The sequence below is a fragment of the Chitinophagales bacterium genome (assembly GCA_020636535.1).
Taxonomy (GTDB): domain Bacteria; phylum Bacteroidota; class Bacteroidia; order Chitinophagales; family JADIYW01; genus JADJSS01.
Map to the genome: position 1 here is coordinate 461,371 of JACJXT010000012.1, position 57,671 is coordinate 519,041.

A 57,671-nucleotide genomic window follows, 5' to 3' on the forward strand; every position below is an offset into this window, starting at 1 on the left:
TTTTCTTTTGGATTGTTTGGTGCTTTTAATTCCTGAATCGTAATTTTTACATCTGTTGGTTCTGCATATCCATTTAAGTTATTTGTTTTAACTTGAATTATATTATCTTTATCTATAGATAAATTTTCAGGTAAATCAACAAAAGCATCAATAGCTAAATAACCAACTTTTACTGTAGTAGTATTGCTTCTAGTTTCGCCATTAATATCTGTAACATCAACAATAATTTCGTAGTTAAAATATGGTGCATGTTTTTTAGCAACAGACAAGTCTGGTTCTGCAACAAACTGAATGGTATAACTTCCGTTTTCATCTGTAGTAGTTGTTCCTGTAGTGATAATTTTTTCTTCTTGATTGAACCAAGGTCTTCTCCAACTCCACCAATACCAAATAGGCATTTGCGTTTTTCTTTTAATAGTGTAGGTAACTTTAGCACCATCTACCATTGCACCACTATACGATTTTGCAAAACCTTTAATAGCAACTGTATCATATACATTATAACTTGATTTAATAGTATCGAAATCAACTTCAAATTTTGGTCGTTTGTATTCTTCCACACGAATAGAGTGCCATTCATTTAACGCTTTAATGGTCATACTACCCAACATTCCTGTTGTTGGTGCCGTAAAAGTTCCTGTAATAGAACCAAACTGATTGGTTACTAAATCTTGCTCTGCAATTTTTTGTTGATTGGCATCGTAGAAAACAACTTTAACAGTTTTGTCTTTTAGTAGTTCATTATTTCCATCTAAAGTGCTATAACATATTCCTTTAAAATATATTATTTGACCTGGACGATAAATGGCTCTGTCTGTAAAAATATTTGCTTTTTCGGTTTTTAATGGTGCATTCTCTTTGTATTTGTATAGGTACACGCTATTGTCTGATGATAAAAAATCTTCTTTGTAGCAAATATCAAAGAAAATACTTTTGCTGTTGTAGTAGTTTTTAGTTTCATTAGAAAATATAGTTTGAGATGCAAATCCGTTTTTATCTGTTATAATATTTGCAATTTCTGTTTTAATATATTTTCTTTTATCATAATCGTATTTCTTTTCATAAATACTAACTTTGGCCTCTTTTAAAGGATAACCACTTTTTCTATCAACAACAAATACATTAATTTTTGATTCCTCTTCTTTTTGAGTTGTAAAGCTAATATCAGAAATAAACATTGGTACTACTGCAACTGCTTGTTCGTTTCCTTTGATAGCAAACTCTGGATTATTAGCCACCATTAAAACGAAGTATCCATTGTTTTTTGGTGTGTTTAATTGTACTTCTACACTGTGATTTTTATAGTCTTCTGGATTTGGAATATTTTGTTGCCACGAGTTTGTTGCTGCAATTTTATTTAGTCGTTGTAGTACAATGTCTTCTGGATCTTTATAATTTTTCTCGAATATTTTATCCTTATCATTAAAATTTATTTTAGCCCATTTTAAATATATTTTATTTATATTTTTATATGACACAAACAATTTATCTGTAGTATTTATAGGCAATACCTCTGCAACATTAATGCTAAGTGCTTTGGCTTTAATTTCTTCTATTAGTGCTTGACAGTTATAACTACCAAAAGTATTTGGATATTGTTTAATCGTTGCTTCGCACAAATCTAATGCTTGAGTTGCTGTATATGGATTGTTTTCTTTGTTCTCTTGTGCTTTGTTGTAAATAGTACGAGCAACTTCTGATTGAATTAATGCTGCAATTGTTGTGTTTTTATATTCATTGGCAATTCGTTGTTGTGCTTCAAAATATAAGTCGTTGTTTTTGTCTTTATCAAAATAGTGGTCGCGAACAAACTGCAATCTTTTTCTGTCTGCATCTGCCAAAGCGTCTAAATTATTTTTATCTGCTAATCTAAATTTTAGTAAGTCTTGGAAAATGTGCATTGCATTAGACAATCTATCGTTACTGTTTTCTGCTTGAATTGGCAATTGCACAAAATTAGTTGCAGTAGAAAAATATATTTCATTATCTATTGCAAAAGCATTAGCTGGTTCTGTTAAATCAGAATTGTCGTTATTAAAAAAGTCGATTGCTCTATGAGCCAATAAATCGTAAATAGTTGGACGAAGATTTAAGTTTTTATCTATAAATTCTTTTTTATCTACATTGTTATAATTTATATTTGTTAGTAATGATTTTATAGTTTCGGTGCCTGTTGTTTGTAGAATTTGTTTTGGTTCTAAAGAAGCAACATAGTGTTTAGAGATTTCGTTGAACAGTGTTTTTAAGTCCCAAGTTCTAAAATCGTTGCTTTGAATTTCTTCGGTCTGTGTTCTGTTAATAAATTTCCAAGAATTATTTTGATAGTATTGATACAGTAATTCTGCTTGAATAGAATGTAGAATGGCTTTTTCTATGTCTTTGCTATTTTCAATATCTGTATTGATTTCGTTAACGATTTTCCATTCAGCATCTTCTTCTAAAGTTTGTTTGTATTTATACTTATATAAATTGGCTTTAATTATTTGAGCGTTATTATTATCTGTTTTCGCTTGTTTTAAAATGTCTTGTACTTTAGATAAAGCATCTTGCATTTTACCTTCATTTTCTAAAGCAGTAACGGCAGTCCAATCTTTATCGTACATATTGGTAGAATTGTTTTGTGCTGATATCCTTGACATAGATAACATCAATATAAAAATTATAAATAATTGTTTATTCATTAGTTGTTAGTTTTAGTTGTTGTAAATAAATTTACTCTGTGTGTTATATTTTCTCGTATGTTTATATAAAATAAACTATAATCATAAATATGATAATTAGATTTTAATAATGGTATAAATCCTTTTTCTTTTGGTTTTTGAATTTCCAAAATACCATTGCCACATTTTGCACCTGTCATGTTTGGAATAATATTACCAGAATTATTTTGTAAACTTCCTAAATTGTATTTGCTCGTAACAAATGTTTTTTCAGTTGTCCAACTTAAAGGATTAACACAAATAGCATTGTTGTATTCGTGTACAAAATTATTTGGATTGGCATCCATTTCGAAAGTGTTATAGGAAACGATAGTGCCTAAATCATCTGGTGATTGACACACTTTTAAAAAATGAAATTGGTTTTCTTGAACTGGATAACCAATAACATATGCTTGTACCAACTGCTTTTGTAAAGTAGTTCCGTCAAAAAAATCTTGTAACAAACGAATAGCCAACAAAGAACCTTGGCTATGACTTGCTATGACAATTGGTCTACCATTATTGTAGTGATCTAAATAATATTGAAAAGCTTTTTTAACATCTTGATACGCTAAATCGAATGCATTTTGAGCTGCTTGAGAGTTTCTTTTAAAGAAATTGTGTAGTAATGCTTGTCTATATCTTGGTGCATAAACTTTACAAGCACCATTAAAAACACTAGCTTGGTATTTTATAGTAGTTTCATCTGTTTTTTGATTGATTTTTTCATTGTCGATTTCTGCGTTACTTTTATAACCAACAATAGCTGTTGTAGGATGAATAAAGAAGACATCTGCCTTTGCACTAGTTTGATTGTCGTGCAGTGTTGTATCGTTTGGCGTCCAGTCTGCATTATCAAAAACCGTTGGTAATGCTGCCCAATATTTGTTATTGGCATAGTCTGGAGCATCATCTGCAAAAGCAAAAGCACTTATAAGTGTAAAGAAAAAAAGATATATACTTTTCGTCATTCTACAATATATTAAGAATTTAACGAAAGTGTAGTCAAAAAGTGTTCCAGTTGTGGTTAAGGAGTGTTAAGAGAAAAATGTAGCTTATTCCAATTTTAAATTAAGATGTATTGAAAAACTTTTAAACCTTATTGGCTAGTTGTCCGCATGCTGCATCTATATCTTTTCCTCTACTTCTGCGAACATTTACAATAACGCCATTGTTGTGTAAGTATTTTGTAAATGCATCTCTTTTGTGTAGCGTTGCTTTTTTAAAATCTGCTTGGTCTATTTTATTATATTCTATAATATTTACTTTTATAGCTACACTTTTACTTAGGTTGACTAAATTCTTAGCGTCATCTATAGTATCGTTTACACTATCTAGTAAAATATATTCGAAAGTAATTTCGCTTTTGCTGTTTTCTTGAAAATACAACAAGGCATCAATCAACACTTCAATATTATTTTGTTCGTTGATTGCCATAATGGTATTTCGTTTTTCATCGTCTGCAGCATGTAAAGAAAGCGCTAGGTTTACTCTTAAATTATCGTCTGCTAATTTTTTAATCATTTTAGCAATGCCTGCTGTAGATACTGTAATTCTTTTAGCAGCAATGTTTAATCCGTTTTCGCTAGTAATGAGTTTAATGGCTGTTTTTACATTGTTGTAATTTAATAAAGGTTCACCCATTCCCATAAAAACAATATTGCTTAAATCTTTTCCTAAGTGTTCATTTGATAGTTGATTTAATAATACTACTTGATCATATATTTCTGCAAAAGATAAATTTCGTTCTCGTTTTAAAAATCCTGTAGCACAAAATGCACAAGACAAACTACAACCTACTTGCGAAGAAATACAAGCCGTAGCTCTTTTTTCTGTAGGAATTAAAACACCTTCTACAAAATGATTGTCGTGTAATTGAAAGGCAACTTTTATAGTACCATCTGTAGAAATTTGTGTTTGATCTATTTGAACTGGTAAAATATCAAAATGTGCTTGTAGTTTTTCTCGCAAAGCTTTAGAAAGGTTGGTCATTTCATCAAAGCTAATTGCCGATTTTTTCCAAAGCCATTCATAAATTTGTTTAGCTCTAAACGCTTTTTCTCCGAGTTGGTCTAGTGCTTCAATAAGTTGATTTAAAGAAAGCGTTCTAATATCTTGTTTGCCTTGCATGATGCAAAGATAGCATAAGATTTATACATCTACTTGTACTACTTTTCTATGATATCTGCTTACAATATTTGGATCTGGTTGTATTCTTACTGCTGTTTTACTTTCGGTAGATTTATACGGAATAGCAGACAAGACATATCGAATACTTTCTAATCTTGCTCTTTTTTTATTGTTGGCTTTAACAATTATCCACGGACTAAAAGAAGAGTGTGTTTGTCCAAACATAGCTTCTTTGTATTTGGTATAATTATCCCATTTTTTTTGAGCTTCCATATCTACTGGACTCAATTTCCATTGTTTTAATGGATTGGCTTTTCTGCTGTTAAATCGGTTAAGTTGTTCTTCTTTAGAAATAGAAAACCAAAATTTTATAATTATAATTCCGTCTTCGTATAACATGTGTTCAAACTCAGTAACTTGTTGCATAAATACGCTGTACTGTTCTTTAGTGCAAAACCCATTTACAGGCTCAACTACTGCTCTATTATACCAACTTCTATCAAAAAAAACAATTTCGCCTTGGTTTGGTAATTGCTTAATATATCTTTGAAAATACCATTGTCCTTTTTCGTCTTCGCTAGGTTTAGGTAATGCTACTACACGCATTGCTCTTGGATTGATGTGTTCTGCAAATCTTCGTATCGTTCCACCTTTTCCTGCTGCGTCTCTTCCTTCAAACAAAATAGCCACTCTAGCACCAGTTTTTTGAACCCATTGTTGCAATTGTACTAACTCAATTTGTAGTTTTTCTAAATCTTGCTCGTAAAGAAATGTTTCTTTTAAATGTGCTATATCTTTTTTATTATTGATATATTTGAATAGTTCTGATTTCTTTTTTAATAATTTAATTCTTTCATAGAAATCACTATTTTCAGTTGAAGTATCTATAGTCTTATTTATAATAGCTTCTTTTGGTTTAACTAAACCATTTCCAAAGGTAGAACTATTTCCTATTTCTTTAGATACTGTTTTTTTCGTTATGCTCCTTTTTGCCATAGTTTCAAAGTTAAGCATTTATAATTTTCTGTTAAATGATAAATGTCATATCTTATCGTTAGCATCATCTTTTTTTTATTTTATGAATTGTATTATCTTGTTAGAATGTAATTCTAAATAATAAATGAATGAAAAACTATAATAGACGAAAATTCATAAAAGCTACTGCAATGGCAGGAACAGGTGCTTTAATTAGCTCTTGTATGAAAACGGAAGATTTTAATGCCTACGAAAAATACGATGCATTAGTTATTGGTTCTGGTTTTGGTGGCTCAGTTAGTACCTATCGTTTGGCAAAAGCTGGTTTAAAAGTTGGCTTGATTGAAAAAGGCAGGTCTTGGATAAACCACGATTTTACTTCATCTAGAAATATAAATGAAAAAACAACTTGGTTAAGTAATATTTGCAATTTGCCATTTGTAAATATAAAAGTACCAATTTCAAAATATGCAGGCATAGTAGAATATCATGACTTTCAGAATATGAATATTTATAATGCAACTGGCGTTGGTGGTGGTTCTTTAGTTTTTGGTGCAACTTATGTTCAGCCACACGAAGAAGTTTTTAATCTAGTTTTTCCAACTGAAGTTAGTTTCGAAGAGATGTCGCAAATCTATTATCCAAGAGTAGATAGTATGATTAATATTTCTCAAGTTCCAGAACATATTTATCAATCTGAGTATTATACACATGCTAGAGCGTTTAATCAACAAGCTTTAAATGCAAATATGACTGTTCGTAGATTGCCTGCTTCTTATGATTGGTCTATCATTGATAAAGAGTTAAATGGCGAAATTCCTAAAGAGTTTCTTTATGGAGATGGTGGCTTTGGTACAAGAAATGGAGCGAAAGACTCGTTAGACAAAAATTATATTCCAGATGCTGTTGCTACAGGAAATGCTACACTACACACTTTACACGAAGTACAATATATTAATCGTAGAGATAATGGTTATGTAATTACTGTTCACAGAATTGATGAACAAGGCAATATTTTAGAAAAAAAGCAAATGTGGTGTAAATATCTTTTTCTTTGTGCTGGAGCTCCAAATACTTTAAAATTATTATTAAAAGCAAAAACATTAGGTCATTTGCCAAACCTTAATGATAGAATTGGTAAAGGATTTGGTACAAATGGTAAAACTTTTTTTAAAAGAACTATACAAGAAAGCACAGGTGCATACACTGCTTATGTTCCTGCAAATGGTGTATTAGATATTGATAATCCTGTGGTGCCAATTTTTATAGAATGTGTGCCACAACCAATTAATGTTTTTTTACCAGGCATTCCACAAAAAAGTTTATTTCATGTTGCCTTTGGATTTTCATCTTATAGAGGCGAATTTAAGTATAATGCTTTTTTAGATAAGTTAGAAATGAATTGGAGTCAAGATGGTATTCAAGAATCTATAAACGCTGCAAGTAATTGGGCAGAACGAGTAAATGAAGCTAATCCTGGAAGTTATGTTGACACTGATTTATTTCCAAACAAATATTTAAAAGATACATCTTATCATCCATTAGGTGGTTGTGTTATTGGCGATGCTACAGATTATTATGGTAGATTGTTAGAATATCCAAATCTTTATGTAAACGATGCTACTTTAATTCCTGGTGTACTCGGAGCAAATCCTGCGTACACCGTTGCAGCACTAGCAGAAAGAAACATAGAACATATTATTAATAACGATATAAACTTGTAAATAATTCTAAAACTTTATCAAACCACCAACACCACCTTCTACTAATTGAGCTGTACCACCATGAGCTTTTAATCCAGCAGGAAAAAAGAGACTTCCTTTCTGTTTTTTGCCTAAGGCACCAACATATACATGAGCACCTAATCTAAAATACAACGGTGCTGGCATTCTATAGGTGTGATATAAGTAAGCACCCAATTGATAATAAAAGCCAAATTTGCCAATTAAAATTTCATCGCCAACATAAACACTCCATTCTGTACTCGCTTTTTTTATGATTTTGTCTACTACTTTATCTTGATTAACATACAAATGTGGCCAACCAAAATTAAACTCAAGTGTAGTTCCTGCACTTATTTTATTCGTTATATTAATATATCTACTATAACCAAAAGTAGTTGCTTGCATTAACCATGATTTATCTGGTGTGAATTTGGTGACATCTAACATGCCAAATGTTGTTTGTGCTAAAAATTCATTTTTATATTGTGGTGAAGGTATGCTATCTCTATTAATAGCAATAGGTTCTTTTTTTGGATAATAGATGATTCCAAGTGTACCTGTAGGCGTATTGATTCCTAAATTAGGCAATTTAACAGCTCCATCAGAATAATGAGAATAAGTAAATGCAGTAATTAGTTTTACTTGTGATGCAATTTTCCATTCTAATCCAAAACGCAATTCTACAAAAGCATTAAGTTTAGAACCTAATACATTATTGTAACTGTTTTCTTTTTCATCGTATTTTTTGGTAGCATAAGCAGCACCAATTCCCATTTTAATATTAAAGTCGACAATTTTGCTACGCACTATAGGATATTTCCAATACACAAAAGCAGCATAGGCATTTCCCATAGTATCGCTATTGTGATGAAACACAGCAAATACGCCTCCACCAATTTCTGGATAGTGCAATTTTCTTTGCCATGCTTTGCTTCCGTCTGTTTGTTTAAATGCATTGAGTTCTAAAGCATAGCTAGGTCCATTTATTGTTGGTTGAAAATTAGTAGTGTGCCTAAAAATTCTTCCCATTTGCACATTGGCATCTATACCAACTTTAGCAGGAAAAAAGTTAGGTTGATATTTTGCTAAACTCAACTTTGGTAATAAAATAGTGAACAGGAATAAGTAAAGTATATATTTTGATTTCATCTTCTACAAAGAACGAAGATAAAATAAAAAAGGTTGCCTCTACTAAAATTTGGGCAACCTTTTAAAAACAAATTAAGTGTTGGTTTAGAATATATATCCTATTTTTACAAAACCACCATGATTGTTGTTGTTGAAATCGGTTAATAACTTATAACCACCATTTAAAGTAAGTGCAGCATAAGGTCCAAATCTAAATTCAACACCTAAACCACTTTGCATTATAAACTGTCTGTCTTTTAATGTCATTACTTCATTGTCGTAAGTACTTTGGTTGGTTTTGTTAACACCAATTTCTGAAATAAATTGAGGAGCAATATTTTTATCAGTAAAATTTACTCTAACATTAGCAGTAGCAGCTAAATCTGCCCACTTGTTTTTAGTAACATTAATGTGAATGCCTTGTCCTACAAACAAATACGGATTAATACGCATTCCCCAAGTTTCGCTAATAGAGAAAAATGTTTTACCATAGGAAAAACTTGTTCCTAATTCTGTAATTGAAGAAAAACCTCTTCGGTGATTACCATCAATTAAATAATTGACATTTTCTTCTTCTTAAACGGTTGATTGTTCTTGTGCCATTATTGGTATCAACATAGATACAAACAGCATACTTAAAAATACTCTTTTCATAATAAAAAATTTAGTGTTACAAAGTTGCAAAGGAATGCATGCATTGTGTTTAGCGTAGTTTTACTTTTAAATGAAAGAGAGATGAATACTAAATTATTTAAAAATTAACCCTTTTGTTGAAATATTAAATAATGCTACGGTTTTGTTTTAAATAATAGCTACTCCAATGTTGTCGAGACATTAAATAACTAGAGAATCAACGGCTTATATTGCTAGTGTGAATTAATACTATAAGGTTAACTTATAGCTGTTTCATGAGTGTTTCACAAAACTTGGCATTTAAATTGGTTAAAAATCTTTGCTTTTGTATAGTCTATTTTTTAAAAAAAGTTTCATATTTGATACTATGAAAGAAATACCTTTAATTACGCCTTTACAAAAGTTTTATCAATACGAAAAAGAAAAAGCCAATCAAACTTTTTTAAGACAAGCGATTAACGACCAATGGATACATTATTCGTGGAAAGAAACTGGCGAAATCATAAGAACAATGGCTGCTGCTATTCAAGCTCAAAATTATCCAAAAGGAACAAAAATTGCTATCCTTTCTGCTAATTGTGCTCATTGGATAATGGCTGATTTAGCAATTATGATGACTGGCTGTATTTCTGTTCCATTATATCCAACAATAACTGCCGATATAATAGATTATTGTTTAGAACACAGCGAGTCTAAATTGTGTTTTGTAGGAAAACTAGACAAATGGCACGAACAGAAACAAGGAATTCCAAAAAATGTTACTTGTGTTTCGTTTCCAGACTATCCGCAAGAAGATTGTATTGACTGGAATGCTTTTACTAAAAAGGTAAAGCCGTTAAAGCAAAATTATATTCCCGACTTAGACGATATTTGTACGATAATCTATACTTCTGGTACTACAGGAAAACCCAAAGGTGTAGTACATAATTTTGAATCGATTGCGTATGCTCCAACTTGGCTACTTAAAGAATTAGAGTACATTATAGAAAATGATAGATTCTTTTCTTTTTTACAGTTGGCACATATTGCAGAACGCATGTTGGTAGAAATGGGTGCTTTATACTGTGGTGCTTCTATTTCCTTTGCAGAATCTATAGAGAAAGTACCACAAAACTTAAAAGATACTCAACCAACGGTGTTTTTAGCAGTGCCTTTAATTTGGACGAGAATGCAAAATTCTATCTTAGCAAGATTGCCACAAGAAAGATTGAATATGCTTTTAAAAATTCCGTTTTTGTCTGATTTGATTAAAAGAAAAGTTAAAGAAAATGCTGGTTTATCTCAGTGCAAGTATATTATTTCTGGAGCAGCTCCAATTCCTGTTTCTTTAATTGAATGGTATGAAAAATTAGACATTACGATTTGCGAAGCTTATGGTATGAGTGAAAACTGTGCTTTTTCTCATGGCAATAGATTAGAGTTTAGAAAAGTTGGAACTGTTGGTCAGCCAATGCCTAATACGCAAGTAAAAATTAGCGATGTTGGTGAAATTCTAGTTAAGAATAAATGTACCATGCAAGGTTATTACAAAGATGAAGCCAAAACGAAAGAAACCATTACAGAAGATGGTTATTTAAGAACTGGTGATAAAGGCGAAATTGATGTAGATGGTTTTTTAAAAATTACTGGTAGAATTAAAGAAATATTTAAAACAGATAAAGGTAAATATGTTGCTCCTGCACCAATTGAGTTAGAATTGTCTAAATCGCCATATATTGCTCAAGTTTGTGTAGTAGGTGCTAATATGAAACAACCAATTGCATTAGTAAATTATACGAATGAAAATGGTGCTGATAACCCAACTATAGAAGCTGATTTAATAACGACCATGAGTGAAGTAAATAGCAAGTTATCAAGTCATGAAAAAGTAGCTAAAATTATTATTATGAAAGAAGATTGGACTGTAGAAAATGGTTTGATGACACCTACACTTAAAGTAAAACGCAATGAGCTTGAACAAAAAGTAGCTGATAAAGTAGCAACATGGACACAAGATAGAGATACTAGAATAATTTGGGAATAGTTGGTTGATTTTAATCCCGACGACACTAAAAAACTAATATGGTTTTGTAATAAAATATACTATTGTATTGTTTATTTTTTGAAATTAATTTTTGTAGTCGTTGGTGTTGCTGTATTTATACCATAACCACTTCCGTTTAAGATATTGTAACCCCAAGTATTTGCAGATGTACTGCTTGGAATAGTAATGCCATCGCCGTAACCATTATTGTTTAATGTAATGTTCATTCTATTAGGAGCTGTTCCTGTATGGTCGTTGGTACCATCGTTGTACCAAGACCAAGCTAAGTAACCAATACTTTTACTATTGGCTTTGGTTAGCAAATCAGCATATCCTGTTGTAGTACTTCCATCTGGCAAGATATTACCCATTTCGCCAATAACAAAAGGTAAGCCACTATTTACTAAACCATTTAATCTGTTTGTTGGATCAAGGTTGCATAAATTGGTTTGCCAATCCCATTTCCAATAATAAGTATGTACGCTAAACAATAAGTTGTGTTGAGGATCAAAATCAAGGAGATATTGTCCATTGCTTACACTTTGACCATAAGATGATGAAGTAAAAATTTCTGCTCTATCTGCATATCCATAAGCATCTATCATTAAAGGAACTGCTATGCCTTTATTTCTTATAGCTGTAATAGCTGTTTTGTAAGTATTGATAAAGGTATTGATATCGTTTTGCGAATAATTGTTTTGATTGGTATTCCAATTAGCGCCCCATTCATTTGCAATATTAATAATAAGATGCCCTTGATGTTTTTTTAGCACTGCAACAATATCATTTCTTGTCCAAAAAGCTGTAATAATATTTTGGAACTGCATAGCATCTGCTTTTCCTGTTAAATCGTGCAACATAATAATTGGCAAAATGCCTTTGTTTACATAAGTTGTAATGGCTCTGTCTAAATCGTTGGCAGTATAATAAGTAGTGCCTGTTTGTGGTTCTGGACTACCTGTAATGTGTGTCCACCAAGCTAAACGCACTACATTGGCTTTGGTAGAAGCAACTGCGTTGGCAACTTGTTCAATATCGTTACTCCAACCTTCTTTATAGGCTGGAACATTAACACCTCTTAGTATTACATTATTACCATTGCTGTCTGTAAGAAACCGACCTTTTACTCTTAGCACAGAATCGGCAACTGGCGTTGGTGTTGGCGTAGTACCTCCACCAGTAGGAATGCAACTTTGAGTTAGCAGTATTAAAAAGAGTGTTATTATAACTGTTAAAAGAAAGAAATTTGACTTTTTCATATTATTATTTTTTATTCAAACTTCAATATTTATATTAAAATTTACAAGCACAAATCGACGAACGGTAGGAAATAATCGATGAATGACATGGGAAGAACCAAGATTGGTAGAATCGAGAGAATAAGACTTTTTGATTTTAGATGTTTAGGAACAAGATTATTATATTTTTATAATAAAAAAACAAATATTTTTACTATGGTTTATTTAAGATTGCTTCGTTATATTTATTTACAAAGACAAAAAAGTTTGGCTATCTTCTTTTAAAACAAAAATCCCAAAGTATTTTTATGCTTTGGGACATTCAACTAATGTGTTTTATGAAAAATGGTTTGTTATTCGTTGTACTGAAATTCAAAGTCTGCTACTCCTACTAAATAGTGTTGTACATTAGGATTAAATGACTCTATAAAAATAGGTATAGTGCTTTGTTGATCTCTATAATTTAGTAAAGTAATTTTACTTTTTGTAAAAGAATAAATTGAAAGACCGATGTCTACTCCATTTGTATTATAATAAACATAATATTTTTTATTAACACCTCCACTTGTATTATTTACACTTACTATATATCTTTTTCTTGCCATTATTTCTACTGAAGATATAAGTTCTTTATAGGTAAAAATATTTGTGTTGCTAACAGCTACCTGTGTTTGGGCAAGTACCGATTTGGTTTCTACATCCCATAGCGAAACTATATAATTTCCAGTCTCAGGCATTTTACAACCTAATTTTGTTATTTTACCATCTATAGATGCATAAAACTCAAATCCCATTTCAAAATTTGTAAAATTTGTAGCATAAAAGGTATCAACCATCTGCTTTTCATTTGTAATAGTAGAGATTGGTGTTTCTGTTATTGTTTTAATTGTTATTTCCTCTTTTTTGCAAGAAGTAAGTAATGTGATTGCCACAAATACGCTTAGTCCTGTTAATTTAATTTTTTTCATAAATTTTTTCTTTTTTTGTTTAAAGTTCATTCTCTATATTAAAATTTACAAGCACTAATCGACGAACGGTAGGAAATAATCGATGAATGACATTTTTTAGATTTTTAGAGCCAAGAATCTTAGATTTTAGACTAGATTTATAAGTGATTCTTCTTCTTATAAAATGGAAATAAAATAAATGTGGCTGTTGAAAATATATTTTTATAGTTATATTTGATTATCAGAATTAAAAGATGAATGCTAAAGCCAAAATAAGTTGCTTTGTAGTAGATGATAATTTTATTGACCGAAAAACAACGCTTGCTTTTTTAAAACAATATGAGTTTATAGAAATTCTTGGTGAGTTTGAATCGCCAGTGGATGCTTTAAATGCAATAGAAGAACAGCAACCTTTTGTGCTTTTTTTGGATATAGATATGCCAGAAATGAGTGGTCTTGATTTAAGAAAGCAATTAATGAAAATTCCTGCTTGTATTTTTATTACCAGTTATCCAGAATATGCTGTAGAAAGTTTTGATGTAGATGCATTGGATTTTATGGTAAAACCTATTAATAAAGCTCGGTTTGATAAAGCAATACAACGATTGGTAGATTATTACACCATTAAACGAAAAGCAGATATTTTATCACATTCATTAGATACAGAAAACATAATTATTAAACAAGGATCTGACCAAATTAAACTACAACTATATGAAATTCTGTATCTCGAAGCAATGAAAGACTATACTGCAATAGTAACAAATAACAAAAAATATATGGTGTTAGATGTTTTAGGTAATTTGATTAAAAACAAAGCATTTAAAAATTTTATTCGCATACACCGAAGCTATGCTATTCAAAAACACTATGTTACTAAATACAACAATAATGAAATTGAATTAGACAATAACAGTACTTTGCCTATTGGAAGAAGTTATAAAGACACTATAAAAGAGTTGTTTCATCAATAATTAACAAATATGAGATACTCTTTTCTTCTTTTCTTGTTTTTTAGTATCTCTTCTTCTTTGATTGCACAAGAAAATTTCTATATCGATTCCTTAAAAAAAGAATATACACAAACAACTATTGATACATTTCAAGCAAAATTATTAAACCAAATTTGCAGATACTACGAACAAACCAATATAGATTCTGCTTTTAAGTATGCTAATATTGGATTAAAACTGACCAAAAAAATGCAATGGAAAAAAGGCATTGCTGCATTTTATACTAGTTTTGGAAACACTTATTCCAATCAAGGAAAAAGTGATACTGCAATATTATATTATAAAAAATCACTAGCATTAAATATTAAAAACAACGACACAATTAATATGGCTTCTTCTTATAATAATTTAGGATCTATTGCCAACTCACAAAGTGATTATATAACAGCTACTAATTATTATAATAAATCATTACAACTAGCAATTGCTTCAAAAAACAATATTAATATTTGTTATGCAATGCAAAATTTAGCATTGGTATATGCTATACAGCGTAATTTTAAAAAAGCATTTGAGTATATAAATCAAGCTATCAATGCAGCTAGTAAAACTAATGAAGAAAGTTTATTAATAAATCCATATGCTTTATTAGCTAATATTTATTCTGATATCAATCAATATGATTCCGCTATATTTTACTATCAAAAAGCACTGCTTATTACCAAAACTTACGATTATAAAACAGATGAAGCAGAAATATTAAACAGTTTAGGAACTATTTATATGAACTTAAAGCAATACAATAATGCTATAAATGCGTATTTGTCTTCAGAAAAAATATGGAATACTTACGATGAACATGCTGAGTCTGCTATTATAAATAAAGGTTTTATTGGCGATTTTTATCAAAAAATGGCATTTTTAAAATTGAATAATGATAAAGAAGCAATTCAACAAATACCAACAGCTACACAACAATTATTACAGTTGAGTATTCAATACAATAAAGAAGCAATGGAAGGTGCAAAAAGCTTAAATAACAAAGCACTGCTTTCTAATTTTCTAGAAAGTATTTCAGAAGCATATACCTCTATTGGCAACTACAAATTAGCGTATGAAAATTATAAAGCATCGATTGAAATAAATGATTCTATTTTTTCGCAAGAGAATAAAAACAAAATAGCACAATTAGAAAGTCAGCATGAAATGGATAAAAAGAATGCTGAAATTAAACAACAACAAGCTAATATTAAGGCACAACGAAAAAACTTATTAATATTATTTATTGTATTGATTGCTGTTATATTAATTGGATTTTTATTTTATAGATTAAGTCAAATTCGTAAACAAAGAAATCAAGAACTACGACTACTCAACACACAATTAGACAATGCCAATAAAACCAAAGCCAAGTTCTTTTCTATTTTATCGCACGATTTGCGAAGTCCAGTTGCAAGTCTAATTAACTTCTTACAATTGCAACAAATAGACAGTAGTATTTTAAGTGAAACTGAAAAAGAAGAACAACAACACAAAACAATGCATGCTGTAACTTCTTTGTTAGATGTGATGGAAGGCGTTTTACTTTGGAGCAAAGGACAAATGGAACATTTTACACCAGAAAAAAAACAGACGAACATCAATAATTTGTTTAAGTATATTGAAAATTATTTTATTACAGTTACAAATATTAAAATTACATTTTTGAATAGTGATAATTTGTTTTTATATACTGATGAAAACTATGTAAAAACCATTATGCATAATCTAACGCAAAATGCTGTACAAGAATTAAAAGAAAATGAGCATGGAAAAATAGAATGGAAAGCTAAAAAAGAAAACAATCAAATTATTCTTTCTATTACTGATAATGGTAAAGGCATGAACGAAGCACAAATGCAGAAGTTTGAAGCCAACACCAATATCAACAGCAAAAAACATGGTTTAGGTTTATATATAATAAAAGATATGGCAACTGCAATTGATTGCGAAATTACCATACAGTCAAAAGTAAATGAAGGAACAACGATTAATTTACATTTTTAAAAACATATCATTACACTACTCTGCCTATTTATATTTACCTTTAATGATTGTTAATCAAAAAAAAATTAAAAAATGGATAAAGATCAATTAAAAAACAAGGCAGAAGAAACTGTAAATGGTATTAAAGGACAAATTGCAGAATTAGAAACCAAATTAGAAAGTGCTACTGGCGATGCTAGAGCTAAAATAGAAGAGCAATTAGAAAAATTAAATCTAAACAAAGCGTCTATTCAAGAAAAATTAGACAATTTAGAAGATTTAGCAGAAGAAAAATTAGGCGACTTAAGAGCACTAATTGATGGTGGTGTTGATAGTTTAAAAGATACTTTTGGCAAGATCACAGGAAGTTTATTTGGTAAAAAAGAAGACAATCAGTAGTAATAAATATTATTACTATATTATAAAAGAGCATCTTTAGACAGATGCTCTTTTTGTTTTAAACAGCATTGCTAAATTTTGGTGTGTCTTTCAATTTGGTGTCGTTCATCAGTTTTTCATCAAATAAAGCACATACATTTCTAAGAAAACGCCAACCTAAATCTGTAAGCGTAATGGTATTATTTTCTAATATAATAATATTGTCTGCTTGTAGTGTTTTTAAATTTGTTTGAGCTGTTGGTGTAAAAACAAAATCATTTTTCCACGATGTTGTTCCATTACAAGCAATATTTAATATATGTTGTCTATTAATTATATCTTCTTTTGTTAAATCTATTCCTCTAAAAATTGGTAATTGGTTATCCTTCAACGCTTCGTAATAAGCTTCAACTGTTTTTAGATTTTGTCTATATCCAAAAAAAACATCGCTAATAGCAGAAACACCTAAACCAATTAAAACTGGCGTGTTGTTGGTCGTATATCCCATGAAGTTTCTGTGCAAAGTTTGGTTTCTTTTTGCTTGTAAAAGTGTATCTTCTTTCAATGCAAAATGATCCATGCCTACTTCTTCATATCCTGCATTATTAAATAAATCTTTTCCTATTGTATAGAGTTCATATTTTTCTTTTCCTTTAGGTAAATCATCTTCACTATATGCTCGTTGCGATTTACTTGTCCATGGTACATGAGCGTAGCTATAAAAAGCAATTCTATATGGTTGTAGCGTTATGGTTTTTTCAATGGTGTGTTTTATACTTTCTGCTGTTTGAAAAGGCAAGCCATATATTAAATCGTAATTTATAGATTCATAGCCAATACTTCTTGCCCAATCGGTAACAGCTTTTGTTTTTTCAAAAGGTTGAACTCGGTTAATGGCTTTTTGTACTTTTAAATCTAAATCTTGAACGCCAAAACTAACGCGTCTAAAACCAATATCATACAAAACCTTTAAATGTTCTTGTGTGGTATTATTTGGATGTCCTTCAAAACTAAACTCATGATTTTCTTCAACAATATTGTCTTTTAAAATTTCTTGTATAAGATGTTGTAAGTTTTGTGGACTAAAAAAAGTTGGTGTTCCTCCACCTAAATGTATTTCTTTTATTTTTATTTTATCTTGAAATATATTTTTATAAATATTCCATTCTTTAAGTAGTGCATCAATATAAATTGTTTCTACACTATGGTTCTTTGTAATTCTTTTATTACAACCACAATAGGTACAAAGTTGTTCGCAAAATGGCAAGTGCAAATAAAGTGTTATACCATTTGCTGTTTTTCCATTTTTTATTGCTTGATGAATTTGCTGCGACCACTGTTCAGTGCTATTCAATGGTTCTTGCCAATATGGTACCGTTGGATAACTCGTATATCTTGGTATAGGAACATTGTATTTCTGAACGAGATTAAAATCTAACATTACATTACAAAGGTATGATTATTACTAGAAATCAACAATGCAGAAGTTTAAATCTTTGATATTGTATTATCACTAATCTTCTTTAAAAATTACAGCTAAGTATTTTTCGTCTCTTTTGTAAACATCTGGATAAAATTTTAATTGGTTGTCCCAATCTACTTCTGCTGTAAAATATTTAATAAAAACAGGCACTGGATTTTTTAGATTAAAATTTCTAGTCTGAATTTTTTTATCTCTAATCACTTTTAAAGAATCGTAGCTAATGTTAAAAGTATCCATAGACAAAACTTTAGCTGCTATTTCTAATGGATCTTGACATCTTATACAACCATGACTATATGCTCTATAGTCTTTATTAAACAAATATTTGCTTGGTGTATCGTGTAAGTATATAGAGTGTTTATTTGGAAACAACATTTTAACTACACCTAATGCATTTTTATAACCTGGTGGTTGTACTACTCTTAAGCCACCATTTGCATATTTTGTAACTTGGTAACCTTTAAAGCTCTTCATCTCATTTTTAATGATTGATTGAGGCACACTCCATGTTGGCCAAAGCACAATTCTATCAATAGCACTAGTAATTTCTGGTGTTGCTCTTTTGGCATTTGCCAAACCAATTACCACATTTTTTTCTAGTGTTACTTTATCATCTTGAATGATTTTTAATTTGAATGCAGGAAGATTAACATACACATACTGTTCTGGTAAATCGAAATCGCCAATACGCCACTTGTCTGCATTAATAGCCAACATTTTAAACTTTTCGTAGTTATCTCTTTCCAAAGCTCTAGAAGTCATAGCACCAAGCACACCATCTTGATTATAGCCAACTTCTTTTTGAAATGCTTTTAATGCTACTAAATAAGCAGAATCGTTGGTTTTCATACTATCTGCTAAATAATGATGATAGACCAATGCTTTTTTTGCATCTTCAATAGCACCAATAGAGTCTGTTTTATAATCTCTTATCGTGATTTTATCTGGCGAGATATTGTTTTTAGACACAAAAGCTTTTACTGCTTTCATGTATCTTTTATACACAGGATTTTGTGGCTCTAGTTTTGCTAGTGTTTTAGTTGTATTCTTTTTTTCTTGAATTTCATCTACTAAGGCAATATATTTTTCTGTTTTATCATAAAAATTATGATTAATAGATTCTTGTCCTTCTACAAACATGCCATCATCTAAATGCAAAGCAATTTTTAGTAAGCATTCTGTTATTGTAGCGTCTAATTCACTTAATAGTGTATAATTAGTAGACACTGAATCTATCATTAAAGAGTCGTATAGATATTGTAATTTTTTTATTGGATAATTGGCTTTATTTAAACCATAGTATTCGCAAGTAATTATTGTTTGATAAACCGATTTTCCTGCATCATTTAAAATATAATAGTTTGTCCAAAGTGGTTTAAATTTATTGGTTTCGTAAATTTTTTGAGCAACAAATTCCCAATTTGCTGTTTTTGTACTATCTACATTACTTGTGTGCAATGTATCTATAATTTTATCAAGCTGATTAGACAATGCTGTATTAAATTCTTCTAAGTTGATAGAAGTATTAGGCAATTCTTTTTTGTTTTTACACGATGGTAACAGAACTGCAAACACTAAAGCACTGCACAAAGTAGTTAATAGTTTGTTTTTCAAGTTTATTTTTTTGTAAAAATACGAATTTCTTGTGTTTATTTAGTTTTAATTTAATCGAGAAGCTAAAACACATTTATAAGTGTATGACTTTTGTTCACCATTGCTATAAGATAAATTGACTTGTACAAAGTAAATACCAATTTTAGATTTATTGCCATCATTATCTGTTCCGTCCCATTTAAAGAAACCTTTGTCGTTGATAGATTCGTTTTCGGTAATTTCTTTTATTAATCTACCTTCTGTATTATATATATTAGCAACTGCTCTTGCTAAACTATTTTCAAGCTGATAAGAAATTAACAATAAATCATCAAAGCCATCTTGGTCTGGCGAAAAAACTTCTGGCTCAACAGTAACTGTAGCAGCAAAGTCTATTTCTTGTAACTCAGAGTTTTTAATTCCTGGTGTTGCAAAACCAACCGTTTTAGATGCAGAATGCCAATTGTCTACATCTTGAGTTTTATTGTATAATGGACTTACTCTTTCTAAAGAAATGCCTTCTATGTTATTAAGTGTACTTAAATGAAAACTACTGTAGTAATGTAGTTTATCTAACATTGTATTTTCTGAGTTTTTAATTATTACAATATCTTCTTCTTCATCTAAAGGCAAATCAGAAACCGTAAAACAGTTGTCGATGTTTGTATTGCTATAGGTTGATGACAATTGATTTGCATCTAAAGTAAATACTAAATAATCGTATGGTTTTATTAGATGTTCATCATCAAACGATAAGTTAAAGTTTTCTATTTGTGATACTACACTTGCTTTAGCAAAAAGAATATCTTTTACTTTAAAATAGTTTTCAGTATTGTTTTTAATTTCTACAAATTGTTCGTCTGCATTTTTTGGAGTAAACAATACTTCATTAATTACTAAATCGCCAATTGCTGGAATTTTTGTATTGATGATAGAAAATGAATCGACCAAGATATTATTGCCAATACAAGCTTCAATGTTTTGAACAAATAAGGTATAAAATGTATTTAAAACTAAATCATTGTTTAATGTTAAATGTACTGTTTTGTCATCTAAAGCTATAGCAGATTGTATGCCTATACTTGGATTAAGTGTATAATTGCTTATCGTTTCTAAACTTGCCATTTGCATTGGGTAATTAAAAGCAACACCAATTGTTTTAGCATCTATAATTGTTGCACTAATAGCAGCATTTGCTCTGTCAATAGTAATAGCAGCATTTGCACTTGAAGGCGTTCCTCCACTAGTGTTTGCACTTTCATTCCAAACAAACAATGGCTCACAACTATTTGGATATTGTAACTCTAAGCTATAACCTCCATTTGCTTTTTGAGCATCATAAAAATAGTTGTTGTTCAATGTTACACTATCAATTATATTCTGGTTAATATTTAAAAACTCAAACGATTGTCCTGCTGTATTAAAGTTTGTCCAATTAGTACAAGCAACAACATTATTTATTCCATTAAATAGATTGATAGCAGAAGCATCACACAAAACAACATAACTGTTGCTAGCAATAACAACTCTGTTTGGAACAATAGCTCCATTGTTTAATGTACATGCACTAATATCTATCACATTGTTGGTATTATTGTACAATTCTATATATTGTGCATTTGGCAAAGCTGTACTTCCATTTGGATTGTACAAAACTTCATTAATTGTAATTTCGTTTGCACTTGGATAAAAAGGCGTCTGAAAGTTATTCGTTAAATTATCTGTTGCGTTTTGATTGATATCTGCTACATTATCTACAGTTACTGTATATGACGAATTGCTGTTTAGTGCATTGTCTAAAGTAAGTGTAACGCTGTTATTTGTATTGTTAAGCAGTGCTGTATTAATATTAAATCCATTTATAGAATAATTACTACTGTTATTTGCACTTGTTTCGTCTAAAGCTTCAGAAAAAAACACTTGTACTGTTTTTGGATTTAGCACGACAATGCTATCAATCGTTGGAGCAGTGTTATCTGTAATATAATAGATATTATCTATATAAAAATTAGTTTTATTGGCTAAAGTGTAGTTTGCTAAAAATCCGAAAAACTGATTATTCGTAAAAGTAGTGTTTGTAACGCTATCAAGCGTAATAAAGTTGGCCGCATTAATGTCTTTATAGTAGAACACAAATTTGCCATATTGATTTTTAGTTACTTTGTAAATAAAGTGAGGTGTTGTACTAAAAACACTTGGCAACATATTTAGTAGCAACTGTTCTGTTGTTCCTGTTTTTACATAAAACTCTAATCCATCACTATTGCCATTGCTTCCAATTTTTAAAAAATAAGCATTAATTGTATTGTTTGATAAATCTTCATTATCACTTGCTAAAAATATCTTTACAAAATCACTTTCTGAAGGATTATAGTCTTGCTTGATTTCAAATTCCCAAGAAACATTATCAAAACTAGTAGTAACTGTACTTAAGTAAGCAACCTCTAAATTGTCGTTCCCATTTAACTGTAATTGTTTATCACTATTAACTTCAAACAATTGTTCAGTACCATCCCAATTTGGATTTTGGTTAAAACCGCCATCTGTAAACTGTTCTACGAACTGTGCATTTGCTACAGTTGCTACAATTATCAAGCAATAAAAAAACAATATTTTATTTAAAAATCTCAATAGCATTTGCCTATAATTCGGTTAGTTCACTATTAGAGTAGAAAATTACGCAAAAAAGGTTGTTTGGTAACAATAAATTAAGCATAAAATTTATAACTGTCTAAAAGATAAAAGAGTAACTTTACAGTTTAAAAGAATAAATATGAAAGTAGCTGTAGTTGGAGCCACTGGTTTAGTTGGTGGAGAAATGCTAAAAGTATTAACAGAGAGAAATTTTCCTGTAACCGAATTAATTCCTGTTGCATCTGCAAGATCTGCTGGAAAAAAGGTAGCATTTAAAGGCAAAGAATTCACTGTTGTAACACCAGAAACTGCTATTGAAATGAAACCTGATGTGGCTATTTTTTCTGCTGGTGGAGGCACTTCTTTAGAATATGCTCCGAAATTTGCTGAAGCAGGTATTACTGTTATTGATAATTCTTCTGCTTGGAGAATGGATCCTACAAAAAAATTAGTCGTTCCTGAAATAAATGCAAATGAACTAACAAAATTAGATAAAATTATTGCTAATCCAAATTGCAGTACCATACAAATGGTAGTGGTTTTAAAACCATTACACGATAAATATAAAATTAAAAGAGTAGTTGTTTCAACTTATCAATCGGTTACTGGAACTGGTAAAAAAGCTGTTGACCAAATGATGAACGAAAGAAATGGTATTGAAGGCGAAATGGCATATCCTTATAAAATTGATATGAATGTTTTGCCTCATATTGATGTTTTTCAAGACAATGGTTATACCAAAGAAGAAATGAAAATGATTAAAGAAACCAACAAAATTATGAGTGATGACAGCATTAAAGTTACGGCTACTGCTGTTAGAATTCCTACTGTTGGTGGACACAGCGAAAGTGTAAACATAGAATTTGAAAACGATTTTGATTTGGCTGAAGTAAGGCAATTACTCAATGATATGGAAGGTGTTGTAGTAGTTGATGATCCTGCAAATTTAAAATATCCGATGCCAATAGATGCTCATGGTAAAGACGAAACTTTTGTAGGAAGAATTAGAAGAGATGAGTCGCAACCCAATACACTTAACTTATGGATAGTAGCAGACAACCTAAGAAAAGGTGCTGCTACCAATGCTGTTCAAATTGCAGAATATTTATTAAAACATGATTTGTTAGGATAAGTTTCTAGAAAAAAGTTAATTCCTAATTTTAGAACTTGCTTTATCAAGAATAAAGCATTCAAAATTATTGGCTCGCTAAATCTGCTTCTTTTTTAGCTTTGATTTGCTTGAGCCATTCTTTTTCTGCTACATGATTTTTTACTACATCTAGCACTTCATTAACCATACCTATAATTAAGTGATTGGTAGATTCTACTTCTTCTGGATTTGGTGTTACTGCATCTAAAACAGTATCTACCAATAATTCTATATTGGCTTTGTTTTGGTCGTTGCCAATTTCTGTAATTAATTTATCTATGGTATTAAAAGTAATATCACTAACAGCATTGTCGAGCATTTTTTGAAAAGTGGTACCAACAATAGGTAAGAATCGTAGCATTTGAACTTCATTATTTTCTTCTAATGCTTTGTTTATTTTTGTGCTGATATAGCTTTTTAACTCTAATCGATGTTCTTTATAAACGACATCTACGGTATTGGAAATTTTATCTGCTAAAAAATTGACCAATATATCTTCTTTAGGAATTATTACTTGACTGATGATTTTATCTGCTAATGGTCCGCCTTTTGTTAATTCTGTTTGTGTCATTTCAATAATATTTACGACTACTCTATCAGACACTTCTTCAACTAAAATTTTTGTTACTTTTTGATATTGTTTATAGACTTTCGTTGCTTTTAAATCTATCACGCCAAAATATTGTAGTTTATATATTAAACTCACTAATCTAAATAGTCGAAAGAATTTAAAAATTCCAGCCATTGGAATCAGTCCTAGTACATCGTACCAATGTGTAAAAGGAAAAATCCACCACAACTCTAATTTTTTATGCACGATAGCTCTAATCCATCGATACATAAATTCTATGAAAAATACAGCGACAAACAACAAATCATAAAAAGCAAAGTTGGGTTCTATATATTTTCCATACCAATTGTGAAATGCTGGCCAAATGTAGTAATAAAACTCGTTGAATGGCTTTAAATGAAACGACCAATTAAATCCGTAAAACAATAGATTTTGAATGACTAGCCATATCATAAAAATATCTAGCCAAACGATACCAACTCTATCTGCTTGTTTAAGTTTAGATAAATCTATTTTAAAGAATTTTTTGAGTTTTTGAAACATTATATAAAAATAAAAAACTCCACTTATAAAAGTGGAGTTTAAAATGTTTATTTTATAGAACCTATTATTCGTTTTGAAGTATAATTGCAGAAGATATAATTGTATTTGATTTTAATACTGCTTCTCCACCTTTCTTTACCAAATAAAACAACATTGGATAAAAAAGACCCAATCCTACTCCAAGTCCAACTCCTAAAACATGTTTTCTATTGCTTTCTCCTAATATTGTTTCATTACCACTTAATTTTATAACCGTTCCATTAATATCTTGAGTGCTTTGAAATTGTATTTTAATACTACCAGCTCTTCCTATACCTCTAGCTTTTTCATTATCTATACTTGCAATAACTGCTGTGTTTTTTAATATTATAATTTTTCCATTAGTGTCTTTAATATCTTCAGCAACTTTAAATGTTATTGTATTTTCTTTTGACTTGCTTGTCATTTCTCCTCCAACAATTATAGGCACTTTTATTCCATTTAAACTTTGAGCTTTTGTTGTACTTATTAAAAAGAAAATACCAAATAAGATTAATAAATTTTTCAAGGTTATATTTTTTTCAAAAATAGTAAATACTTATAATAATCCTCCGCAAAATTTACAGTAAGTTGCATTGGCATCATGTCCTTCTTTATGACAATGACTACAAACCTGTGTGCTAATGTTTTTTTAACTGTTTTTTATCTTTATTAAAAAAATATTTTATTAATTTTATATAAAAATTAGATATGAAAAACAAGATACTTATTCGCCTCTTTGGAATTGTTATTCTTTTTTTGTTCATCAATGGTACTTATGATGGTATTTGGAACAGTTATAAAAAATGGATGCCTAAAGACTTTGACACTAAAAATAATATATTATTAGTAGATGATATAAAAGTATATGATAAAAAGGGAAACTTAGTGAAATCTTATGTGAAAGCAAATGAGCAGATGCGTGAATATATGAAAGAAAAGTATCCTTATGAATATGAATTTGTTAATGTAGATAGCTTAAATTTAAGTGATAAATATAAAGATACAGATAAATATAGGTATTGTTTAGTTTGGTCTATGAATACAAGTAAGACATATACAACATATAAACCATCTGCTCCTACAGGAATGCAATTTCAACAAAATGGAGGAAGTGCTTATAATACATTTACTATTAGTGATAGAAAATCAAATACCAATTTTGGTACAAGCAAAGGTACTTCATATATTATTGGTACTTTTTCTTTATATATAAATACTATTGTAAAATATGTAAATGGAGAATTAGAAAAACCAGAATAATCTTTAATTAGGTTATTAATAAAAGAAAAAAGCCAGCTAAAATATATAGCTGGCTTTTTTATAGCAATCCTCCGCAAAATTTACAGTAAGTTGCATTGGCATCATGTCCTTCTTTATGACAATGACTACAAACCTGTGTGCTAATGTTTGCTTTGTTTTTATCTGTTCTAGCAAACTCTGCTACTACAATTCCTGTTGGTACAGCTATAATTGCATAACCCAAAATCATTAAACAAGCAGATAAAAATTGACCAACATTGGTTTTTGGTGTAATATCTCCATAGCCAACAGTAGTCATGGTAACAATGGCCCAATAAATTGATTTTGGTATACTAGAAAAACCACTATTAGTATTGCTTTCTATAATATACATTAAACTTCCAACTATAATAGAAATAATAGTTACAGACATTAAAAAGACCAGTATTTTAATTTTACTTAGCACTATTGCTTCCCATAGTTTATTAGATTCTTGTACAAATGTTCCCATTTTAAACACTCTAAAAACTCGTAGCAAGCGTAGTGCTCTTATAGTCATTAAATAATGAGTTCCACCTAAAAATAAACTTAAATAACTTGGTAGTATAGACAATAAATCGACTATTCCATAAAAACTAAAAATATAATTCTTTTTATTTTTTGAACAATAAATTCTCAGTATATATTCTATTGTAAATAATGCTGTTATTATCCATTCTAAAACTGTAAACCATTGCTTATATTTTATTTGTAATGTTTGAACACTTTCTAACATCACCAACGAAATACTTAGCAATATTAATATCAATAGAACTGCATCAAAGAGTTTTCCTGCTTTGGTATCTGCTTCAAAAATGATGGTAAACAGTTTGTCTTTTATTTTTTTGTTATCCATTATAGTAAATATAAAAAATAGAAACATTTTGTAGTAAAATTTTGTTATACTTTTGCACTATGAATGAGTTAGAAATAAAGATTGTTATTACTTTATCAATTATTTGATTTTATATTATCTCTAATTTATATATAAACCGCTAAAAAGTTTCACTTTTGCTTGGAAAGAAGACAGCTAACCATTAAGTTATTCTCTTTGATTTCTGGTGTTGTTGGCATTATTTTTTTAGCAGCCATTTGGGGAATCGAAAAGAATCAGATTGGCTTATTTATATCTTCTGCTTTAACTGTACTTGGTGTTGCTTTTTTTTGCACAATGGTCGGTTTTATCAAATATTACTTCTGGAATTATAATGTATTTTAATCATCCGTTAGGTATTGGCGATAATATTTTAATTGAAGACAAAGCTATTATTATAGGTATTTCTTTTTAAATTTAATTACTTTACTTTTTTCGTTTCTTATATAAGAAAGGGAAATACGCCAACAAAAACTTTTATCTTTATCTGCTCATGCATCTAAAATTTACTGCCGATAAAATTTATACTGCTTCGCAAAATAAAGTATTGCAAAACAAAGTTATTATTACCAATAAAGAAGGAAAAATTCTAGCAATTGACGATAGCATCAACCACGCACCAGAAGAAGTTCAACAACTACAAGGTTGGTTGGTTCCAGGTTTTGTAAATGCACACTGTCATTTAGAGTTGTCGCACATGAAAAGCAAAGTCAATACAGGAACAGGTTTACTACAATTTATAGAAGAAGTCATTACTACAAGAGCCGCAACCGAAGATTTCATTCAAGAAAGTATTGCCAATGCAGAACAAGAAATGATAAACAATGGCATTGTTGCTGTCGGCGATATTTCTAACACAACAGATACCTTTGCTCAAAAACAAAAAGGCAATTTATACTACTATACCTTTGTAGAGTTTTTCGATATGTTTCAGAAAGACAGAACGCAAGCAACCTATAATCAATATAAAGCCGTGTATGATGCTATGCAAACCAACTCAAAAAACCAAATAGCTTGTGTACCACATGCGCCATATAGTGTTTCAAAAAAACTGTTTGAATTACTACAACAAGAACATCAAAACGAAATAAAAACCATTAGCATTCACAACCAAGAAACGCCATCAGAAAATGAGTTTCTACAACACAACACAGGAGCATTATTGTCGTTTTATAATAAAATGAATTTAAACACCGACAATTTATTGCCTACCAACCAAAATTCAATCTATTATGCATTACAATATTTGTCGCCAAAGCATAGAAATTTGTTTGTACACAACACACAAACTTCCGAAACAGATATAGTTGCTGCACATCAAACACTAGGAAAAAATCAAGTTTTTTGGTGTACTTGTCCAAATGCCAACTTGTATATAGAAAATAGTTTGCCGAACTATCAAAAATTTATCAATACCAATGCTACGGTTTGTATTGGAACAGATAGTTTAACTTCAAATTGGCAACTATCTATTTTTGAAGAAATGAAAACCATTCTAAAATATCAGTCGTATTTAGATTTTGAAACAGTCTTAAATTGGGCAACTATAAATGGAGCAAAAGCTTTAGGTTTAGACAATGAAATTGGAACTATCGACATCAACAAAACACCAACACTTGTGCTAATTGATAACATAGAAAACAACCAGATTACAAAACATAGCACTAGCAAAAAAATTATATAAAAACAAATTTGCCTTAAATGCTTCTTGTCCTGAATTTATTTCCGAATCTAGTTCGTTTTGCCTTTTTACCAACAGGTAAATATCAAGATAAAATGAAGTAATACTTAAAACTAGAATAGGTTTTTTGTTCTAAATGTTCAGAATAAATTTCTAATGTGTAATTTGCAAAAAAAAACTTGAACTTAGCATTAGACATAGGCAATACCAGAACAAAAATTGGCTTATTTAAAAACAGCAAATGTATTAAAACATTCGTGGAGGAAGATTTTACTACTATAAAACTAAAAACAGTATTAAATAATAACACCATTACTAACTCAATCATTGCATCAACAAAAAAGCCAAATAAAACACTAGAAAAACTACTAGAACAAAACACCAATTTTGTAGCATTTAATAATACGATTCAACTGCCATTCAAAAATAACTATCAAACACCAACTACGCTAGGTAAAGACAGACTAGCATTAATTGCTGCTGCAGTTGCTATGTATCCAAAAGAAAATGTTTTGGTAATTGGTTGTGGTACTTGTATCACTTTTAACTTTAAAAGCAATAAAGAAGTTTTTTTAGGCGGAAGCATTCATCCAGGATTAAAAATGAGAGCCAAAGCCATGCATCAATTTACAGCAAATTTACCTTTGGTCGATTTAAAATGGAATAAAAACAGCATTGCAAAAAATACAATTGCCGCTTTAGAAAATGGTGTTTTATACGGAGCAATTGCCGAAATTGATGGAATTATAGCTCAATATCAAGAAATTTATAAAGATTTAACGATTTTAATTACAGGTGGCGACAGTAAAATATTGGTTTCTAAACTTAAAAATAAGATATTTGCACATTCCAATTTAACGCTAATTGGATTAAATAAAATATTAGAACATAATGTATAGTAGTTTGGCAAATCAAAAAATAAAAATTGTAGCAATTGTTTTAATGCTTATAACAAGCATTGGCTTTGCTCAAGAAACAACACCATATTCTCGTTTTGGCTTAGGTTATGGCGTAGACAATAACAACATGGCTTCTTCAATGATGGGTGGTTTAGGTGCCAGCTACAAAAGTGTAGAAAGTGCCAACTATATCAATCCAGCATCTTATGCTCATGTAAGTTTAATTTCTTTCGATGCAGGATTAACTGGCAACTTCAATCGTATTAAAACCGAAACGCAGAAGAGCAACAACAATAATTTAAATATTAACTATTTAAGTTTAACAGTGCCTATTAAAAAATATTGGACAAGCTCTGTTGGCTTACTACCATATAGTAATAAAAACTATTTTATTTCAGAAACCAAAGCAGTAGATACAACACTTTCTGCTAAAGTAGAATACGAAGGTAATGGAACCCTTTATAATTTGTATTGGGGAAATGGCTTTAAATACAAAGGGTTTGCTGTTGGTTTTAATGTTGGATATTTATTTGGCAAGCTTAAAAACTATGCCGTTTCTTATCCATTGTTAGATGGTGCTTTAGACAATACTACTAATGCTACTGTAATTAGGTCTGATTTAAGTGCTGGTGCTTTTGTGTGGAATGCAGGTATTATGTATACACAAAACATCAAGTCTAAAAAAGACAGCAATCGTATTTTTACTATTGATTATGGTTTTTCAGGAAACTCAGGATATAAGTTTTCTAAAGGAACTTCTCTTAATTATGGTGTGTACACGCTAGCATCAGAAGCACTAGGAAGCAGAGGCGTTAATCAAGGAATTATAGAATATTTTGAAGAAGTACTTGATCCAGTTGCAGAATATAGCGATGTCTACGATACAATTGTTAGCAATAATGCAAGCAAAGTAACAGTAAAAACACCAGCATCATTTAATGTAGGTGTTTCTTTTTCAGAAAGCATAAGATGGAAAGTTGGCGTTGATTTCAAATATCAACCTTGGAGTAAATATATTGGCTATGAAAACAATGCATCTTCTAAACTAACCAATAGTTGGCGTTTTGCTTTTGGCGGAGAAGTTATTCCTAACTTAAAAAAGTACGATAAGTTTTTCAGTCGATTAAAATATAGAGCAGGATTTAACTATACAAAAACAAACATAAATATTAATAATAACCAAATTAATGAATTTGGCATAGACTTTGGAGTAGGTATACCACTGGTTAAAAAAGTACCAAATGACGAAGGACTATTGCAAAACATTTATACTTACTCTTTCAACCTTGGCTTGCAAGTAGGAAAAAGAGGAACGATAACAGACAACTTAGTTCAAGAAACATTTGTACGATTAAAGCTAGGTTTTTCGTTAAACGATAAATGGTTTGTTAAACGAAAATATTATTAATCAAAAAAAATTGAAAATGAATAACTTTTTAAAATTGATGACATTCTTCGGAATTATTGCTTTTAGTTCGTTTAAGAGTAATGCTGCAAATTGTAATCAATTCATTAATGGAAATGAACAAGAAACAAAAGTACAGTACTCTATTTATTACGAATATTTCAAAAAAGGATTGTATACCGATGCTTATCCAGCTTGGAAGAATCTATACAATAATGCTCCAGGCTTTAGATTGCAAACTTTCTTAGATGGTGAAGCAATGTATAAGCAATTTATTAAAGAAGCTAAAGACGATGCTACCAAAGCTGCTTTAGAAGACACACTAATGCAAATTCTAACAAAAGGAATTGAGTGTCATAATTCTGGTTATTTATACGGACAAAGAGCATATAATTATGTTGCTTATAAAAATGATGCAGAAAATGCAAAGAAAGATTTTCAAAAATACATGGAATTAGAAAAAGATAATGCTTATCATTTCTATTTAAAAACATATTATAGTGTATTAAGATTTCAGTACGATAACAAAGCAATTTCTGATGATGAAATGAAAGCAGAAATGGCAAAAATCAATCAAATTGCAGACAATAACATTAAGAAAAATAAATATACTGAAGAGTTTAAAGCATTAAAGGAATATTTAGAAAATCAATATAATGAGTTATTCTTAGATGTAACAACACCAGAAGGACAAGCTAAAACACTAGTAATTATTAAAGAGCAGTTTGCCAAAAATCCAACTGATGAAAATAAATTGCTAGACATTTATAACTTGTCATTAAAAACGAACGACAGCTTATTTTCTGCTCAAGTATTAGAAAAATTACACCAATTATTTCCAGCTAACTTAACTTATACCGATAGATTGGCATTAAAATATATCAAAGCAGACAATTTAAATGCAGCAAAACAAGTATATGTAACATCTGCAAATGCAATGACAGATACACTTAAAAAAGCAGAAATTTATTTAGCACTAGCAAACTTAGCTTACGAAGAAGATGACTTTGGTGCATCTAGAGATTATGCAAAAATGGCAATTGCCAACAATCCAGCAGAAGGAAAAGCATATTTTTGGATAGGATATTTATACACAGCAAGTGGAAGCAAATGTGGTCCAGGCGTAGGTTTTCAATCGCAAATTGTATTGTGGCCAGCTTTCGATTACTTAAAACAAGCAGTAGCTTACGGTGATGCAACAATATCAGCAGAAGCACAAAAATTAATGGACGATTATCGTCAGTATTTACCAACAGTACAAGATGTAAAAGACAAAAAACTAAAAGTTGGTCAAGCATACACTGTTAAATGTTGGATAAACGAAACCACAACAGTACAAGTAAAGTAAAACCAAAACTAATGGCTGGTGTCGACACCAGCCATTAACAAAACAAAAGACCGAAGTATAACACTTCGGTCTTTTTTATTATAATCAAACTCGATGCTGAACTTGTTTCAGCATCTATTATATACTTAATAATAACTTCTAAATTGTAAATAAACAGACAAGTTAATAATGTAGGTTTTTTTATTTAATTTCACTTCATGCAATGGTTACAAAAATATACTGGTTTTTTTCGACGGTTAAAACCATTGTATGTACTAAATAATTTGTTGCACTATCAACAGTTAAAACACAATAAAGCATTGTACAAACAGTATAGTATTGATAAGAGTGTTGTTTCAAGTATTTCTGCTAAAGATTTTAAAAACAGCATTGATGATATGCCTTGGTTAGATCAATCAATAACAACTACACAACAAATTGAACTAAAGTTGCAAAACACTAATTTTTCAGATGAAATAAAACAGCAAATCATTCATTGGAAAGACAATGGTTTTATGATTATAGAACAATTTTTTAATCGTGATTTGGTTGATCGTTTAAATAATGAAATAGAACAACTCATTCATGAAAAAAAAATAAACACCAACTATACTAATAAAAAATACTTCAATGTTTTTAATCAATCAAATATAGCTAAATCGTTTATTTTCGATGAACGATTAATTAGTATATTAAACTTTATTTTAGGAAAAGAAGTGCAATTATTTCAATCGATTAATTTTATAAAAGGCAGCGAACAAAAACCACATTCAGATGCTGTTCATATGAGTACTTTTCCATCAAACTATTTAATTGCTGTTTGGATTGCTCTTGAAGATATTGAATTCGAAGCTGGACCAATAAGCTATTATCCAAAATCGCACTTATTGCCAAATATTATAACAGAAGACTTTACAAGCATTCATTCATTTTTGCTAGATGATAATGCTAATGAAAAATACGAAGCAAAAATTCAATCATTATTAGACAAAAATCAAATACAAGCAAAAACCTTTTTAGCAAAAAAAGGCGATATATTTATTTGGCACTCTAAATTAGTTCATGCAGGATTGCCTATACTCCATCCAACATTAACACGCAAAAGCATGGTCTTGCATTTTTTTGCCAAAGATGTAATTTGTTATCACGAAATATCTCAGCGACCAGCAATTTTTTAATTTCTAAGAAAAAGTCATTATAAGGCATTCCACTATTTTGACTTTTTGCAAAAAGTCAAAATAAGACATATCTTTGTAGTGATTTTTAAAACAAAGAATTATGAAAACATTTGTAGCAGGAACTTATAAAAATCAAAATTTTTATAAAAGCTTTCAACCTAATCTTATTAATCGATTTTGGGAAGTTAATGATATGGAAGTATTGAAACTATTAAGTTTAGCCGATAGGCAAATTGGTCGGTTAGATATGTATTCTGAATATGTAAACATAGATTTGTTTATTCAGATGCATATAGCAAAAGAAGCTACACAATCTTCTAAAATTGAAGGAACACAAACAAATATAGAAGAAGCATTTCTAAAATTAGAAGATATTGCTCAAGAGAAAAAGAAAGACTGGGAAGAAGTTCAAAACTATATAAGTGCTATGAATTATGCTGTAGAAATGTTACATACACTTCCTTTTTCTTCTCGTTTAATAAAAAAAACGCATGAAATCTTGTTAAGAGGTGTGAGAGGAGAGCATAAAACACCAGGAATTTATAGAATTTCTCAGAATTGGATTGGTGGTGCTTCAATTAATGATGCCGTATTTATTCCTCCAATACACCAAACAATTAATGATTTAATGGCAGATATAGAAATTTTTGCAAATGATACCTTAAATCCTATGCCAGATTTGTTAAAGGTAGCATTAATTCATTATCAGTTTGAAACAATACATCCTTTCTTAGATGGAAATGGAAGAGTTGGTAGATTACTTATCACTTTATATTTAGTGAATCAAGGAATTTTAAAAAGACCAATTTTATATTTATCTGATTTTTTTGAAAGAAACAGACAGTTATATTACGATAATTTAATGAGAGTTAGAACGCACAATGATATCGCTCAGTGGTTTAAGTTTTTTTTAACTGGAATTATAGAAACTGCAAAAAATGGAGTAGAAACATTTAATGATATTATGAAACTATCTAAACAAATTGATGAAAAAATAATAGCTTTTGGTGCAAGAAGTACAGATGCGAGATTAGTAATTGATTATCTATACACTCATCCAATAATAGATGCGGCTAAGGTAGGAGCAGTGATAAGTAAAAAATCACAATCAGCGTATCAGCTATTAGATAAATTAGAAAAAGCAAATATTTTAACAGAAATAACTGGCTCTCAAAGAAACAGACTTTATATGTTTAAATCCTATTTAGATTTATTTAAAAACTAATTATTTTTTTACACATTATAAATATCGTCTATTTCTACAGTGTATTTATTATTGATGACTTTTCTTTTCAGTTTCATTGTTGGTGTTAATTCTTCTGTTTGAGGAGTCCATTCGTTAGCTAAAAGTTTAAACTTTTTAATTTGTTCTATATGGCTAAAGTTTGGATTAATTTCATCAATTATACTTTGATACTTAGCTTGCACTTGTGTATTATTGATTAAATCAGCGTGGTCTGTATAGGAAATACCATTTTCTTTTGCCCAATCTTCTAACACAGGAAAAGCTGGAACAATTAATGCAGAAACAAACTTTTTGCCTTCGCCAACTACCATAATTTGTTCTATAAAGAAGTTTTCTCTAAACTTGCTTTCAATAGGAGCTGGTGCTACATATTTTCCGCCAGAAGTTTTAAGTAATTCTTTTTTTCTATCGGTTATTTTTAAAAACTGATTGCCATTAGTACTCGTAACAAAAGTACCAACATCGCCAGTATGAAACCAACCATCTTCAGTTAAAACTTCGGCAGTTTTTTCTGGTTCTTTATAATAACCCATCATAATATTTGGTCCTTTTGCTAAGATTTCGCCATCTTCAGCAATTTTAATTTCTACAGCTGCAATTGGCATACCAACAGTACCTAACATGGCACCACCTTCTGTAAATCTGTTAAAAGTAAGTACTGGAGATGTTTCTGTTAAACCATAACCTTCTCTAATTGCAATACCTGCAGCAGAAAATACTCTAGCAATTTTTAACGGACAAGCAGCAGAACCTGTAACAATACCTAAAACTCTACCACCAAGCGCTTCTCTCCATTTACTAAACACTAATTTGTCTGCAATTTTAAAGGTAAAACTTGGTTTTTGGTCGTACTCGTATTGGTCTGCTTTTTCCAAAGCCCAGAAAAATAGTTTTTTCTTAAATCCTTTCAACAACAATCCTTTGTTTACTATTTTTTCATATACTTTTTCTAATAATCTAGGAACAGTAGTAAAAAAATGTGGTTTTACAATGGTTAGCTTTTCGCCAAGCGTATCAATATCAGAATAATAAACATTAGCACCAGAAACTACATAAGTATAAATAACCATGCGTTCAAAAATATGGCACAAAGGCAAGAAACTCAACGCAGTTTGTCCTGCTTCTAAAGGCAATTCTGCTCTTACCGTAAGAAAATTAGAAACAATATTGTGATGCGACAACATTACGCCTTTAGGTTGACCTGTTGTTCCTGAAGTATAAATTAAAGTCGCTAATTCGTGTTGGTCTATCGTATCTGCAATGGCTTTTACTTGATTAACATCGCCATTTTCGCCTAGTTTCAAAACTTCAGAATAGTGTTTTATATTAGGTTCATCATCAAAAATATAAATTTCTTGAAGTGTAGGTACTTCTGCTTTAATACTCGCTACTTTGTCGTATAAACCTTTATCAGAAACAAAGCAAATTTTAGCTTCGGCATGGTTTAAAATGTATTTAAAGTCTGCTTCGCTAATCGTTGGATATAATGGCACATTGATAGCACCAATTTGTCCAATACCAAAATCGCAGATATTCCATTCTACACGATTGTAAGATGCTACAGTAGCTACTTTATCGCCTTTTTGAATGCCTAATTGTAGTAAACCTAAACTCATTTGGTTAGCTTTCTTCACTAAATCATCGGTAGAATAAGTTTCTAACTGTCCGTTTTTATATTGTGCTAATGCAATTTTTTGAGGATGATTTTCTTGTTGATAATACAACGAGTCAAAGAGTCTCTTTACTTCCATAAAATTTATTTATTATATATCGATTGAATGATGTCTTGATATGCTTCTTTAATTTTTTTCCTTTTTAACTTCATGGTAGCAGTCAATAAACCATTTTCTACTGTCCACGCTTCATTTAATAGTTTAAACTGTTTTATTTGTTCAACTTTTCCAAAGTTAACATTATTTTCTGAAATAATAGATTGATACAATGCTACGACTTTAGGATTTTCAATTAATTGCGTATTGTCTTCTGTTTTAATATTATGTGTTGATGCCCAACTACTTAATTCTTCAAAGTTTGGGACAATTAAAGCACCAATAAATTTTTCACCATCGCCAATTAAAGCAATTTGCTCTATAAAAAACGATTCTTTCATTTTATTTTCAATAGGAGCTGGTGCTACATATTTTCCACCAGAAGTTTTAAACAACTCTTTCTTTCTATCAGTGATTCTTAAGTATCCATCTTCAGTAAAAGCACCAATATCTCCAGTAAGCAACCAGCCGTCTGTTGTAATTGTTTTTTTGGTAGCAGCGTCATCATTAAAATAACCTTTCATTACGCTATCACCTCGTACTAAAATTTCACCATCATCGGCAATTTTAACTTCAAGATGTGGTAAGATTTTTCCTACACAACCAGCTCTGTAACAATCTGCTCTATTTGGAATAACACTAACCACTGGCGAACACTCTGTGAGTCCATAACCTTCTAAAATTGGAATTTGTGCATTGGTGAAAATAGTAGCTAATTTAGGTTGCAATGGAGCAGAACCACAAACAATTGCTTTTATGTTTCCACCAAGAGCCAATCGCCATTTATCAAATACTAATTGATTGGCAATGTTGAGTTCTATTTCCTCGACAAAACTTCTTTCTTGTCCTAATTCTAAATTAGTTGCTAAATCTAAAGCCCAATCGAACAATGATTTTTTTATATAATTAAGTTCCTTAGATTTTTTTATAATTTTTTCAAAAACTCTTTCTAACAATCTTGGAACTGTAGTAAAATACTGTGGTTTGATATCTTGTAAATTTTCAGCTATCGACTCTAAACCATCTGCAAAATAAATAGAAGCACCAGTAGCCAAATAAGTATAGTTTATAGTTCGTTCAAAAACATGCGACAATGGTAAAAAACTTAGCGTTTTTTCATTTGGAAAAATAGTAACCAGTTGTAAGCAACCTTTTACATTAGACACTATATTGTTGTGTGTAAGCATTACACCTTTTGGTACACCAGTAGTTCCACTAGTATATAAAATGGTAGCAACATCATTTGGTTGAATGGTATCTTTTATTGTATTTATTTGTTTTGTTTCATTGGTTTGATAAAGTGTTTTGATATTTTGAATACTCTCAACTTCATCAAAAGAAAATATATTTTTTAATGAAATAATGTTTGGTAAAACATCTTTAATTCTTCTATAAATTATTTTATCAGATATAAATAAACATTTTATGGAAGCATGGTTAAATATAAACTCGTATTCTTGTTTAGCAATGGTAGGATAAATTGGAACTGTAATTGCACCAATTTGTTGAACAGCCATATCTACAAAATGCCATTCTGGTCTGTTGGTCGTAGCAATAATAGCTACTTTATCTTCTTTTTGAATACCTAATTTTAATAGTCCACTACTTAATTGATTGACTTTATCAATAATTTGTTGTGTAGAATAAGTTGTCCAAGTTTGTTTGTCTTCTCTTCTTGCCATACAAACCGACAAAGGAATTTGTTGGTTTTGGTAATGAATGATATCAAAAATTCTAGTGAATTCTGGCATATAGTAAAGCTATAAAAATCAAATATACAGTTTTTTAGATATTTTAGCGTAATTTAGATAAATGACAGATTTTCCTTCATCACTTAAGATAATAAATGCATCGGCTGGTTCAGGAAAAACCTATTTGTTAGCAAAATCGTTTGTAGAATTACTGATTTTAAATCCATTTAATTACAGACATATTTTGGCAATAACTTTTACCAAAAAAGCAACAGCCGAAATGAAAGACCGTGTTTTGTTGTTTTTGCAAGAATTGGCACAAGGAAAAAATGATGATTTAAAGCAAGACATAGTTGCTACCATCAAAACAAATTATAATTTAGAAGTTAATCATTTAGTACAGAAGAATGCTTTGTTAGCATTGCAAAATATTTTACATAATTATGCTAATTTTAATATTACAACTATTGATAGTTTTTTTCAGCATGTTATTCGTTCGTTTGCTAAAGAATTGAATTTGCCAATTGGTTTAAATATTGAGTTGGATACTGAACAAGTGATTAAAGATTGTGTTGATTTGATTTTTGACGAATACAATGGAAAAAACACCGTGCTTTCTAATTGGTTAGAAAAATATATTAATTTTACGATAGTTGAAGATAAAAGCTGGAAAATTAAAAAGAACATTTTTAGCTTAGGTAAAGAATTATTAAAAGAAGAATTTGATTTATATTATAATATATTAGACAATTCATTAGATTTTGACTTTTTTGAAAAAGAAATTGTTCAACTTCAACAGAAAATAAAAGCACTAGAACAAACTGTTCAAGAAAAAATAGACCAAGCAAGAGCTATTTGTAAAACATACGCTATTGATTATAGCAAATTTTCTTTTGGTATTTCTACGGTAGATGGTTTTCTAAATAAAGCAAAATATTTAGAATTAGATGGAACTACTCGATTAAAAAAAATGCTTGATGGTGAACAAGATTTCCTTTCTGCTAAAACGAGAAAAGAAGCACCGGAAATAGCTTTAGCAATTGAAAACTGTTGGCATAATGGTTTGCAAAATATTTTATCTGATATTTATATATTTGAAGAAGAAAACAATAAAGAATATAAAACCTACAAAAGTGCTTTGCAAAATATTTATAGTTTGGCTTTGTTAAGTGCTATAAACGATAAAGTGAAAACATATAGAAAAAAAGAAAACTGTTTATTGATTAATGATGCCAATCATTGGATTAGCAAAATTACCAAAAATAGTTCGTCTCCTTTTATATATGAAAAAACAGGACTTTATTTGCGACATTTATTGATAGATGAGTTTCAAGATACTTCACTATTGCAATGGAATGGTGTGTTGCCTTTAATTATAGAAATTTTATCGCAATACAATACTACGGTTACTATTGTTGGTGATCCGAAACAAAGTATTTATAGATGGCGTGGAGGAAAAATGGATTTGCTACTTTATCAAATAGAGCAAGACATCAAAAATACAGATAACATTATAAAAAAACCACTAGAAAAAAATTATAGAAGTAAAAAAAATATAGTTGATTTTAATAATTTTTTATTCAACACGATTAAATCATCTTTATCTATAAATAGATTAGAAAATGCTTACGAAAGTATTGTACAAGAATCAAAGTATAAAGAAGACGATGGTTTTATAAAGATTGAATGGACGACTAAAGAAAATCATTTGGATTCATTTTTAAATGATATTCAAAACTATATTTCACAACAACAGCAAAGCAATCAAACAATCAATTATAAAGACATTGCCATTTTGGTTAGAAGCAATGCCGAAGGAATTAAAATTGCCAACCATTTACAAGCCAACAACATTCCGTTTATTTCTACAGAATCTGTTTTGGTAAAAAACGATTTATCTGTACAATTAATTATTGCTTTATTGTATTATATATATGATGAAACAGAATTATTTTATAAATATCAATTAGAAAGTTATTATACTCAATATCATCAATTAGGAAATTTGTCTGAAATTTTTGATGCAAATAAAACTTCGTGGTTTATAGATGATTGGTTAAACGAAAACAAAACTCAATTAAACACATTGCTTTCTTTAAATTTAAGTGAGTGTATTTATATTGCTATCAATTTACTCAATATCAAAACAATAAATCATGCTTATATCTTAAGATTTTTAGATGTGGTTCAAACATTTACTCAAGAAAAAGAAACAAATATAAGTGCATTTTTAAACTATTGGGAAGAAAAAAAAGAATCTATTGCTGTGTTGCCATCATCAGAAGTTAATGCTGTACAAATAATGACGGTGCATAAATCGAAAGGGTTACAATTTAAAGCTGTGTTTATTCCTTTTGGCAATTGGCGACTCAATGCAAAAGCCAACACTATTTTTTGGGCAGCAGCAAACAACGCCGATTTGTCGTTAACACATTTTCCTATCAATATAAAAAGTGATTTAGCTTCTACACATTTTGATAAAAGTTATTTTTTAGAACAAGAATTAAGTACTATTGATACCATAAATTTATGCTATGTTGCTTTTACAAGAGCAGAAGAACAATTATTTGTTTATTATATAGATAAATCTACCGAATCAAAAACAGAAAATAATCTTGGTGATTTAATAAAAAATACATTATACAATAATCAATTTAATAATTCAATATTTGAGAACAATATTTTTAAGTATGGCTCTGATGTAATAATCACTACGAAAAAAACAACGGCAAATACTATAGCAACAGCAACATTAGCTTCTGTTAATTTGCTCAATCAGTCAATTCAAACACATTTAGCCAATCAAACTTCATTTGAGACAACGATAAAAGGAAAGTTTTTTCATCAGTTAATGGAATTGTCTTTTGGTATTGGTGATATTTCAAACTATGCTATGCAACTTAATGCTACTTATTTATTAACTAATGATGCTGTTCAACAAATTATTCATCAAGTCAATACAACAAAAACGCTGTTTGCAAATAATACTTGGCTGAACAAGGATTATCAAATATTAAAAGAAAGAAAAATTATATATCAAAAGGAAGTATTAATTCCAGATATTGTTTTTAAAAATGAAAATAATATTGTAATCATCGATTATAAAACTGGAGCAAAAGAAAAATCACACGAAACGCAAATCAAAAAATATCAAGTGGCTTATACTAGTATTTTTAATTTGCCTTGCGAAACCTATTTACTATATACTGATGACATGAACTTAATTAAAGTCGATTAAGCTTTTACTATACTAAGTGTTTTCACTTTACACAAAATAAGTTATTCTTCTATATATTTATCTAAAGTAAAACTAAAAGTAGTGCCTTTGTTTAACTCACTCGTTACATTAATATTCTGATTGTGTGCTTGTATAATATTTCTTACAATAGACAAACCTAAACCAGTTCCTCCAACTAATTTAGACCTACTTTTGTCTGCTCTAAAAAAGCGTTCAAAAACTCTATCTATATTTTCCTGACTAATGCCAATGCCATTATCACTTATTTCTACCAAATACTGTTCGTCTAAATCATTAATGTAAATATCTGTCTGACCATTTTCTTTTCCATACTTTACAGAATTAGAAATTAGATTTTCTAATACTTGACGAATCGCATTTTTATCAACACACACAAAAAATTCATTTTCTTTAGCATGAACAACAACATTTACTTTGTATGTTTCTGTTAGATATTTGTAATGAAACAATACTTCTTTAATTAGCTTAATTAAATCTACAGCTTCTAAATGTAACTCAATTCTTCCTGCTTCAAATTTAGAAATTTGTAATAAGTCTTTTACTATCGATTCCAGTCGTTCTAAATTAGAAACAGTTTTTTCTAAGTAATTTCTAATAAAGACTTTATCATCTAAGTCAGAGTCTAAAACAGTTTCTACATAACCAATTGCATTAAACATTGGTGTTTTCAATTCATGCGAAACAGTTCCAACAAACTCTTTTCGGTACTCTGCCATTTGTCGCAAGCTTCTAATTTGTTTGTTTTTGTTGATTGCCCAATCTGCTACATCTCTTTCTACTGTTTTTAAAAGATTGTTTTTTTGTTTTACTTCTTTTTCAAACTGTAGTGGTTTTCCAATGGCTTTATAAATGACTTTAATTTTATTATATACAACTCTTGTTAATACATATCTAAATAATATCCACGACATAAAAAATGTAGCAACTAAAGAAGAAATATACATTTCTAAGCGTACATTCAAATAAAAAACAAAACTAATTAATATAAAAAAGGCAGTAGATAAAACTGCTACTGCCAATGCTGATATAAATGCTATTTGATTTGGAGAAGGAGCTCTTCTCATATTTCGTCAAATTTGTAACCTATTCCTTTAACTGTTTTAATTAAATCTTCGCCCAACTTTTCTCTTAGTTTTCTAATATGAACATCTATTGTTCTATCGCCAACTATAATATCTCTTCCCCAAATTTCGTTCAAAATTTCATCTCTTTTAAACACTTTTCCTGGCTTAGATGCTAGTAAATACAACAATTCAAACTCTTTTCTAGGAACAGCCATTTCCTCACCATTAAAAGTAATTAAATAGCGTTCTCTGTCTATTTTTAAGTCGCCAACTTCTATAATAGTAGCTCTTGCTTCTTTACTGTCGTATCTTCTTAATAGTGCTTTTAATCTACTTACTAAAACTCTTGGTTTAATTGGTTTGCTAATATAATCATCAGCACCAGTTTCAAAACCAGCTATTTGAGAATAGTCTTCGGTTCTTGCTGTTAAAAATGCAATGATAGTGTGTTCAAATTGTGGCATTTCTCGTAGCGTTCTACATGCTTCAATTCCATCCATTTCTGGCATCATTACATCTAATAAAATAATATCTGGATGTTCATTTTTGGCTTTTTCTACACCTACTTTTCCGTTTTCGGCTGTAAATACTTCAAAACCTTCTTTTTCTAAATTATAACTTAAAAACTCTAAGATGTCTTGCTCGTCATCTACTACTAGTACTTTAAAAACTTTTTCGTTATTGCTCATTGTCGATTTTTGTTAACGCTAAATTAATGTTTAATTTTGAATACACAAAGTATTATACTACAAACTTATAAATTTTATTGTAAGCAGTTCAGTATATTTGTAATAATTTATAAACAATTTTAATTTATGAAAGGAATAATATTAGCAGGAGGTTCTGGAACTCGTTTATATCCAATTACTTATGCTATAAGCAAGCAAATCATGCCTATTTACGATAAACCTATGATTTATTATCCATTGTCTGTGTTAATGATGGCAGGAATTAATGAAATACTCATTATCTCTACACCACACGATATGCCAAACTTTCAACGATTGCTTGGAGATGGTTCAACTTATGGTTGTAATTTTCAATATGCCATTCAAGAAGTACCTAATGGTTTGGCTCAAGCTTTTGTTATAGGTAAAGAGTTTATTGGCAACGATAAGTGTGCTTTAATTTTGGGCGATAATATTTTTTATGGTACAGGTTTAGAAGAATTATTGGTTCAAAACAATAATCCAGATGGTGGTGTTATATATGCATATCATGTTTCTGATCCAGAACGATATGGCGTAGTAGAATTTGATAAAGATTTAAAAGCTATTTCTATCGAAGAAAAACCTACTAAACCAAAATCTAATTTTGCAGTGCCTGGTTTGTATTTTTATGATAATTCTGTGATTGATATTGCTACAAATTTACAACCAAGTGCAAGAGGAGAATATGAAATTACCGATGTAAACAAAGCATATTTAGAAATGAATAAGTTACGCGTTGGAATTTTAGACAGAGGCACAGCTTGGTTAGATACAGGAACATTTGATTCATTAATGCAAGCATCGCAGTTTGTACAAGTAATTGAACAAAGACAAGGATTAAAAGTAGGTTGTATTGAAGAAGTGGCTTTTAAAAAAGGATTTATCAATGCTGAAAAACTAAATGAAATTGCTCAGCCATTATTAAAATCTGGATATGGTGAGTACTTGATAAATTTATTAAGATAATTGATTATGTATCTTAGAGCAAACTTCTAAATTCAACAAAGGAAACAAAATCTTTTGTATATTTGATAGTATCTAATAATTGAATAAATGACACATACAGAAAAACATATAATTGATACCTATTCAAAAATTTTTGAGCGTCTAAATGCAAATAGTAAACTTGAATTACTTCAAAAATTAGCAAAATCAATAAAAAAAGACTCAAAACCTAAAGAAAAAGAATTCTTTAAATCTTTTGGTGCATTTGCTTCACATAAATCAGCCGAAGTAATTGCTCAAGAAATAAAAGAAAGTAGAAAGTTTAGAGAAAAAGACTTGAATTTCTAAACCAATGCAATATTTATTAGATACTAATATCTGCATATTCTTTTTAAGAGGACATCTTAATTTCGATAAAATAATTAAAGAAAAAGGAATTGATAATTGTTTTATCTCAGAATTGACGATTTTTGAATTACAATATGGTGCTGAAAATAGTGATAATCCTAAAAAATCTCATGAAGCAGTAGATAGATTTGTACAAGGATTAAATACAATTCCGATATTAAGTGCTATCAAAAAATATGCTGAAACTAAAGTGTATTTAAGAAAAAATGGTACACCAATGCATGATGAATTTGATTTAATAATTGGTGTAACAGCACTAACAAATAAGTTAATCTTAGTAACTGACAATATGAAAGATTTTAGACATATAAAAAACTTAAAGATTGAAAATTGGGTTGAAAAAAATAACGCAACTTAAAATTTTAGGATAGGCGTAAAACAGAATTTTCTAACTTAGTTTCGGTTAATAAACATTAAAGCAATACTTTAAGTAAAGAAGCTAATAAAATTTGAAAAACAATAGATTATAATAAAAATGAAAGTAATTGTAACTGGAGGAACTGGCTATATTGGCTCACATACTATTGTCGATTTAATTCAACATGGATTTGAGGTTGTTTGTATTGATAATTTGTCAAGAAGCAATATTTACAGCTTAGCAGGCATTGAACAAATTACTGGAAAAAAGGTAAAGTTTTACGAAATAGATCTTTGCAATAAAGTAGATACACTACAAGTTATAGAAGAAAATAAAGACGCTATTGGTATTATTCATTTTGCAGCATTAAAATCGGTACCAGAATCAGTAGAAAAACCTTTGTTGTATTATAGCAATAATCTCGATTCGCTTATCAATATAATGTATGCTTTAAAGCAATTCCAAATTCCAAATTTTGTGTTTTCTTCTTCTTGTTCTGTTTATGGTAATGCTACCGATTTACCTGTTACTGAGAATACAGCTTTTCAAGAAGCAGAGTGTCCTTATGCTCACACCAAGCAAATTGGCGAAGATATGCTACGCCATTTCTCCAAAGTAAATCTAAATACTTATACGGTTTTACTTCGCTATTTTAATCCAGTTGGTGCTCACGAAAGTGGTTTAATTGGCGAAGTTCCTATTGATAAGCCAAATAATTTAGTGCCATACATTACACAAACTGCAATTGGAAAATTAGAACAACTTACCGTTTTTGGCAATGATTATAATACCAAAGATGGTTCTTGTATTCGAGATTATATTCATGTAATGGATATTGCAAATGCACATACCAAAGCACTACAATATTTAATTAAGAAAGAAGCAAACACAAACTGCGAAGTCTTTAACTTAGGAACAGGCAATGGCGTTTCTGTACTAGAAGCCATTGAATCATTCGAAAAAATGAGCCAACAACAACTCAATTATGTTATTGGCAACAGAAGAGCTGGCGATGTAGAAGCGATTTATGCAAATAATGATAAAGCCAAACAACAATTAAAATGGCAATGCAATTATTCGTTAGATGATGCGATGTTAAGTGCGTGGAAATGGGAACAACAAATGCAAAAAATATTTAGTTAAACTAATTCATTATGATGCATCAAGAATTATGGAGTCAATTATTTAAGCAACACTTTAACGAAGATATTGCATCAATTCATCCAATTGCTCAAAATGGTTCTAACCGACAAAATTTTAAAATTACTAGCCAAAATCATACTGTAATTGGCACTTATAATGAAAATATTGCAGAAAACGAAAGCTTCATTTATTTGTCGAATCACTTTTACGAGAAAAATTTAGCCGTTCCAAAGGTTTTAATTATTAGTGATGATAGGAAAGCATATCTTCAATCGTATTTAGGCGATTTAGCTTTGTTTGATATTGTTCAACAAGATGGTTTTACTAAAAATACTATTGCTTTATATCAAAAAACAATTCAGTTTTTAGCAAATATTCAGATTGATGGTGCTGAAAATTTAGATTTTACTCGTTGTTATCCTGTTCCAAGTTTCAATAAACAAGCAATTTTATGGGATTTAGATTATTTTAAATATTATTTTTTAAAATTATTAGATATTCCTTTCAATGAACAATTACTACAAAAAGAATTTAATATTTTAGCTGATTTTTTGAGTAAAGAAAACCATCAATATTTTATGTACAGAGATTTTCAATCAAGAAATATTATTGTTAATAATAACGAAGTATTTGGAATTGATTTTCAAGGTGGAAGAAAAGGATCATTACAATACGATATTGCTGCTTTATTATGGCAAGCAAAAGCAAAAATTCCACACAATTTAAAAGTTTCGCTTTTTAATGATTATGTAGCAATGGTTCAAAATAAAATCAATATTGACAAAACAGCATTTACACAACAATATTATGGTTTTGTATTGATTAGATTGCTACAAGTACTTGGTGCATATGGATTAAGAGGTTTAATTGAAAAGAAACAACACTTTATTGATAGTATTCCTTTTGCTTTAGAAAATATTAAATGGTTCTTAGACAACAGACCATTACAGTTAGAGTTACCACATCTATTTGATACATTGGATTACTTATATAATAATAATTCATTTATAAATAAGAATGAAGTAAAACAAAGCAAATTAACAATAGAAATTAATAGCTTCTCTTTTAAAAGAGCTATTCCAACGAATAAAGAAGGTGGTGGTTTTGTGTTTGATTGTAGAGGCATTTTAAATCCAGGAAGATTTGCAGCATACAAAACGCAAAATGGAAAAGATAAAGCAGTAATTGATTTCTTAGAATCAAAAACCAATGTAAAACAGTTTTTAGAACACGCTTGGAAAACCATTGATATTTCTATAGACAACTATATAGAAAGAGATTTTGAAAATTTGCAAATTAATTTTGGATGTACTGGTGGACAACACAGAAGTGTGTATTGTGCTGAAAAAACAGCACAGTATATCCAACAAAAATATCCTAATGTTACAGTAAAAATTAATCACATAGAAAGAGAATTGAATGGCGAATTTATCTAAGAAAAAAGCAATGATTTTTGCTGCAGGTTTAGGTACTCGTTTACAACCAATTACCAACTCAATTCCTAAAGCTTTAGTGGAAGTAAACAACAAACCACTGTTACAATATGCTTTAGAGCATTTAAAACAACATCAAGTTACAGATGTAGTCATTAATGTACATCACTTTGCTAATTTAATGGTCGATTTTTTAGAAAAACACCAAAATTTTGGTTTAAATATTGCTATATCGTTTGAAAACGATGAACTATTAGAAACTGGTGGTGGTTTATGGAAAGCTAAATCGTATTTTAACGATGTTGATGATTTTATAGTTTGTAATGCAGATATTTTATGTGATATTGATTTGACAGCAATGGTCGATTTTCATCAAAAGAACAATTGCTTAGCAACATTAGCTGTTTCTACAAGAAAAAGTTCCAGAAATTTATTGTTTGATGATGCTAATCAATTAAAAGGTTGGAAAAACAATAAAACAGAAGCAACAATCTCAGTTGTAGAAAATAGTACGCTATTACAACCTTTTGCTTTCGATGGTTTTCATGTTATTTCAACTAAAATTTTCGACTTTCCATACAATGAAAAAAAGTTTTCTATTACAGATTGGTATTTGAGTTTGTGTAAAGAACAACAAATTATGGCTTATTTATATCAATCTAATTATTGGTTTGATATTGGCACAAAAGAAAAGTTAGCAACAGCAAATAATTATTTTAATCATTAATTTGGTACAAAAATTGATAATAACATTATAAAATATTTTTTATGAGAAAAATTTCGACACTTATTCTTTTTATATTAGCATTTTCATTAGGTGTTTTTGCTCAATCTATAGAAACTATTCAACAAAACGCAACCAACATAGTAAGTGCTTTACAATTAACAGGAGCAGAAAAAGATAACTTCTATAATGTATATGTTAAACAAGCACAACAAGTAAAAAACACGAACAACTTAAAGCTGCCAGTAAAACTTAAAGAACAAAAAGTGAATCAAATGGTTGCGGCTTCTAATAATCAGCTAAAAAATACATTAAGCACAGACAATAAAACCAAATTCGATTTATATACAGCTCAAGGAGCTAATTTGTACTTAAATCCTACAATTACAGCTAGTACATCAACTTCAAATACTGTTGATATGAGTGGATTGGGAACTTTTAATCCTTTTGAAAGTGCAACAACGACAACAGTATCTACTAGTAATAATACAGCATATAATAGCTTGCCTGCAGATCAACAATTAATAGTAAACAATATTAAATCGCAATTACAATTAAACGACAATCAGTTTAATAGTTTTTCGGTTGATTATAAATCATTTTTGGAAGGAGTTGTAAGTATACAACAAGGAAGCGGAACCAATGCACAAAAACAACAAGCACTAGTTAATCAAATACTTACAACATCAAACAGTGTAAAACAATATTTATCTACTAGTCAATATGCTGCTTATGAAAACTTAGTAAAAACTAATCAATTAGGTAAAAACGCAATTCCACAAATTGGCAATAATGCTACAGTTACAACTAATAATAATGGCGTTCAGTCTATAGATATGAGTGGTGGCAGCAATAATAATACTGTAATTACTACACCAAGTGTAAATACAAACAGTAATGCAGCATACAATAGTTTACCAGCAGATCAACAATTAATTCTTAATAATGTTAAATCTCAATTACAGTTAAATAATAATCAGTTTAATAGTTTTTCGGTTGATTATAAATCATTTTTAGAAGGAGTTGTAAAGATTCAACAAAGTGGTGGAAACACTACTCAACAACAACAAGCTTTAATTAGTCAACTAACTACTACATCAAACAGTGTAAAAAAATATTTATCTAACGACCAATTTACAGCATTTGAAAATTTAGTTAAAACAAATACTTTAGGAAAAAATGCTACACCACAAGTTAGTGCCAATGCAAGTACTTATGTGCCAACAACAACACTACCAGCAGTTGTAACGCCAAATGCAGTTGATAATGGCTTAAACTCTGCTGCAATTGTAGATATAGTAAAAGATATTGTGGGTTTAAATGTATCTCAAGTAACACAAACTAAAGCAATTTTAACACAATACGATGCAGAAGTAGCTAATTTAAAATCACTATATCCAAACAATCCAACTAAACAAAAACAAGAAAGTGATAATATTGGCAATAAATATGTGCATCAAGTGCAAAAAATAATGAGTCAAAACCAATTATTACAATTGGCTGTTGCCATTGACTTACAAAAGAAATTATACTATGGTGTAGGTTTAACACCAAGTCAAATGCAAACAGTAAATAAATTAAAAGCTTATGGTTTAACTGATGCACAAGTTTCACAAGTTGCATTAATTATGGTAGAAGGAGCAATAAAAGGAGATGCTGTTAAAAAAAGTGGTTCTCAACAAGAAGCAGTTCAACTATTGAACGAGTTAGATGCCAAATTAAAAAGCGTTTTAACTACAGCTCAATATGATGCGATTAAAAATGATATTATGAGTCAAATGAAGTAATTTTTTAAAGCAAGAATATTTTTTGAAGGACTTCTTATACAGAAGTCCTTTTTTATTTAATTTGCTCTAAAATCATAGCAATTTGTGCTGCACTTTTTTGCCAACTAAATCGTTGTTTTTGCACTTTGCAATTTTCTTTTAATTGATAATATAGTTCTTCATCACTAGCAATTGTTAGCATTGCTTTTGTAATAGATTCCACATTATTCGCTTCACAGTAAACTGCAGTATTTCCTGCAATTTCTGGTAAAGCACTATTGTTGGCAACTACAGATGGAATATTAAAATGTTGTGCTTCTACAATTGGAATACCAAAACCTTCAAAAAAACTTACTAGCAATAAAGCATACGATTGTTGTAGTAAATACAATAAATTACTTCGTTCAATTTTCTGTATCCAAACTATTGGCAATTTAGAATTTGCTTGTAAAAATTGATTGACTTCATCATTCATCCAAGCTTTTCTGCCAATTAATAATAACTTTTTTGGCTTTTGGGTTTGATTACAATACTGTTGATATGCTTTTAATAAGTTTAAAATGTTTTTTCGAGGATGAATCGCTCCTATAAATATAAAATATTTTTGTTTTTTTAAATTATATTTACTTAATATATTTTTATCTTTTTCAACTATATCTTCTTCATCGAAAGCATTATAACACACCGAAATTTTATTTGCGTTGGCTTTGTATTGTCGAATTAAATCTTGCTTGGTAAACTCAGACACAGTAACAATATGCTTGGCTTTTTCTATATATTTTGGTACAAAGTATTGATAATATTGTTGCACTAACCAAGGATTTTGTTTAGGAAAATGTTCAAAGGCAATATCGTGAATAGTTAACAACTGTGGTACATCTGTAGCTAAAGACAAATAAGCATCTGGCGAAAAAAACACATCTATATTGTACTTTTTAAGCTGTTTTGGAATACTTTTTTCAAACCAATAATACCATAAAAAAGGATGTCTTGCTGGTGGCGAAACTATAATTGGTTCAATATTATTGCTATAAATGAATTTTTCATCAAAAGGTCTATCAAAAAAGAAATAAAACTGATGTTGTGGCAATAAATTGACTAATCGTTTAGTAATTTGATGTGTATAAGTACCAATGCCTTCTAGCGTTGTTGGCAATAAAAACCTTGTATTGATACCTATTTTCATAATCGTTTAAAAAACATATTAAAGCGTAAGTTTAGTGAAATATGCTTTGTTTTACACAATTTGTATATATTTTCAGTAAAAAGTATCACCAAATTAGTTAAATTTGTCAAAACATTTTATTTATGCGATTTATTGTATCTTCTGCTCAATTACTTAAAAATCTTCAAAAAATAAGTGGTGTAATTAGCACCAATACCGTTTTACCAATTTTAGAAGACTTTTTATTTCAAATCAATAAAGGAAGATTACATATTACAGCTACCGATTTAGATACTACAATGTCTGTTGAAATGGATATTGAAGCTAATGATGATTTTACTGTAGCTATTCCTGCAAGAATTTTATTAGACAGTTTAAAAGCATTACCAGATCAACCAATTACAATTGCCGTAAACGAAAGTTTAGGTATAGAAATTACTACAGATAATGGAAAATATAAATTATCTGGCGAAAATCCTGAAGATTTTCCTAAAGAACCAATTGCAACAGGAACGGAAAGTTTTAAAATAGAAGCAGCTGTTTTAAATAATAGTGTTCAAAAATCATTATTTGCTGTAAGTAATGATGAATTAAGACCAGCAATGACTGGCGTTTTCTTTCAATTAGATGAAAACGGAATTACTTTTGTAGCAACTGATGCTCATAAGTTGGTTAAAATCAACAGAAAAGATATTGAAGTTAGTGGAAATAGTGCTTTTATTGTTCCTAAAAAAGCATTGGGTTTGCTAAAAGGTGTTTTGCCAAATAGCAATACAGAAGTTACAGTAGAATATGGCGAACAAAATGCATTTATTAGCTTTGATAATATTAAACTAATTTGTCGTTTGATAGATGCGAAATATCCAGATTATAACGCAGTAATTCCTAAAGAAAATCCAAATTTATTAACCATCAATAAAGCAGATTTATTGGCTTCTTTAAGAAGAACCTCTATCTTCTCTAATAAAACAACACATCAAGTAGCACTTGGATTAAATGCTTCTGAGTTAGAAGTTTCAGCTAAAGACTTAGATTTTTCTAATGAAGCATCTGAAAAATTAAACTGTGAGTATAAAGGCAATCCTATGGAAATTGGTTTTAATGCTAAGTTTTTAATTGAAATGTTGTCTGTTTTAGAAAACGAAGCTATAAACATAGAATTATCTACACCAAATAGAGCTGGAATTATTAAACCAACAGATTTAGACGAAAACGAAGATTTGTTGATGTTGGTAATGCCAGTAATGTTGAACAACTAATTTCTTTTAGATTTTTAGAATCAAGATATTAGACTTTTTTGTCTAAGTATTTTCTTTTTTTGTGCTGTCAGAAATTTCTTTCCGACAATATAAAAATAGATTTCGTTTTTTGTTTTAATATCGGATAGATAAAAAAATAAAAATATCCGATATTAAGAAATAAATAGTACCTTTGTAGTATGGAATGGAAAAACTATCCATATGAGTTTGAAGGTTTAGATAAATATCTAGAAAGAATAGCACAAAAAAAGCTATTGCTAGATACCTATAGACCAATTCCATCATATCAATTAAATGCAATAAAAGAAAGCTTAAACCTAGAATGGGTATATAATTCTAATAGCATAGAAGGCAACACACTTACACTACAAGAAACAAAGTTAATACTAGAAGAAGGTTTTACAATAAAAGGAAAATCGTTAAGAGAACACTTTGAAGCAGTTAATCACCAAGAAGCTATTGATTTTGTAGAAAGCTTAATATCGGATAAATATATTTTAAAAGTAACCGATATTATGGAAATACATGCTTTGGTTTTACAAAAAATTGAAAAAGAGTTTGCAGGAAGATTTAGAACTGGTGGTGTAAGAATTGCTGGTGCTAATTATCTTCCGCCAAATGCTTTGAAAGTAAATGCTTTTATAGACGATTTAATTGCTTGGTACAACGAAAGCAATATCAATAATATTGTTAAAAATGCTATTTTTCATCATCGTTTTGTTTGGATACATCCTTTTTTTGATGGCAATGGACGAACTGTTCGTTTAATTACTAATTTATTATTGATGCAAGTTGGTTTTCCTCCTGCAATTATTTTAAGAAACGATAGAAAAAAGTATTATGCTGCATTAAATCAAGCAAATAAAGGTAATTATAGTAAACTATTACTGTTGATTATACAAGCAGTAGAACGCTCTTTAGATATTTATTTATCGAATCTAAATAATACAAATGATGATTATCAGCTAATTAGTGATATTGTTTCTGAGCCAGAAGTGCCATATGGACAAGAATATATAAGTTTGCTAGCACGACAAGGAAAAATAGATGCCTATAAAGACAGCAGAAATTGGCTAACTACTAAAGATGCTGTTTTAGACTATATGAAAAAAAGAGAACGAAAAAGAAAAGTGTAAACTACTACTTTTTAAAACCAATTGTTTTTTTAAGATTGCCATCGAATGTAAATTCTTCAACATCTTCTATTGTAAGTGTTTCAATATCTTTTATTGTTCGTTTGTTGGCTTCAATTTTTGCCATTCTTAAATTTTGATTTTTTATAGCTTCTTCTATTGTTTTTCTAACGACTCTCGCATTGCCAAAATATTTATCTTTGTTTTTATAAAGTGTAGTAAAGTAATCTATCAAATGATTTTTAGCTGCTTCTGTTGGTTGTAAGTTATCTTTAGAAAGTATAAGTAATGCAATTTGAAATAATTGTTCTGGCGCATAATCATCGAAATGAAGTTTTTTATCAAACCTTGAATCTAAACCTGGATTAGCTAATAGAAAATCATTCATATTATCGGTGTAACCAGCAGCTAAAACAACAAATTTTCCTCTGTTGTCTTCCATGCGTTTTAATATCACTTCAATAGCTTCTTTACCAGAATCATTATGTCCGCCTTGTGCCAAACTATATGCTTCATCTATAAATAAAACACCACCCATGGCTTCGTCAATTTTTTCTGCTGTTTTAATTGCTGTTTGTCCAACATAACCTGCCACCAATTGTTCTCTGTCAACTTCTACCACATGACCTCTTTCTAAAATACCTAATGCTTTAAAAACTTTTCCCATAATTCTGGCAACAGTAGTTTTTCCTGTTCCAGGATTTCCTGCGTAAATACTGTGTAAAGAAAATTTATGTAAGATGTCTTTTCCAATTTCATTATAATACATGATAAGTCGAACGAGTTCATCAATTTCTTGTTTTACGGTTTCTAAACCAATCATTTCATGCAGTTCGTTGAGTGCTAATTGTAAGCTATCGGTATCTACTTGTAGTTTGAGTTGTTTTTTATCATCTACTTGTATGAGTTGCTGAATGTCTTCTAGTAGAATAGTACTCAATTCGTCTTTAGAAAAATCTTTTTTATTAGATTGCATGAGTCGTTTTCCCATTTCTAATTGAGCAGCGGAAATAATTCCTTCTACAAATCGTGCATTGCCAAACGACTTATCTCTTTTTCTATATGCTTCTGTTAAATATTTTAATAATTTATCATGTGCTTCATTCGCTAAGATTAGTTTTTTCTTTTTGGTGATGTATAAAGCAATATCAAACAACTCTTGTGGTAAATAATCTTCAAAAGAAAAATATTGATTAAATCTTGATTTTAAACCTGGATTAGATGCTAGAAAAACAGTCATTTCTTTTGGATAACCTGCTACGAAAATAGCAATGTCGCCAATGCCATCGCTCATTTCTTTAATGAGAATTTCTATTACTTCTTTACCATAGTCTTTAGCAGACTCACCTTCTCGAAACAAAGCATATGCTTCGTCTATAAATAAAATACCGCCTCTTGCTTCATCAATTACTTTTTGTGTTTTTGGAGCAGTTTGACCAATGAACTCGCCAACCAAATCTACTCTATCAACCTCCACTAAATGTCCACTACTCAATAAACCCAATTGATGATAAATTTTTCCTAGCAAACGCATTACTGTAGTTTTTCCTGTACCTGGATTGCCAATAGCAACAGCGTGGACACTCATGGCATCGTTTACTTCGAGTCCTTTTTCTTTTCTTAATTTATTAAAGTTGATATAAGTTATTTGTTCTTCTATTTTTTGTTTTACATTTTGTAAACCAATTAAACTATTTAGTTCTTCTAGTAATTCGTCTAAAGATTTTTCTTGTTGTTGATTAACATTACTAACTCCTTTTGTTGTGCTTATGGTACTTTCTACTGATGAGATTAGCTGTACATCACCAGCAGTTTCTTGTTCGCCACATTCAAAAGCTACAGCAGCTACAAGTGTATCCATAAATACAATTTCAAGTGTATATTTATCATCTTTCCAAGAACCTGGCGTTTCATTTCCCCAACCAACATCAAAAGTATAAGTAAAGTTTTGCTTGTTTTTATCTACGAAACCTTTTCTTGGTGTTCTTGCTTTAGCTTGTCCTGCATCATCATAAAAATTAAAAAACAACTCATAATTCCATGCTTTATTTGTAAGTACTTTAATTTTAAACTCGCACCAAACATAAGCCGTTGTCTTTTTATTAAATTTTGTAAGATATTTTCTTTGAGATTCTGGTGTTTTCCATCCTTCATAAGGACCAGAAAATAATTTTAAATGCTCTACACTAAAATATGGATTTACTTTACTGTTTACTAGTCCAACATTATTTACAATAAACTCTTGTCTGCCAATTTCTTCGCCATCAATATAAGCCACCCAAACATAAGTTGCTGCTGTCCAAAATTTACCAATCGTAGCATTTCCCCAACCATCTCTAACAAAAACTATATTTTCGTCTTTTTTTACTTCTCTATCTGATTCTAATGTGCATAATGCTTTAGATAAATCAGTTGTTTTAAATGCTTTGAGTGTAATTTTACATTTCCAATCTTCCTCATCAAACAGTTTATTATAAAAAGCCAGCTCAGCATTCATATAATCGGTTTCTGCATTATCGTATACCAAACGATATCTTTTAGTGCTATCTATCATCCATTCTGTAGAACCATATACTAAAAGATGTTTGAATTTATATTTCTTTTCGCTATCTAATTTGTTTTTAAAAAACATGAATTATGATTTTCTATAAATATAGAAATATTTGCATTTTAGAAGAAGTCTATTTTATAAGTGATTATAATTTATCTTTGCACTATGGCAAATAATCATACAGAAATTAGCTCGCTTGGCGAATTCAAACTAATAGACCGACTTACTCAAGATGTACAATTAAATAATGAAAGCAGTATTAAAGGCATTGGTGATGATGCTGCTGTAGTAAAATCAAACACAACGCAAGTAATTACTACAGATTTATTAGTAGAAGGCATTCATTTTGATTTGGTTTATACGCCATTAAAACATCTTGGATATAAAGCAGTGGTTGTTAATTTATCTGATGTGTATGCTATGAATGCTATTCCAAAGCAGATTTTAGTTTCATTGGCTGTTTCTAATCGATTTTCGGTAGAAGCATTAGAAGAATTGTATAGTGGCATTAAGTTAGCTTGTGCTATGTATAATGTAGATATTATTGGTGGCGATACTACTGCTTCGTTAAAAGGATTGTGTATTAGTATTACAGCAATTGGAGAACAACAACAAGAAAAAATTGTATATAGAAATACAGCAAAAGAAGGTGATTTGTTGTGCGTAAGTGGCGATTTAGGTGCTGCTTTTATTGGATTAAAAATGCTACAAAGAGAAAAGCAAGTCTTTTTAAATGCACCAGATGCTTCTATTCAGTTAGAAAAATATAAATATGTTGTAGAGCGACAGTTAAAACCTGAAGCGAGAAAAGACATCATTCAGTTTTTTGCAGATAATAATATTATACCAAGCAGTATGATTGATATTTCAGATGGATTGAGTTCTGAAATACTACATCTGTGTAACCAATCGAAAGTTGGTATGCAAGTAGAAGAAGAACAAGTGCCTATTTATAAAGAAACCTATGATACTGCTTTAGAGTTAAATATCGACCCAATTAATTGTGCATTAAGTGGAGGCGAAGATTATGAGTTATTGTTTACCATTTCGCCAGAACATCAAGCCATACTTGCTGAACATAATGATATTAGCATTATTGGTGAAGTAAAAGATGCCTCGCAAGGCATAAAACTACATACCAAAGGCGATAATTACCACGATTTAATTGGTTTAGGTTGGGATTCTATTAAAGAATAGTTTGCTCGAAAGAAGCATAAAAATACTCTTCCAACTAAAATAAAAGCTCTTTTTACTTAGTATCTCTAGTAGAAAACAGTTAAATCTTAAAAATTTAACAAAATAATTAATCAAAATCAGAGTTTGGCACGAGAATTGCTTCAATTACAATCAAGAGAATAATACGAATAACATTTTCATTTGGTTGGTTTAATATTGTCTCGCTGTTGGTTGCAGCGAGACTTTTTTTATTTATGTAAGAAGCACGATGTCTTGGCTCTTGAGTCTAAAAACCTATTATCTACTTATAAGCAATATTGCCTTCGCCGTACAAAATATCCCAAACACCTTGTATTTTATATACACAAGTACAAAAATGAT

At 29.7% G+C, this 57,671-nt stretch carries 46 protein-coding genes (2 of these 46 only partly in view); 25 read left to right on the forward strand and 21 right to left on the reverse strand.

Translation table 11 applies throughout. The features are described from left to right. The 4 genes from H6553_11665 to ppk2 all read right to left on the reverse strand — a co-directional run. Positions 1 to 2,639 carry the start of an alpha-2-macroglobulin gene (locus H6553_11665; GenBank protein MCB9034486.1) on the reverse strand. It extends 3,493 nt beyond the left edge of the window, so 2,639 of the gene's 6,132 nt are visible here — the first part of the coding sequence; its start codon is at positions 2,637 to 2,639; the stop codon falls past the left edge of the window. Between the two features lie 41 nt (positions 2,640 to 2,680). Continuing rightward, complete coding sequence (locus tag H6553_11670; GenBank protein ID MCB9034487.1) at positions 2,681 to 3,670, reverse strand: DUF3089 domain-containing protein; 990 nt, start codon at positions 3,668 to 3,670, stop codon at positions 2,681 to 2,683. 121 nt (positions 3,671 to 3,791) lie between these two features. Continuing rightward, a complete protein-coding gene (gene rlmN / locus H6553_11675; protein MCB9034488.1) occupies positions 3,792 to 4,829 on the reverse strand; it encodes a 23S rRNA (adenine(2503)-C(2))-methyltransferase RlmN in 1,038 nt (345 codons plus the stop codon). 21 nt (positions 4,830 to 4,850) lie between these two features. Then, a complete protein-coding gene (gene ppk2, locus H6553_11680; protein ID MCB9034489.1) occupies positions 4,851 to 5,825 on the reverse strand; it encodes a polyphosphate kinase 2 in 975 nt (324 codons plus the stop codon). Positions 5,826 to 5,953: 128 nt separating this feature from the next. On the opposite strand from ppk2, the gene H6553_11685 reads away from it, so the two are divergent. Continuing rightward, positions 5,954 to 7,528: a GMC family oxidoreductase gene (locus H6553_11685; GenBank protein ID MCB9034490.1), complete on the forward strand. Its 1,575-nt coding sequence runs from the start codon at positions 5,954 to 5,956 to the stop codon at positions 7,526 to 7,528. 6 nt (positions 7,529 to 7,534) lie between these two features. On the opposite strand, the gene H6553_11690 is transcribed toward H6553_11685, so the two are convergent. Both H6553_11690 and H6553_11695 read right to left on the reverse strand, forming a co-directional pair. After that, positions 7,535 to 8,677, reverse strand: coding sequence for an acyloxyacyl hydrolase (locus tag H6553_11690; GenBank protein MCB9034491.1), 1,143 nt, complete (start codon positions 8,675 to 8,677; stop codon positions 7,535 to 7,537). 84 nt (positions 8,678 to 8,761) lie between these two features. After that, entirely contained in the window at positions 8,762 to 9,109 is a 348-nt protein-coding gene (locus H6553_11695; GenBank protein MCB9034492.1) for a hypothetical protein, read from the reverse strand. A 547-nt stretch (positions 9,110 to 9,656) separates the two neighbouring features. Here H6553_11695 and H6553_11700 point away from each other — a divergent pair. Beyond that, positions 9,657 to 11,312, forward strand: coding sequence for an AMP-binding protein (locus H6553_11700; protein MCB9034493.1), 1,656 nt, complete (start codon positions 9,657 to 9,659; stop codon positions 11,310 to 11,312). Positions 11,313 to 11,383: 71 nt separating this feature from the next. On the opposite strand, the gene H6553_11705 is transcribed toward H6553_11700, so the two are convergent. Further along, on the reverse strand, positions 11,384 to 12,571 hold the full coding sequence (locus H6553_11705) for a cellulase family glycosylhydrolase (GenBank protein MCB9034494.1): 1,188 nt from the start codon (positions 12,569 to 12,571) through the stop codon (positions 11,384 to 11,386). Positions 12,572 to 12,903: 332 nt separating this feature from the next. Continuing rightward, complete coding sequence (locus H6553_11710; protein MCB9034495.1) at positions 12,904 to 13,518, reverse strand: DUF4082 domain-containing protein; 615 nt, start codon at positions 13,516 to 13,518, stop codon at positions 12,904 to 12,906. Between the two features lie 233 nt (positions 13,519 to 13,751). On the opposite strand from H6553_11710, the gene H6553_11715 reads away from it, so the two are divergent. From H6553_11715 to H6553_11725, 3 genes are all read left to right on the forward strand, one after another. Continuing rightward, positions 13,752 to 14,471: a response regulator transcription factor gene (locus tag H6553_11715; protein MCB9034496.1), complete on the forward strand. Its 720-nt coding sequence runs from the start codon at positions 13,752 to 13,754 to the stop codon at positions 14,469 to 14,471. A 9-nt stretch (positions 14,472 to 14,480) separates the two neighbouring features. Beyond that, positions 14,481 to 16,496: a tetratricopeptide repeat-containing sensor histidine kinase gene (locus tag H6553_11720; protein ID MCB9034497.1), complete on the forward strand. Its 2,016-nt coding sequence runs from the start codon at positions 14,481 to 14,483 to the stop codon at positions 16,494 to 16,496. A gap of 72 nt (positions 16,497 to 16,568) precedes the next feature. Further along, the gene (locus H6553_11725) at positions 16,569 to 16,874 is read left to right on the forward strand and encodes a hypothetical protein (protein MCB9034498.1); all 306 of its coding nucleotides are present in this window, start codon (positions 16,569 to 16,571) and stop codon (positions 16,872 to 16,874) included. Between the two features lie 58 nt (positions 16,875 to 16,932). Here H6553_11725 and hemN read toward each other — a convergent pair whose 3' ends face one another. From hemN to H6553_11740, 3 genes are all read right to left on the reverse strand, one after another. After that, positions 16,933 to 18,294, reverse strand: a complete 1,362-nt coding sequence (hemN, locus tag H6553_11730; protein ID MCB9034499.1) for an oxygen-independent coproporphyrinogen III oxidase — start codon at positions 18,292 to 18,294, stop codon at positions 16,933 to 16,935. Between the two features lie 72 nt (positions 18,295 to 18,366). Continuing rightward, positions 18,367 to 19,950: a L,D-transpeptidase family protein gene (locus H6553_11735; protein ID MCB9034500.1), complete on the reverse strand. Its 1,584-nt coding sequence runs from the start codon at positions 19,948 to 19,950 to the stop codon at positions 18,367 to 18,369. 45 nt (positions 19,951 to 19,995) lie between these two features. After that, positions 19,996 to 22,524, reverse strand: coding sequence for a lamin tail domain-containing protein (locus H6553_11740; GenBank protein ID MCB9034501.1), 2,529 nt, complete (start codon positions 22,522 to 22,524; stop codon positions 19,996 to 19,998). 178 nt (positions 22,525 to 22,702) lie between these two features. On the opposite strand from H6553_11740, the gene H6553_11745 reads away from it, so the two are divergent. After that, the gene (locus tag H6553_11745) at positions 22,703 to 23,695 is read left to right on the forward strand and encodes an aspartate-semialdehyde dehydrogenase (GenBank protein ID MCB9034502.1); all 993 of its coding nucleotides are present in this window, start codon (positions 22,703 to 22,705) and stop codon (positions 23,693 to 23,695) included. Between the two features lie 64 nt (positions 23,696 to 23,759). Here the strand turns inward: H6553_11745 and H6553_11750 are convergent, their stop codons facing one another. After that, a complete protein-coding gene (locus tag H6553_11750) occupies positions 23,760 to 24,827 on the reverse strand; it encodes a hypothetical protein (protein MCB9034503.1) in 1,068 nt (355 codons plus the stop codon). A 64-nt stretch (positions 24,828 to 24,891) separates the two neighbouring features. Beyond that, a complete protein-coding gene (locus tag H6553_11755) occupies positions 24,892 to 25,374 on the reverse strand; it encodes a hypothetical protein (protein ID MCB9034504.1) in 483 nt (160 codons plus the stop codon). A gap of 182 nt (positions 25,375 to 25,556) precedes the next feature. On the opposite strand from H6553_11755, the gene H6553_11760 reads away from it, so the two are divergent. After that, positions 25,557 to 26,108 carry a hypothetical protein gene (locus H6553_11760; protein MCB9034505.1) on the forward strand — a complete coding sequence of 184 codons (552 nt, stop codon included), beginning with the start codon at positions 25,557 to 25,559 and terminating at the stop codon, positions 26,106 to 26,108. A gap of 58 nt (positions 26,109 to 26,166) precedes the next feature. Here H6553_11760 and H6553_11765 read toward each other — a convergent pair whose 3' ends face one another. Next, positions 26,167 to 26,982, reverse strand: a complete 816-nt coding sequence (locus H6553_11765) for an ion transporter (GenBank protein ID MCB9034506.1) — start codon at positions 26,980 to 26,982, stop codon at positions 26,167 to 26,169. A 295-nt stretch (positions 26,983 to 27,277) separates the two neighbouring features. Here H6553_11765 and H6553_11770 point away from each other — a divergent pair, with 295 nt between their 5' ends. The 7 genes from H6553_11770 to H6553_11800 all read left to right on the forward strand — a co-directional run bounded on the left by H6553_11770 (position 27,278) and on the right by H6553_11800 (position 34,715). After that, entirely contained in the window at positions 27,278 to 27,415 is a 138-nt protein-coding gene (locus H6553_11770) for a hypothetical protein (GenBank protein MCB9034507.1), read from the forward strand. Positions 27,416 to 27,493: 78 nt separating this feature from the next. Further along, positions 27,494 to 28,684 (forward strand): amidohydrolase family protein, encoded by a 1,191-nt coding sequence (locus tag H6553_11775; protein ID MCB9034508.1) that lies wholly within the window; start codon positions 27,494 to 27,496, stop codon positions 28,682 to 28,684. Positions 28,685 to 28,860: 176 nt separating this feature from the next. Then, a complete protein-coding gene (locus tag H6553_11780; GenBank protein MCB9034509.1) occupies positions 28,861 to 29,580 on the forward strand; it encodes a type III pantothenate kinase in 720 nt (239 codons plus the stop codon). 4 nt (positions 29,581 to 29,584) lie between these two features. Beyond that, complete coding sequence (locus H6553_11785; GenBank protein ID MCB9034510.1) at positions 29,585 to 30,988, forward strand: hypothetical protein; 1,404 nt, start codon at positions 29,585 to 29,587, stop codon at positions 30,986 to 30,988. A 16-nt stretch (positions 30,989 to 31,004) separates the two neighbouring features. Further along, entirely contained in the window at positions 31,005 to 32,333 is a 1,329-nt protein-coding gene (locus tag H6553_11790) for a hypothetical protein (GenBank protein ID MCB9034511.1), read from the forward strand. Between the two features lie 197 nt (positions 32,334 to 32,530). Beyond that, the gene (locus H6553_11795; GenBank protein MCB9034512.1) at positions 32,531 to 33,490 is read left to right on the forward strand and encodes a phytanoyl-CoA dioxygenase family protein; all 960 of its coding nucleotides are present in this window, start codon (positions 32,531 to 32,533) and stop codon (positions 33,488 to 33,490) included. Positions 33,491 to 33,590: 100 nt separating this feature from the next. Beyond that, a complete protein-coding gene (locus tag H6553_11800; protein ID MCB9034513.1) occupies positions 33,591 to 34,715 on the forward strand; it encodes a Fic family protein in 1,125 nt (374 codons plus the stop codon). An 8-nt stretch (positions 34,716 to 34,723) separates the two neighbouring features. On the opposite strand, the gene H6553_11805 is transcribed toward H6553_11800, so the two are convergent. Continuing rightward, entirely contained in the window at positions 34,724 to 36,487 is a 1,764-nt protein-coding gene (locus H6553_11805; GenBank protein MCB9034514.1) for a long-chain fatty acid--CoA ligase, read from the reverse strand. Positions 36,488 to 36,492: 5 nt separating this feature from the next. Next, positions 36,493 to 38,256 carry a long-chain fatty acid--CoA ligase gene (locus H6553_11810; GenBank protein MCB9034515.1) on the reverse strand — a complete coding sequence of 588 codons (1,764 nt, stop codon included), beginning with the start codon at positions 38,254 to 38,256 and terminating at the stop codon, positions 36,493 to 36,495. Positions 38,257 to 38,317: 61 nt separating this feature from the next. On the opposite strand from H6553_11810, the gene H6553_11815 reads away from it, so the two are divergent. Beyond that, positions 38,318 to 41,434: a UvrD-helicase domain-containing protein gene (locus H6553_11815; GenBank protein MCB9034516.1), complete on the forward strand. Its 3,117-nt coding sequence runs from the start codon at positions 38,318 to 38,320 to the stop codon at positions 41,432 to 41,434. Between the two features lie 41 nt (positions 41,435 to 41,475). Here H6553_11815 and H6553_11820 read toward each other — a convergent pair whose 3' ends face one another. Together H6553_11820 and H6553_11825 are read right to left on the reverse strand one after the other, a co-directional pair. Beyond that, the gene (locus tag H6553_11820; GenBank protein ID MCB9034517.1) at positions 41,476 to 42,519 is read right to left on the reverse strand and encodes a sensor histidine kinase; all 1,044 of its coding nucleotides are present in this window, start codon (positions 42,517 to 42,519) and stop codon (positions 41,476 to 41,478) included. Then, positions 42,516 to 43,208: a response regulator transcription factor gene (locus H6553_11825; GenBank protein MCB9034518.1), complete on the reverse strand. Its 693-nt coding sequence runs from the start codon at positions 43,206 to 43,208 to the stop codon at positions 42,516 to 42,518. The genes H6553_11820 and H6553_11825 overlap by 4 nt, the downstream gene beginning before the upstream one ends. A gap of 126 nt (positions 43,209 to 43,334) precedes the next feature. On the opposite strand from H6553_11825, the gene rfbA reads away from it, so the two are divergent. The 7 genes from rfbA to H6553_11860 all read left to right on the forward strand — a co-directional run bounded on the left by rfbA (position 43,335) and on the right by H6553_11860 (position 50,027). After that, positions 43,335 to 44,195 (forward strand): glucose-1-phosphate thymidylyltransferase RfbA, encoded by an 861-nt coding sequence (rfbA, locus tag H6553_11830; protein ID MCB9034519.1) that lies wholly within the window; start codon positions 43,335 to 43,337, stop codon positions 44,193 to 44,195. Positions 44,196 to 44,282: 87 nt separating this feature from the next. After that, a complete protein-coding gene (locus H6553_11835) occupies positions 44,283 to 44,522 on the forward strand; it encodes a hypothetical protein (protein ID MCB9034520.1) in 240 nt (79 codons plus the stop codon). 4 nt (positions 44,523 to 44,526) lie between these two features. Further along, positions 44,527 to 44,940 (forward strand): PIN domain-containing protein, encoded by a 414-nt coding sequence (locus H6553_11840; GenBank protein MCB9034521.1) that lies wholly within the window; start codon positions 44,527 to 44,529, stop codon positions 44,938 to 44,940. A gap of 117 nt (positions 44,941 to 45,057) precedes the next feature. Continuing rightward, complete coding sequence (galE, locus tag H6553_11845) at positions 45,058 to 46,083, forward strand: UDP-glucose 4-epimerase GalE (GenBank protein ID MCB9034522.1); 1,026 nt, start codon at positions 45,058 to 45,060, stop codon at positions 46,081 to 46,083. An 11-nt stretch (positions 46,084 to 46,094) separates the two neighbouring features. After that, the gene (locus tag H6553_11850; GenBank protein ID MCB9034523.1) at positions 46,095 to 47,519 is read left to right on the forward strand and encodes a phosphotransferase; all 1,425 of its coding nucleotides are present in this window, start codon (positions 46,095 to 46,097) and stop codon (positions 47,517 to 47,519) included. Between the two features lie 10 nt (positions 47,520 to 47,529). Then, positions 47,530 to 48,243, forward strand: coding sequence for a nucleotidyltransferase family protein (locus H6553_11855; protein MCB9034524.1), 714 nt, complete (start codon positions 47,530 to 47,532; stop codon positions 48,241 to 48,243). Between the two features lie 41 nt (positions 48,244 to 48,284). Next, entirely contained in the window at positions 48,285 to 50,027 is a 1,743-nt protein-coding gene (locus tag H6553_11860; protein MCB9034525.1) for a hypothetical protein, read from the forward strand. Positions 50,028 to 50,079: 52 nt separating this feature from the next. Here H6553_11860 and H6553_11865 read toward each other — a convergent pair whose 3' ends face one another. After that, complete coding sequence (locus H6553_11865) at positions 50,080 to 51,192, reverse strand: glycosyltransferase family 4 protein (GenBank protein ID MCB9034526.1); 1,113 nt, start codon at positions 51,190 to 51,192, stop codon at positions 50,080 to 50,082. 122 nt (positions 51,193 to 51,314) lie between these two features. Between H6553_11865 and dnaN the strand changes: the two genes are divergently transcribed. Further along, positions 51,315 to 52,430, forward strand: coding sequence for a DNA polymerase III subunit beta (gene dnaN, locus H6553_11870; protein MCB9034527.1), 1,116 nt, complete (start codon positions 51,315 to 51,317; stop codon positions 52,428 to 52,430). A 179-nt stretch (positions 52,431 to 52,609) separates the two neighbouring features. Further along, positions 52,610 to 53,566, forward strand: a complete 957-nt coding sequence (locus H6553_11875) for a Fic family protein (protein ID MCB9034528.1) — start codon at positions 52,610 to 52,612, stop codon at positions 53,564 to 53,566. 4 nt (positions 53,567 to 53,570) lie between these two features. Here H6553_11875 and H6553_11880 read toward each other — a convergent pair whose 3' ends face one another. Further along, the gene (locus tag H6553_11880) at positions 53,571 to 56,195 is read right to left on the reverse strand and encodes an AAA family ATPase (protein ID MCB9034529.1); all 2,625 of its coding nucleotides are present in this window, start codon (positions 56,193 to 56,195) and stop codon (positions 53,571 to 53,573) included. 84 nt (positions 56,196 to 56,279) lie between these two features. Between H6553_11880 and thiL the strand changes: the two genes are divergently transcribed. Then, positions 56,280 to 57,311: a thiamine-phosphate kinase gene (gene thiL / locus H6553_11885; GenBank protein ID MCB9034530.1), complete on the forward strand. Its 1,032-nt coding sequence runs from the start codon at positions 56,280 to 56,282 to the stop codon at positions 57,309 to 57,311. 280 nt (positions 57,312 to 57,591) lie between these two features. Here the strand turns inward: thiL and H6553_11890 are convergent, their stop codons facing one another. Next, a protein-coding gene (locus H6553_11890; protein MCB9034531.1) for a beta-lactamase family protein crosses the window boundary here: on the reverse strand, positions 57,592 to 57,671 show its 3' portion. 1,063 nt of this gene lie beyond the right edge of the window; the window shows 80 of its 1,143 coding nt (coding positions 1,064-1,143); the start codon falls outside the window, past its right edge; it ends in the stop codon at positions 57,592 to 57,594.

Bases quoted from the DNA above. Each gene is read 5' to 3' on its own strand.
- H6553_11850 (MCB9034523.1), top strand. From the start codon at position 46,095: ATGATGCATCAAGAATTATGGAGTCAATTATTTAAGCAACACTTTAAC.
- rlmN (MCB9034488.1), bottom strand. From the start codon at position 4,829: ATGCAAGGCAAACAAGATATTAGAACGCTTTCTTTAAATCAACTTATT.
- H6553_11685 (MCB9034490.1), top strand. From the start codon at position 5,954: ATGAAAAACTATAATAGACGAAAATTCATAAAAGCTACTGCAATGGCA.
- H6553_11865 (MCB9034526.1), bottom strand. From the start codon at position 51,192: ATGAAAATAGGTATCAATACAAGGTTTTTATTGCCAACAACGCTAGAA.
- H6553_11855 (MCB9034524.1), top strand. From the start codon at position 47,530: ATGATTTTTGCTGCAGGTTTAGGTACTCGTTTACAACCAATTACCAAC.
- H6553_11805 (MCB9034514.1), bottom strand. From the start codon at position 36,487: ATGGAAGTAAAGAGACTCTTTGACTCGTTGTATTATCAACAAGAAAAT.
- H6553_11700 (MCB9034493.1), top strand. From the start codon at position 9,657: ATGAAAGAAATACCTTTAATTACGCCTTTACAAAAGTTTTATCAATAC.
- dnaN (MCB9034527.1), top strand. From the start codon at position 51,315: ATGCGATTTATTGTATCTTCTGCTCAATTACTTAAAAATCTTCAAAAA.
- H6553_11875 (MCB9034528.1), top strand. From the start codon at position 52,610: ATGGAATGGAAAAACTATCCATATGAGTTTGAAGGTTTAGATAAATAT.
- H6553_11710 (MCB9034495.1), bottom strand. From the start codon at position 13,518: ATGAAAAAAATTAAATTAACAGGACTAAGCGTATTTGTGGCAATCACA.
- H6553_11690 (MCB9034491.1), bottom strand. From the start codon at position 8,677: ATGAAATCAAAATATATACTTTACTTATTCCTGTTCACTATTTTATTA.
- H6553_11835 (MCB9034520.1), top strand. From the start codon at position 44,283: ATGACACATACAGAAAAACATATAATTGATACCTATTCAAAAATTTTT.
- rfbA (MCB9034519.1), top strand. From the start codon at position 43,335: ATGAAAGGAATAATATTAGCAGGAGGTTCTGGAACTCGTTTATATCCA.
- galE (MCB9034522.1), top strand. From the start codon at position 45,058: ATGAAAGTAATTGTAACTGGAGGAACTGGCTATATTGGCTCACATACT.
- H6553_11705 (MCB9034494.1), bottom strand. From the start codon at position 12,571: ATGAAAAAGTCAAATTTCTTTCTTTTAACAGTTATAATAACACTCTTT.
- H6553_11765 (MCB9034506.1), bottom strand. From the start codon at position 26,982: ATGGATAACAAAAAAATAAAAGACAAACTGTTTACCATCATTTTTGAA.
- H6553_11725 (MCB9034498.1), top strand. From the start codon at position 16,569: ATGGATAAAGATCAATTAAAAAACAAGGCAGAAGAAACTGTAAATGGT.
- H6553_11880 (MCB9034529.1), bottom strand. From the start codon at position 56,195: ATGTTTTTTAAAAACAAATTAGATAGCGAAAAGAAATATAAATTCAAA.
- H6553_11810 (MCB9034515.1), bottom strand. From the start codon at position 38,256: ATGCCAGAATTCACTAGAATTTTTGATATCATTCATTACCAAAACCAA.
- thiL (MCB9034530.1), top strand. From the start codon at position 56,280: ATGGCAAATAATCATACAGAAATTAGCTCGCTTGGCGAATTCAAACTA.
- hemN (MCB9034499.1), bottom strand. From the start codon at position 18,294: ATGTTAGATTTTAATCTCGTTCAGAAATACAATGTTCCTATACCAAGA.
- H6553_11760 (MCB9034505.1), top strand. From the start codon at position 25,557: ATGAAAAACAAGATACTTATTCGCCTCTTTGGAATTGTTATTCTTTTT.
- H6553_11820 (MCB9034517.1), bottom strand. From the start codon at position 42,519: ATGAGAAGAGCTCCTTCTCCAAATCAAATAGCATTTATATCAGCATTG.
- H6553_11720 (MCB9034497.1), top strand. From the start codon at position 14,481: ATGAGATACTCTTTTCTTCTTTTCTTGTTTTTTAGTATCTCTTCTTCT.
- H6553_11825 (MCB9034518.1), bottom strand. From the start codon at position 43,208: ATGAGCAATAACGAAAAAGTTTTTAAAGTACTAGTAGTAGATGACGAG.
- H6553_11860 (MCB9034525.1), top strand. From the start codon at position 48,285: ATGAGAAAAATTTCGACACTTATTCTTTTTATATTAGCATTTTCATTA.
- H6553_11775 (MCB9034508.1), top strand. From the start codon at position 27,494: ATGCATCTAAAATTTACTGCCGATAAAATTTATACTGCTTCGCAAAAT.
- H6553_11670 (MCB9034487.1), bottom strand. From the start codon at position 3,670: ATGACGAAAAGTATATATCTTTTTTTCTTTACACTTATAAGTGCTTTT.
- ppk2 (MCB9034489.1), bottom strand. From the start codon at position 5,825: ATGGCAAAAAGGAGCATAACGAAAAAAACAGTATCTAAAGAAATAGGA.
- H6553_11795 (MCB9034512.1), top strand. From the start codon at position 32,531: ATGCAATGGTTACAAAAATATACTGGTTTTTTTCGACGGTTAAAACCA.
- H6553_11715 (MCB9034496.1), top strand. From the start codon at position 13,752: ATGAATGCTAAAGCCAAAATAAGTTGCTTTGTAGTAGATGATAATTTT.
- H6553_11840 (MCB9034521.1), top strand. From the start codon at position 44,527: ATGCAATATTTATTAGATACTAATATCTGCATATTCTTTTTAAGAGGA.
- H6553_11815 (MCB9034516.1), top strand. From the start codon at position 38,318: ATGACAGATTTTCCTTCATCACTTAAGATAATAAATGCATCGGCTGGT.
- H6553_11750 (MCB9034503.1), bottom strand. From the start codon at position 24,827: ATGTTTCAAAAACTCAAAAAATTCTTTAAAATAGATTTATCTAAACTT.
- H6553_11800 (MCB9034513.1), top strand. From the start codon at position 33,591: ATGAAAACATTTGTAGCAGGAACTTATAAAAATCAAAATTTTTATAAA.
- H6553_11790 (MCB9034511.1), top strand. From the start codon at position 31,005: ATGAATAACTTTTTAAAATTGATGACATTCTTCGGAATTATTGCTTTT.
- H6553_11695 (MCB9034492.1), bottom strand. From the start codon at position 9,109: ATGCGTATTAATCCGTATTTGTTTGTAGGACAAGGCATTCACATTAAT.
- H6553_11745 (MCB9034502.1), top strand. From the start codon at position 22,703: ATGAAAGTAGCTGTAGTTGGAGCCACTGGTTTAGTTGGTGGAGAAATG.